The 56,886-nt window shown below is 66.8% G+C and carries 47 protein-coding genes, 1 tRNA gene and 2 riboswitches; of the genes, 27 read left to right on the top strand and 21 right to left on the bottom strand.

Annotation, left to right across the window (positions count from 1 at the left end):
- The first annotated feature begins 990 nt into the window (after window positions 1–990).
- From BMI01S_RS24270 to BMI01S_RS24290, 5 genes are all read left to right on the top strand, one after another.
- Window positions 991–1,689, top strand: coding sequence for a response regulator transcription factor (locus BMI01S_RS24270; RefSeq protein ID WP_028210805.1), 699 nt, complete (start codon window positions 991–993; stop codon window positions 1,687–1,689).
- Between the two features lie 125 nt (window positions 1,690–1,814).
- Window positions 1,815–3,134, top strand: a complete 1,320-nt coding sequence (locus tag BMI01S_RS24275) for a FecR family protein (RefSeq protein WP_081715921.1) — start codon at window positions 1,815–1,817, stop codon at window positions 3,132–3,134.
- Between the two features lie 32 nt (window positions 3,135–3,166).
- Complete coding sequence (locus tag BMI01S_RS24280) at window positions 3,167–5,572, top strand: CHASE2 domain-containing protein (RefSeq protein ID WP_244145364.1); 2,406 nt, start codon at window positions 3,167–3,169, stop codon at window positions 5,570–5,572.
- A gap of 118 nt (window positions 5,573–5,690) precedes the next feature.
- Window positions 5,691–6,317: a DUF4136 domain-containing protein gene (locus BMI01S_RS24285; RefSeq protein ID WP_051381469.1), complete on the top strand. Its 627-nt coding sequence runs from the start codon at window positions 5,691–5,693 to the stop codon at window positions 6,315–6,317.
- A 111-nt stretch (window positions 6,318–6,428) separates the two neighbouring features.
- Window positions 6,429–6,809, top strand: a complete 381-nt coding sequence (locus BMI01S_RS24290) for a VOC family protein (protein WP_028210809.1) — start codon at window positions 6,429–6,431, stop codon at window positions 6,807–6,809.
- 7 nt (window positions 6,810–6,816) lie between these two features.
- Here BMI01S_RS24290 and bluB read toward each other — a convergent pair whose 3' ends face one another.
- Genes bluB through BMI01S_RS24310 form a run of 4 tightly spaced genes read right to left on the bottom strand, consistent with a single transcriptional unit; the run spans window position 6,817 to window position 9,832 of the window.
- A complete protein-coding gene (bluB, locus tag BMI01S_RS24295) occupies window positions 6,817–7,509 on the bottom strand; it encodes a 5,6-dimethylbenzimidazole synthase (protein ID WP_028231772.1) in 693 nt (230 codons plus the stop codon).
- A complete protein-coding gene (locus BMI01S_RS24300; protein WP_028231771.1) occupies window positions 7,493–8,803 on the bottom strand; it encodes a cobyrinate a,c-diamide synthase in 1,311 nt (436 codons plus the stop codon). The genes bluB and BMI01S_RS24300 overlap by 17 nt, the downstream gene beginning before the upstream one ends.
- A 4-nt stretch (window positions 8,804–8,807) precedes the next feature.
- Window positions 8,808–9,410 carry a cob(I)yrinic acid a,c-diamide adenosyltransferase gene (cobO, locus tag BMI01S_RS24305; RefSeq protein WP_028231770.1) on the bottom strand — a complete coding sequence of 201 codons (603 nt, stop codon included), beginning with the start codon at window positions 9,408–9,410 and terminating at the stop codon, window positions 8,808–8,810.
- Entirely contained in the window at window positions 9,407–9,832 is a 426-nt protein-coding gene (locus BMI01S_RS24310) for a cobalamin biosynthesis protein (protein ID WP_028210812.1), read from the bottom strand. The genes cobO and BMI01S_RS24310 overlap by 4 nt, the downstream gene beginning before the upstream one ends.
- Window positions 9,833–10,025: 193 nt before the next feature.
- A riboswitch (cobalamin riboswitch) is annotated at window positions 10,026–10,295 on the top strand.
- A gap of 213 nt (window positions 10,296–10,508) precedes the next feature.
- Between BMI01S_RS24310 and cobW the strand changes: the two genes are divergently transcribed.
- From cobW to BMI01S_RS24330, 4 genes are all read left to right on the top strand, one after another.
- A complete protein-coding gene (cobW, locus tag BMI01S_RS24315) occupies window positions 10,509–11,600 on the top strand; it encodes a cobalamin biosynthesis protein CobW (RefSeq protein WP_036045729.1) in 1,092 nt (363 codons plus the stop codon).
- A gap of 68 nt (window positions 11,601–11,668) precedes the next feature.
- Entirely contained in the window at window positions 11,669–15,463 is a 3,795-nt protein-coding gene (gene cobN / locus BMI01S_RS24320) for a cobaltochelatase subunit CobN (protein WP_028231768.1), read from the top strand.
- The gene (locus BMI01S_RS24325; RefSeq protein WP_028231767.1) at window positions 15,460–16,488 is read left to right on the top strand and encodes an ATP-binding protein; all 1,029 of its coding nucleotides are present in this window, start codon (window positions 15,460–15,462) and stop codon (window positions 16,486–16,488) included. The genes cobN and BMI01S_RS24325 overlap by 4 nt, the downstream gene beginning before the upstream one ends.
- A 77-nt stretch (window positions 16,489–16,565) precedes the next feature.
- Window positions 16,566–17,153, top strand: coding sequence for a vWA domain-containing protein (locus BMI01S_RS24330; RefSeq protein ID WP_028231766.1), 588 nt, complete (start codon window positions 16,566–16,568; stop codon window positions 17,151–17,153).
- Between the two features lie 32 nt (window positions 17,154–17,185).
- Here the strand turns inward: BMI01S_RS24330 and BMI01S_RS24335 are convergent, their stop codons facing one another.
- From BMI01S_RS24335 to cobG, 5 genes are all read right to left on the bottom strand, one after another.
- Window positions 17,186–18,139, bottom strand: coding sequence for a flagellar brake protein (locus BMI01S_RS24335; protein WP_028231765.1), 954 nt, complete (start codon window positions 18,137–18,139; stop codon window positions 17,186–17,188).
- A gap of 171 nt (window positions 18,140–18,310) precedes the next feature.
- Window positions 18,311–20,047 (bottom strand): precorrin-3B C(17)-methyltransferase, encoded by a 1,737-nt coding sequence (cobJ, locus tag BMI01S_RS24340; protein ID WP_042290862.1) that lies wholly within the window; start codon window positions 20,045–20,047, stop codon window positions 18,311–18,313.
- Window positions 20,035–20,766, bottom strand: coding sequence for a precorrin-2 C(20)-methyltransferase (locus BMI01S_RS24345; protein WP_028231764.1), 732 nt, complete (start codon window positions 20,764–20,766; stop codon window positions 20,035–20,037). Before BMI01S_RS24345 ends, cobJ begins: the two co-directional genes overlap by 13 nt.
- On the bottom strand, window positions 20,767–21,393 hold the full coding sequence (locus BMI01S_RS24350) for a precorrin-8X methylmutase (protein WP_028210819.1): 627 nt from the start codon (window positions 21,391–21,393) through the stop codon (window positions 20,767–20,769). It abuts the gene before it with no gap.
- Window positions 21,386–22,708, bottom strand: a complete 1,323-nt coding sequence (cobG, locus tag BMI01S_RS24355; protein WP_042290870.1) for a precorrin-3B synthase — start codon at window positions 22,706–22,708, stop codon at window positions 21,386–21,388. Before cobG ends, BMI01S_RS24350 begins: the two co-directional genes overlap by 8 nt.
- A gap of 171 nt (window positions 22,709–22,879) precedes the next feature.
- Window positions 22,880–23,071, bottom strand: a riboswitch (cobalamin riboswitch).
- 103 nt (window positions 23,072–23,174) lie between these two features.
- On the opposite strand from cobG, the gene BMI01S_RS24360 reads away from it, so the two are divergent.
- From BMI01S_RS24360 to cobM, 3 genes are read left to right on the top strand one after another with little or no spacing between them, the layout of a single operon-like run.
- Entirely contained in the window at window positions 23,175–24,392 is a 1,218-nt protein-coding gene (locus BMI01S_RS24360) for a bifunctional cobalt-precorrin-7 (C(5))-methyltransferase/cobalt-precorrin-6B (C(15))-methyltransferase (RefSeq protein WP_028231762.1), read from the top strand.
- Window positions 24,389–25,132 carry a cobalt-precorrin-6A reductase gene (locus BMI01S_RS24365; RefSeq protein ID WP_028231761.1) on the top strand — a complete coding sequence of 248 codons (744 nt, stop codon included), beginning with the start codon at window positions 24,389–24,391 and terminating at the stop codon, window positions 25,130–25,132. The genes BMI01S_RS24360 and BMI01S_RS24365 overlap by 4 nt, the downstream gene beginning before the upstream one ends.
- A complete protein-coding gene (gene cobM, locus BMI01S_RS24370; RefSeq protein ID WP_028210823.1) occupies window positions 25,129–25,860 on the top strand; it encodes a precorrin-4 C(11)-methyltransferase in 732 nt (243 codons plus the stop codon). Before BMI01S_RS24365 ends, cobM begins: the two co-directional genes overlap by 4 nt.
- A 3-nt stretch (window positions 25,861–25,863) precedes the next feature.
- Here the strand turns inward: cobM and BMI01S_RS24375 are convergent, their stop codons facing one another.
- Window positions 25,864–26,310, bottom strand: coding sequence for a MarR family winged helix-turn-helix transcriptional regulator (locus BMI01S_RS24375; protein WP_028210824.1), 447 nt, complete (start codon window positions 26,308–26,310; stop codon window positions 25,864–25,866).
- A 92-nt stretch (window positions 26,311–26,402) separates the two neighbouring features.
- Here BMI01S_RS24375 and BMI01S_RS24380 point away from each other — a divergent pair, with 92 nt between their 5' ends.
- Both BMI01S_RS24380 and BMI01S_RS24385 read left to right on the top strand, forming a co-directional pair.
- Window positions 26,403–26,768 carry a YciI family protein gene (locus BMI01S_RS24380; protein WP_028231760.1) on the top strand — a complete coding sequence of 122 codons (366 nt, stop codon included), beginning with the start codon at window positions 26,403–26,405 and terminating at the stop codon, window positions 26,766–26,768.
- Window positions 26,769–26,785: 17 nt separating this feature from the next.
- The gene (locus tag BMI01S_RS24385; protein WP_028231759.1) at window positions 26,786–27,403 is read left to right on the top strand and encodes a glutathione S-transferase family protein; all 618 of its coding nucleotides are present in this window, start codon (window positions 26,786–26,788) and stop codon (window positions 27,401–27,403) included.
- 60 nt (window positions 27,404–27,463) lie between these two features.
- Here BMI01S_RS24385 and BMI01S_RS24390 read toward each other — a convergent pair whose 3' ends face one another.
- Window positions 27,464–28,933 (bottom strand): sodium:solute symporter family protein, encoded by a 1,470-nt coding sequence (locus tag BMI01S_RS24390; RefSeq protein WP_028231758.1) that lies wholly within the window; start codon window positions 28,931–28,933, stop codon window positions 27,464–27,466.
- A complete protein-coding gene (locus BMI01S_RS24395) occupies window positions 28,930–29,145 on the bottom strand; it encodes a DUF3311 domain-containing protein (RefSeq protein ID WP_028231757.1) in 216 nt (71 codons plus the stop codon). The genes BMI01S_RS24390 and BMI01S_RS24395 overlap by 4 nt, the downstream gene beginning before the upstream one ends.
- Before the next feature lie 256 nt (window positions 29,146–29,401).
- On the opposite strand from BMI01S_RS24395, the gene BMI01S_RS24400 reads away from it, so the two are divergent.
- Both BMI01S_RS24400 and BMI01S_RS24405 read left to right on the top strand, forming a co-directional pair.
- Entirely contained in the window at window positions 29,402–30,079 is a 678-nt protein-coding gene (locus BMI01S_RS24400) for a MarC family protein (protein ID WP_028210829.1), read from the top strand.
- 87 nt (window positions 30,080–30,166) lie between these two features.
- Window positions 30,167–31,000, top strand: a complete 834-nt coding sequence (locus BMI01S_RS24405) for a class II glutamine amidotransferase (protein WP_028210830.1) — start codon at window positions 30,167–30,169, stop codon at window positions 30,998–31,000.
- Window positions 31,001–31,046: 46 nt separating this feature from the next.
- Here BMI01S_RS24405 and BMI01S_RS24410 read toward each other — a convergent pair whose 3' ends face one another.
- The 4 genes from BMI01S_RS24410 to treF form a co-directional block, all read right to left on the bottom strand.
- On the bottom strand, window positions 31,047–33,035 hold the full coding sequence (locus tag BMI01S_RS24410; protein WP_081723489.1) for a PAS domain-containing hybrid sensor histidine kinase/response regulator: 1,989 nt from the start codon (window positions 33,033–33,035) through the stop codon (window positions 31,047–31,049).
- A gap of 67 nt (window positions 33,036–33,102) precedes the next feature.
- Window positions 33,103–34,062: a glycosyltransferase family 2 protein gene (locus BMI01S_RS24415; RefSeq protein WP_036018397.1), complete on the bottom strand. Its 960-nt coding sequence runs from the start codon at window positions 34,060–34,062 to the stop codon at window positions 33,103–33,105.
- A 228-nt stretch (window positions 34,063–34,290) separates the two neighbouring features.
- Window positions 34,291–34,965: an HAD family hydrolase gene (locus BMI01S_RS24420; protein ID WP_028210832.1), complete on the bottom strand. Its 675-nt coding sequence runs from the start codon at window positions 34,963–34,965 to the stop codon at window positions 34,291–34,293.
- A gap of 107 nt (window positions 34,966–35,072) precedes the next feature.
- Window positions 35,073–36,983, bottom strand: a complete 1,911-nt coding sequence (treF, locus tag BMI01S_RS24425) for an alpha,alpha-trehalase TreF (protein ID WP_051381468.1) — start codon at window positions 36,981–36,983, stop codon at window positions 35,073–35,075.
- A 136-nt stretch (window positions 36,984–37,119) separates the two neighbouring features.
- Here treF and pobA point away from each other — a divergent pair, with 136 nt between their 5' ends.
- Window positions 37,120–38,292 carry a 4-hydroxybenzoate 3-monooxygenase gene (gene pobA, locus BMI01S_RS24430; RefSeq protein WP_028231755.1) on the top strand — a complete coding sequence of 391 codons (1,173 nt, stop codon included), beginning with the start codon at window positions 37,120–37,122 and terminating at the stop codon, window positions 38,290–38,292.
- A 524-nt stretch (window positions 38,293–38,816) separates the two neighbouring features.
- Here the strand turns inward: pobA and BMI01S_RS24435 are convergent.
- From BMI01S_RS24435 to BMI01S_RS24445, 3 genes are all read right to left on the bottom strand, one after another.
- Entirely contained in the window at window positions 38,817–39,149 is a 333-nt protein-coding gene (locus tag BMI01S_RS24435) for a hypothetical protein (protein WP_028210834.1), read from the bottom strand.
- Window positions 39,150–39,325: 176 nt separating this feature from the next.
- Window positions 39,326–40,003, bottom strand: a complete 678-nt coding sequence (locus BMI01S_RS24440; RefSeq protein WP_028210835.1) for a DJ-1/PfpI family protein — start codon at window positions 40,001–40,003, stop codon at window positions 39,326–39,328.
- Window positions 40,004–40,199: 196 nt separating this feature from the next.
- On the bottom strand, window positions 40,200–40,637 hold the full coding sequence (locus BMI01S_RS24445; RefSeq protein WP_028210836.1) for a carboxymuconolactone decarboxylase family protein: 438 nt from the start codon (window positions 40,635–40,637) through the stop codon (window positions 40,200–40,202).
- Window positions 40,638–40,811: 174 nt separating this feature from the next.
- Between BMI01S_RS24445 and pdxR the strand changes: the two genes are divergently transcribed.
- The 3 genes from pdxR (at window position 40,812) to BMI01S_RS24460 (ending at window position 44,228) form a co-directional block, all read left to right on the top strand.
- A complete protein-coding gene (gene pdxR / locus BMI01S_RS24450; protein ID WP_028231754.1) occupies window positions 40,812–42,314 on the top strand; it encodes a MocR-like pyridoxine biosynthesis transcription factor PdxR in 1,503 nt (500 codons plus the stop codon).
- 323 nt (window positions 42,315–42,637) lie between these two features.
- The gene (locus tag BMI01S_RS24455) at window positions 42,638–43,087 is read left to right on the top strand and encodes an HU family DNA-binding protein (protein WP_028205533.1); all 450 of its coding nucleotides are present in this window, start codon (window positions 42,638–42,640) and stop codon (window positions 43,085–43,087) included.
- A gap of 241 nt (window positions 43,088–43,328) precedes the next feature.
- Window positions 43,329–44,228, top strand: a complete 900-nt coding sequence (locus BMI01S_RS24460; protein WP_028210838.1) for a LysR substrate-binding domain-containing protein — start codon at window positions 43,329–43,331, stop codon at window positions 44,226–44,228.
- Between the two features lie 230 nt (window positions 44,229–44,458).
- On the opposite strand, the gene BMI01S_RS24465 is transcribed toward BMI01S_RS24460, so the two are convergent.
- On the bottom strand, window positions 44,459–45,667 hold the full coding sequence (locus BMI01S_RS24465; protein ID WP_028231753.1) for a porin: 1,209 nt from the start codon (window positions 45,665–45,667) through the stop codon (window positions 44,459–44,461).
- Between the two features lie 220 nt (window positions 45,668–45,887).
- On the bottom strand, window positions 45,888–47,297 hold the full coding sequence (locus tag BMI01S_RS24470; RefSeq protein WP_028210840.1) for a YihY/virulence factor BrkB family protein: 1,410 nt from the start codon (window positions 47,295–47,297) through the stop codon (window positions 45,888–45,890).
- A gap of 196 nt (window positions 47,298–47,493) precedes the next feature.
- Between BMI01S_RS24470 and fdnG the strand changes: the two genes are divergently transcribed.
- The 7 genes from fdnG to BMI01S_RS24510 all read left to right on the top strand — a co-directional run bounded on the left by fdnG (window position 47,494) and on the right by BMI01S_RS24510 (window position 56,737).
- Window positions 47,494–50,565: a formate dehydrogenase-N subunit alpha gene (gene fdnG / locus BMI01S_RS24480; RefSeq protein ID WP_081723488.1), complete on the top strand. Its 3,072-nt coding sequence runs from the start codon at window positions 47,494–47,496 to the stop codon at window positions 50,563–50,565.
- A 13-nt stretch (window positions 50,566–50,578) separates the two neighbouring features.
- Window positions 50,579–51,517, top strand: a complete 939-nt coding sequence (gene fdxH, locus BMI01S_RS24485) for a formate dehydrogenase subunit beta (protein ID WP_028210843.1) — start codon at window positions 50,579–50,581, stop codon at window positions 51,515–51,517.
- Entirely contained in the window at window positions 51,504–52,130 is a 627-nt protein-coding gene (locus BMI01S_RS24490; RefSeq protein ID WP_028210844.1) for a formate dehydrogenase subunit gamma, read from the top strand. The genes fdxH and BMI01S_RS24490 overlap by 14 nt, the downstream gene beginning before the upstream one ends.
- 126 nt (window positions 52,131–52,256) lie before the next feature.
- Entirely contained in the window at window positions 52,257–53,189 is a 933-nt protein-coding gene (gene fdhE, locus BMI01S_RS24495; protein WP_028210845.1) for a formate dehydrogenase accessory protein FdhE, read from the top strand.
- 15 nt (window positions 53,190–53,204) lie between these two features.
- Entirely contained in the window at window positions 53,205–54,671 is a 1,467-nt protein-coding gene (gene selA / locus BMI01S_RS24500) for an L-seryl-tRNA(Sec) selenium transferase (RefSeq protein WP_036045724.1), read from the top strand.
- On the top strand, window positions 54,668–56,587 hold the full coding sequence (gene selB, locus BMI01S_RS24505; protein WP_028231750.1) for a selenocysteine-specific translation elongation factor: 1,920 nt from the start codon (window positions 54,668–54,670) through the stop codon (window positions 56,585–56,587). Before selA ends, selB begins: the two co-directional genes overlap by 4 nt.
- Window positions 56,588–56,641: 54 nt before the next feature.
- Window positions 56,642–56,737 (top strand) — tRNA-Sec (locus BMI01S_RS24510).
- Window positions 56,738–56,886 lie beyond the last annotated feature (149 nt).

A 56,886-nucleotide genomic window follows, 5' to 3' on the forward strand; every position in this document is an offset into this window, starting at 1 on the left:
GGCATCCCGCCGTTCTGATGTGTCGAGTCGAGAGGCGTTCCAGCGATCGATCAGGATTGCCAGGTAACCGGACAGCGCGAAAGCCATCGAACGCCTGATCCTGGACGGCGCTCGCCGCTGTCCTGACGGATTTAACAATCCCTGACAGTAAATCTACAGCGTTCAGGCGAGAATGAGTCGTCGTGGCAAATCGCATATCGGCCGCATGGCGCTTTGGGTGCGCGAGCAAGGCGCCCGCGCAGAGGCGGCGGATCACTGCGAAGGGGGGGCTGGCTCGCGCGGGACCTGGGGAGCAGCCAGAAAGGAAGTTAGAGCGAACCTGAGTTCGCCGGATAACGCTGGTAAAAGCCAGTGCTTTGAGGTGGATGTGGCGATGGCGGCACGTGCCGGGTCGTGCAGGGCGGAGGCGGCGGGGCTCGCGCCGCGCACGGCGATGGCTGCGCAGGCGGTCCGCTTGCGGGGGCGGTTTCCGGAGACCACGCAGCGCGTAGCACGCGGCCGTCGCCACTTTTTTCCGCAACTGAGCCGAGCGAATGTTCCTTTCCGCTGCGTACCACGAGCGGCCCGATGGTGTTGCGTCCGCGAAAAAAGATCTGGCGTCGATTGCGGATTTTTGCACTGTCCCGTCGCATCCTGTTCGGGCTCGACAATTGGCGCGGTGCCAGGAGGCGGACAACGCCGCCCCGGCAGCTTCGGCTCGAACGAAGGTAAATTCGACTACTATGAGCGGTTAATGTGAAAGCGATCCGATTACCGCAGCCGGCCATGGCGTCGCGCACCCATTTTTTCCGGGATGCGGCGAAAGTAGCGGTCCTCGGCGCGCGGCAGGGCCGGCGCGCCGCAAGCTCGAGAGTCGCGAGCCGGCGACCCGGCGCCGGTTGGCGCGCCGCGCCTCGCAAGAGGGCGATGATGGCGCTGGTCACGGCCGCGGCGCGGTGCGGCAGGCAGTCCATCCTGAGACGGTAAAAACAAACCTGGTGGCGGGGTGTTATGAGAATTGCAGTACTGGATGACGATCCGGCGCAGACAGATTTCGTCTGCCAGACCTTGAGCGCGTCGGGCCACGCCTGCCACGCGTTCGTGAAGGGCAGCGAACTCGTCAGGCAGCTTCGGCGGCAGACGTTCGACCTGCTCGTCCTCGACTGGAACGTGCCCGACATGGCAGGCGACGAAGTGCTGCACTGGGTGCGGCAGAGTCTTTCCACGCGCTTGCCAGTGCTCTTCATGACGAGCCGCAGCCGCGAGACCGACATCGCGCAAATGCTCAACGCGGGCGCCGACGACTACGTCGTCAAACCCGTCTCCGCGCCGGTGCTGATCGCGCGCGTCAACTCGCTGCTGCGCCGCGCGTATCAACTTCATTCGCCCGCGCTGAGAGAAACTTTCGGCGAGTACGAGTTCGATCTGAAATCGCGCCAGGCTTCCGTTGGCGGCCGCAACGTCGCGCTCACGCAGAAGGAGTTCGATCTCGCGCTGCTGCTCTTTCAGCATCTGAGCCGTCCGCTATCGCGCGCGCACATTCTCGACGTGATCTGGAAGCAGTCCGACGACATCCCCTCGCGCACCATGGACACGCACGTTTCCATGCTGCGCTCGAAACTCGGTCTGCGTCCGGAAAACGGCTATCGCCTCACGCCGATCTACGGCTACGGTTACCGCCTCGAGCGCATCGAGGGGGACGACGCGTGAGGGGCGCGCGTGCGGTGCGCGCGTCTGCAGTTCCGTTCATTGCCTGCGCGCTCGCGCTCTTTCCCGTTGCCCGCAGTGCCGGTGCGCGCGAGAGCGCGCCGCGCGCACCGGCGCCGGCGCCCGAAATGACAACCTACGTCACACGGCCCGGCGACTCCCTGGACAACATCGCTACGCGCTATCTGCGCAGCCAGGACGACTGGAAGACACTCGCCCGCCTGAATCACGTGAGCGCGCCGCGCCGCCTGCAGCCGGGAACGACGCTGCGCGTGCCCGTCGCGCTGCTGCGCCAGGACGGCCTGGGCGCGAAGGTGATCGCCGCGAACGGCACCGTGCAGCATGCGTTCCACGGCGGTCCGCTCCTGCCTGTCGTGGCCGGCATGAGCCTCGTGGAAGGTGACCGCGTGCAAACAGGCCACGACGGTTTCGCCACGTTCGAACTGGCCGACGGCTCGCACATCGTGCTGCCGCCCGACACTACGCTCGACCTCGCCACGCTGCGCCAGACCGCGCTCACGGGCGCGACCGACCGCATCGTCGACCTGCGGCGCGGAGAGGTGCGCAGCGAGGTCACGCATGCCACGAAGAGGGACGATCGTTTCCAGATCCGTTCGCCCTCCGTTGTAGCCGGCGTGCGCGGCACGCAGTTTCGCGTGAGCTACGACGGCAGCAAAGGCGCGACTGCGGTCGAGGTGCTGGACGGCGCGGTGGGCGTGGACGCCGATTCAACCGCCCAGACCGGTCATCAAGGCCGTAGCGGCAAGGCCCCATCCGCAAAGTCCGTTGCACCGGCGCCGGGCACGCCGCTCGCCGCTTCGGAGCAGCTCGTGGAGGCTCGCCACGGCAGTTTGACGCTGGCAGGCCAGCCGGCGGGCGCGCCTGTCGCGCTGCTCGACGCCCCCGAGCTTCTGCATCCGTCGAAGGTGCAGGAAGACGATGAAGTCGCCTTCGATATCGCGCCGCTCGCGCTCGCGCACGGCTATCGCGTGCAGATCGGCCGCGACGCGGGCCTGCTCGACATGATTCGCGACACGCGTAGCGCCGACCCCCATGTATCGACTGGCGCCCTCGAAGACGGCACGTACTTCGTGCGCATCGCCGCCATCGACGAGCGCGGCCTCGAAGGCATGCCGGCCGCCTATGCGTTCGAGCGCCGGCGCGTCGCGCTCGGCGCGAGCGCGGGTGCGATCGAGGGCTCGCGCGACTTCGCCTTCCGCTGGTTCATCGACCGCAACGCGCAGCACACGCGCTTTCGCTTCGTGCTCGGCACGACGGCCGATTTGCGCGCGCCGCTCGTCGACCGCACCGACATCATGGCGGGCGAGCTCGTCGTGCGCGATTTGCCGAAGGGCGTCTACTACTGGACGGTGATCGCCGAGCAGTTCGACAACGGTCGCTACTATCAGAAGGCGAGTCCGGTCCAGTCGTTCAGGCTCGACTGGTGAAGCGGCCGGACGAGGTGGAGCCCCGCTCGAGCGTGAGTCCGCCCGCGGGCCTTGGCCGGTCCGTCGGGCGTCGCTTTCTGTTCGAGTGGGCCGGGGTGGGCTGCGCGGGCGTGCTGGTGGTCGTGCTCTGCGTGATCTGGCAGCTGACGAGCGGCGCGGACCACCTGGTTTACGACCAATTTCTCGCCACGCGCTCGCTGCCGGTGTCGCCCGACATCGTGCTGGTGGAAATCGACAACGCGAGCGTCGCTGCGCTAGGGCGCTGGCCCTGGCCGCGCGCGCTGCACGCGCGGCTCGTCGACCAGCTCGCGAAGGCGGGCGCGGCTGCCGTCGTCTACGATGTGCTCTTCACCGAATCGTCGCCTGACGACGCGCGTTTCGCTCAGGCACTGCGCGCGCGGCCCGCGTTCCTGCCCATCCTTCTCACGCCGGCCGACGATGCCGGCCAGCGCGACGCCGTGCGCCCGGTCGCGCCGCTTGCCAAGGCGGCGGCGGGCATGGGCCACATCAACCTCGAAGTGGACAGCGACGGCATCGTGCGCAGCGTCGCCCTCTTCGAAGGCGATGCGCGGCAGCGCTGGCCGCAACTGATGGTGCCGGTCTGGCGCGCGGTGCGCAGCGGCGCCGTCGAGCTTGCACACGGCACGCCCGCGGCCGCGCACGGCGACGAGGTCCTGCGCGCGGGTGCGCCCGGCAGCGAGTCGCGCTTCCTGATTCCGTTCGGCGCGAATTCGCAAACGTACCGCAAGGTGTCGTTCGCCGACGTGCTCGAGGGCCGCGTACCGCCCGAGCAGTTGCGCGGGCGTGTGGCAGTCGTCGGCGTCACGGCCTCGGGGCTTTACGATCGCTTCGCCACCCCGCTTTCGGGCACGCTGGGGCCGCTGCCCGGCGTCTACATTCACGCGGTCGTGCTCGACACGCTGCTCAACGGCACAGCCATTCAGCCCGTTGCGCCGCTCGCCGTCGTGCTCGCCTCGTTCGTGCCGCTCGCGATCCTGCTGGCGGGTTTCCTCGTCCTCTCGCCGCTGCGCACGCTGCTGCTGCTCGCGCTCCTGATCGCCGTCTCGCTCGGCACGAGCGCTGGCATGCTGCATGGGGCGCGGCTCTGGCTTCCGCCCGTGCCCGCGATCGTCGCACTCCTCATCGTCTATCCGGCGTGGAGCTGGCGGCGCCTCGAAATGACCATGGCGTATCTGCGCAAGGAACTGCGCCAGCTCGCCGACGAACCGTACTTGCTGCCCGAGGCGAGCGCGCCGCGGCGCGAATTCGCGGGCGACGCGCTCGCCCAGCAAATGGCGCTGATGGCGCAGGCCGCGCAGCGGCTGCAGGACATGCGCCGCTTCGTATGGGACAGCCTCGATTCCGTGCCCGAGCCGATTCTCGTCGCCGATCTGCGCGGCGTCGTGCTGATTGCGAATCACGCATCGCGCGAGTATTTCGCGCGTCTGAACGTGGGCGCCGCGGAAGGGCGCGCGATGCAGGATGTGTTCGGCGACCTTGCGATCGTCAAGCCGATCGACCCGGGCCCCGAAGCCATGACGTTAGCGCACGCGAACTGGCCCGCGCCGCTCGACCCGGCGCGCAGCGAGTTCGCGGAGCTGATGGAACGGGGTGTCGAAGTGCGCGCGCGCGACGGCAGCGACTACCTGCTGCGCTACGCACGCTGCACGAACGCACAAGGGCAGGCGGTGGGCTGGATCGCGGGTCTCGTCGACGTGACGGCGCTGCACGACGCCGAGCGCCAGCGCGAGGATGCGCTGCGCCTGCTCTCGCATGACATGCGCTCGCCGCAGGCCTCGATCGTCGCGCTCGTGGAAACCGAGCGGGAGCGCGGCGCGCTGGCCTCGGAGCCCGTGCGCGGCGTGATGGAGCGCATCGAGCGCTATGCGCGCCGCTCGCTCGAGCTCGCCGACGACTTCGTTCAGCTCGCGCGCGCCGAGTCGCAGGTCTACGCGCTCGAACCCACGAGCCTCGCGGAACTCGTGATCGACGCGAGCGACGAAGTCTGGCCGCAGGCGCGCGCGAAGCGCATTCATATCGACACGGCGTTCGAAAGTGAGCAGATGGGCTGGATCAACGCGGACCGGTCGCTGATGACGCGCGCGCTCGTGAACGTGCTGAACAACGCCGTGAAATACAGCCCCCCCGATACGCGCATAGTCTGTACCATCGCGCTTGACGAGCGCCAGCCGCTGCACGTGATCTGCTCGATCCGCGATCACGGCTATGGCATTGCGCAGGAAGACCAGGCGCGGCTGTTCGAGCCGTTCCGGCGCTTTCACGCAGGGCCGCGCCCGGAGCTGAGCGGCGCCGGGCTCGGCATGGCGTTCGTGAAGACAGTCGTGACGCGACATGGCGGCGACGTGCACGTGGAGAGCGAGCCGGACAAAGGCACCACGGTGACGATGTCGCTCCCGGCGTTCGACGCGCCGGTTTGAGCCACGCGGGTCGAGTCACGGCGGCTCGAACCGCACCCGAGCCGCACCCGATCCGCGCTCGAATTGCCCAACCGCACGCTGCAGGCCGCCCGCCGGCGGCAACCCGATGGAGTGTTCCGTGAAGACCCTGTTGTCGATATGCCTCTTACCGCTGCTCGGCGCCCTGGCCGGATGCGCGGGCGTGACGACCGATATCGCGGCGAGCGGCGGACTGCCCGGCCAGGGCGTCGCTGCCGCGAACGCCCCTGCGACCTACCATCTCGCGCCGACGCCGGCGCAGGCCGAAGCGGGCGAGATACTGCCGTATCAGACGCTGCTGCGCGACGGCCTCGCTCAACGCGGATTCCAGGCTGGAGCGCCCGAGGCGGCACGCTATCTGGTCTCGGTGGCCTGGGCCACGCGTCCCGCCGACGTGAAAGTCATCGCCAACGATTGCAATGGTGGCTGCGAGTCTGCGGAAGGGCCTGCGTTCCCCTGGTTCGGACGGCCCTACGTTCACACGCTCACGCTGCGCTTTTTCGCACTGCCCGATGGCGCCGAGGTCTACAAGGTGAGCGCGATCAAGCGCGACCGCAATGCCGACGCGCAGCAGGCGCTGCCGTATCTCGTGGCGGGCGCGCTGGCACGTTTGCCGTACGCGGGCGCGCAGCAATGGCGCGTCAAGCTGAAGAGCCCGGCTGATGCGGGCGCAGCAGCGCCGCAGATGCCCGAAGTGCTCTCGGTCTCGCCGGTCGTTCCGCAATAGCCGAGGAGTGGCGCAGGGTCAATTTTCCCCAAGTCGCGACGTTGCCGCGCGCGCTATGCTGACGCCCGTATCTGCCGCAACGGCTGCGCGCAGACATCACCGGAGTCGCTCATGTTCGATCACATTGGATTGCGCGTGCAGGATCTCGCACGCAGCGTGCAATTTTACGAGGCGCTGCTCGCGCCGCTTGGTATCGTGGTGTGCATGCGCGACGACACCTATGCGGGACTCGGTCACCCCGACGAGCCGAAGCTCTGGCTGCATGCCGTACCCGCCGACTCGGGGCTCGCGCCGCGCGGTGCGCACGTGGCGTTCGCGGCGCCGAGCCGAGCGGCAGTCGTTGGCTTCTACGAAGCTGGCCTGCGCGCAGGGGCGAAGGACAACGGCAAGCCCGGCCTGCGTCCCGACTATAGTCCGGACTACTATGCGGCATTCCTGATCGACCCCGACGGCAACAACGTCGAAGCCGTGTGCTACGCACGCGAAGCGTGAGCTAGCGTCATGTGCCGGGCGTTGCGTTCGCCGCCCGGGCGGTTTCGGAGGCCGTGTCGTCTTGCGGCCAGCGATTCTCGAACACACATTCGCCGAGCGCCCGGCGCTGTGCCCACTTCTCCATTTCGAGCATCGGCTGCGGATAGAACGCGTCGACCTGGCCCACGCACAGTATCGCCACGGGCTTGGCGCCGGGCGGCATGGCGAGCAGGGCGCGCACCTCGTCGACGTCGAAGATCGAGACCCAGCCCATGCCGAGCCCTTCGGCGCGCGCCGCGAGCCACATGTTCTGGATCGCGCATGCCACGGATGCAAGGTCCATCTCCGGCAGCGTGCGCCGCCCGAAGACGTGGGCTTCGCGCCGGTCCATGAGCGCGACCACGAGCACCTCGGCGCACTCGCGCATGCCCTCTACCTTGAGCTTCATGAACTCGTCGCGGCGTTTGCCCAATGCATCCGCAGTGGCGATGCGCTCGCGGTCGACCGTATCGTGAAGCTGCTCGCGCAACGACTTGTCGGTGATGCGCAGGATGCGCCACGGCTGCATGAAGCCCACGCTGGGCGCATGGTGCGCGGCGTCCAGCAGGCGCGCGAGCGTTGCGGGATCGACCGGTCCGGGCACGAAGTGCCGCATGTCACGCCGCTCGTAGATGGCGCGGTAGACCGCCGCGCGGTCGGCTTCGTCAAAGGGCTGTGCCATGAAAGAGTGCGGCCGCGAAAGCCGGGTTGGAGGGCCAGTAAGCGTGCATATAGGTCGCCGCGATGGAGCCGTGGCGATAGAGCGCCTCGCCATGCGCGCCTGTTTGCGCGTGACGCGCAACGAGCGCGGGTGCGACCGGCGTGGTGACGCGCGAGTAGTGAAACGTGTGCCCGCGCAGCGCGCCGTGTGCCCCATCGAGCTGCTGCATGCCGAGCGCCGCGAATCGCCTTTGCATGACCGCCTCGCCGGGCACCAGGCCGAGCATGGGCGTGCGCGTGCCTGCCACGTCGGTCAGTGCGTCGAGCAGATACAGCATGCCGCCGCATTCGGCGACGAGCGGCTTGCCCGCCGATACATGCGCACGCAACGAAGCCGCGCTCTGCGCATTGCGCGCCAGCATCGAAGCATGAAGCTCCGGGTAACCGCCTGGCAGAAAAATCGCATCGGCGTTGGCGGGAGCGGGCTCGTCAGCGAGCGGCGAGAAGTAGCTCACGCTCGCGCCCATCGTTTCGAGCAACGCGATGTTTGCGGGATAGAGAAACGAAAACGCGGCGTCGCGTGCAATCGCGATATGACGGCCGTCGAGCAGGCGCGGAATCGTTACGTTATCCGAAGGATAGGTGAATGCGATCGGGGGCGGCAAATCGGCGAGCGTGGTTTGCGCGAGCGCGTCGGCGGCGCGCTCGATACGCGCGTCGAGGTCGTCGATTTCATGGGCCTGATGCAGGCCGAGATGACGATCTGGCAGTTCCATCATCTCAGCGCTTGCCACGTGTCCGAGCCAGGGCGCATCGGCGGGCAGCGCTTCCTGCAGCATTTGCGCATGGCGCGCCGAGCCCACGCGGTTTGCCAGCACGCCGTGAAACGGCAGCCCGGGCCGAAAACGCGCAAGGCCGAACGCGATCGCGCCGAACGTCTGTGCCATCGACTTCGCGCTGACGACAGCCGCTACTGGCACGCCGAACGTGGTGGCAAGATCCGCGCTGCTCGGCGTGCCGTCGAACAGGCCCATCACGCCTTCGATGAGAATGAGGTCGGCTTCGCGCGCGGCCTGTGCGAGCAACTTGCGGCACGCGTCTTCGCCCACCATCCACAGGTCGAGCGAGAGCACGGGCGCGCCGCTCGCACGCGCAAGGATCATCGGATCGAGAAAGTCGGGGCCGGTCTTGAACACGCGCACGCGTCGCCCCGCGCGCAGGTGCAGGCGCGCGAGGCCCGCCGTGAGCGTGGTCTTGCCCTGGCCCGAGGCGGGCGCGCTGATGAAGAGGGCGGGGCAGGCAAGCTTTGCGCCCATGCGCCTAGAACTCCACGCCCTTTTGCGCCTTCACGCCTTGCTCGCGATACGGATGCTTGACGAGCCGCATTTCCGTGACGAGATCCGCGGCCTCGATGAGCGCCTCCGGGGCATGGCGACCCGTGATGACCACGTGCACGTGCGGCGCGCGCGACGCGATCACGCCGAGCACTTCGTCGAGCGGCAGGTACTCGTACTTGAGCACCGTATTGAGTTCGTCGAGGATCACCATCGCGTACTCGCCGCTCTCGATCATGCGCCTCGCCTCGTCCCAGCCCTTGCGCGCGGTGGCGATGTCGCCGTCGCGATTCTGCGTGTTCCAGGTGTAGCCGTCGCCCATCGTCACGAAATCGCAGTGCGCGACGCTGCCGAGAAAATCGCGTTCGGCCGTGTGCAGCGCGCCCTTGATGAACTGCACGACGCCGAGCTTCATGGCGTGGCCGAGCATGCGCACGGCCATGCCGAACGCGGCCGTGCTCTTGCCCTTGCCGTTGCCCGTGTTGACGATCAGAAGGCCTTTTTCGAGCGTCGCGGCGGCCTGCTTCTTCTCGTGGCCCTCGCGGCGGCGTTGCGTCATGCGTTGGTGCGATTCGGGGTCGGTTTTCATCGTCGGGTGTCGGCTTTTTGTGATGTGAATGAGGCGGTGTTCGATGGCACATTCGCGATGCGGTGCTGCGCGATCGCGACCGTTACGCCATCGAGCGCGATCTTGCTGCGCACGAGGGGACCGCCGTTGGCCGCGAGCCTGGCGCACGGTTCGCACACACCGTCGACACCGTACCGTGCTTGCGCGGCTGCGCAAGGCGGCGCTTGCGTGCATGTCGCGGCGATTTGCTCACGCGTGTAGGCGCACAGCGGTAGTGCATGCGCCGCACAAAATGCCTGCAATGCCGACTCGCCGGCTTTGGCGTCGAGCGTCGCAACGGCCGTTACCCGCTCGAGCGGCCACTCGCCGAGCGCGGCGCGCACCGCGGCCTCGACTTGCGCTAGCGTCACGCCGCGCCGGCAGCCGATGCCGACCACGAGCAGCGGCGCGCCATCTGCGGTTTCGACTGGAGCGGACGGCGAGGCGAGATTCACAGGCGAGAGCGTCGATCGAAGGCGTGAGTCGAACAGAGAAGACAGGCGGCAAGGTGAGCGTGCCCGGCCGCTGCCGGATGCGCGCTACGATAGCACAGGCCCTGCGGCCCACGCCTTCCTTGACGCGCAGACGCCCCGCGCCTACACTCGCACGCACTCTGGTGCTCGCGTGCGCGATTCAATACTGCGCGCGCAGTTAAACGGGAATCAGGGAGCCATCCCGCCTCGGGCACGGCCAACCTGAACTGCACCCGCAACGGTACAACGAGCGCGGCGTTCGAACGAATGCCGCAAGCCGCTTCCATGCTTCAAGCAGTCCACGCCACTGCGCGATGCAGCCGCAAGGCCGCTCGCGCGGGAAGGCGAAGCGGCGTTTCGTCAGTCCGGATACCGGCCAGATACGTGGGATTCGCGCTGCGGGGATGCGGTGCCGGGTCCGTGATTTTCATACGTCAGCCGGGCGTGGCCTGGTGCGTCTCTGGCCGTTCGTCCCTGCAGGGTTGTCTGAATCGTTACGCGTGACCGCACATGCAGGCAGACGTGCGTTCCGGTGACGACGCCCGCACGAACCGCAACCACGACGCGCCATAGCCCCGCTTGTCGCCTGGCGGCACAGGAGCACTTCATGCAAATGCGCAAGACTCCGGTCACGATCGTGACGGGCTTTCTCGGCAGCGGCAAAACCACGCTGCTGCGTCACATTCTCCAGCACGCGGATGGCTTGCGCGTGGCGGTCATCGTCAACGAATTCGGCGAACTCGGCATCGACGGCGAAATTCTGCGTGGCTGCGGCATTGGCTGCGACGAGAACGGCAACGAAACGCAAGGCCAGCTCTACGAACTCGCGAACGGGTGCCTGTGCTGCACTGTGCAGGAAGAGTTCTTTCCGGTGATGGAGCAACTGCTCGAGCGCCGCGGCGAGATCGATCACGTGCTGATCGAAACCTCGGGTCTGGCGCTGCCCAAGCCGCTCGTGCAAGCGTTCAACTGGCCGTCGATCCGCAACGCGTTCACCGTCGATGCGGTCGTCACCGTCGTGGACGGTCCCGCGGCGGCGAGCGGCCAGTTCGCCGAAGATCCGCAGGCCGTGGACGCGCAGCGCCGCGCCGACCCGAATCTCGATCACGAGTCGCCGCTGCACGAGCTGTTCGAAGACCAGCTTTCGTCTGCCGATCTCGTCATCCTCAACAAGACCGATCTGCTCGACGAAGCGGGCCAGGACGCGCTCGTCGCCGCGCTGCGCGAAGAACTGCCGGCGCAGGTGAAGATCGTGCGCGCGCAGCACGGCAAGCTCGACCTGCATACGCTGCTCGGGCTCGAATCGGCTGCGGAGGAGAGCATTCATCTGCGCCACGATCATCATGGTTCCGCCGACGATGCCGATCACCACCACGACGAGTTCGATTCGGTCGTGGTGTCCGGGACGGCGGCTTCGCGCGAGACCGTGATCGAGGCGCTGCAACAACTCGTCGACGCGCACACGATCTATCGCGTGAAGGGATTCGCCGCGCTGTCCGGTGCGCCCATGCGTCTCGTCGTGCAAGGCGTGGGCCGCCGTTTCGACAGCTATTTCGACCGCCGCTGGAACGCGCAGGAAGGCGCGGCGCAGCCGCTCGCGAGCCGCTTCGTGCTGATCGGCGAAGAACTCGATGGCGCGACGCTGCAGCAGGCGTTCGACGCGGCCCTCGCGAACGTGCAGACCGCGGGCGCGAAGTGAGCGCAGATTCGCGCGCACATCGCGCAATGCTTCGTACTTCGAAGCGCTGAGCGACACGAGGCCGCAACATGCATTTGCTGCGCACCACGCCGGGCGGTTTTGTCGACGACACGCAGGGCGTCATCCGCATCGATCAGCAGCCCGCCGAGATCGTCGTGCTCAGTTCGGCGGACACGACGCTCGCGCTGCTCGCGAGCGTCGTACCGCGCCTGCCCGCAGGTTTCCCGGGCGTGCGGCTCGCGAACGTCACGTATCTGCGCCAGCCCGCCTCGGTGGACTTCTACGTCGAGGACGTCTTGCAGCACGCGCGCGTCGTCGTGGTCGACCATCTGGGCGGCGAGACGTACTGGCCGTACGGCATCGAGCAGGTCGTGTCGCTGGCAGAGCGCCGCGGGCAGCTGCTCGCGATGTTTTCCGGCGACCTTCAGGAAGACCCCAATCTCATCGCGAAGAGCCGCGCCGAGCCCGAATTTTGCCGCCTGCTGTGGCGTTATCTGCGCGAAGGCGGCGCGGCCAACGCCGAATCGTTCCTGCGCGCGCTCGCGTGGCGCGCATTCGAATGGGGCAGCGAGCCCGCACCGCCCGTCGTGCTGCCGGCCGCCGCGCTCTACTGCCCGCAGCGCGACGTCGCGACCATCGACGAATGGCGCGCGCGTTGGCAACCCGGCGCGCCCGTCGTCGCGCTGCTGTTCTACAAGGCGCACTTGCAGGCCGCCAACACGGCTGCATTCGATGCGCTGATCACAGCGCTGATCGAACGCGGCATGAATCCGCTGCCGCTCGCGATCACTTCGCTCAAGGACACGCTGAGCCGCGACGTGCTCGATCAACTCGCGGCCGAGCACGATGTTGCGCTGGTTTTGAACACGACGGCCTTCGCGGCCTCGTCGCTAGACGACCCCGAGCCGCTCGCCCTGGCCGGCGACGCCCCCGTGCTTCAGGTGATCCTGAGCGGCGGCAATCGCGAAGACTGGGTGAAGGACAACCACGGTCTGAACTCGCGCGACATCGCCATGCATATCGCGCTGCCCGAAGTGGACGGCCGCGTGATCACACGCGCGATCAGCTTCAAGGGGCTTGCGTACCACTGCAAAGAGACGCAAGTCGATGTCGTGCGCTATCAGCCCGATATCGAACGCGTCGCGTTCGTCGCGGAACTCGCGCGCCGCTGGTGCCGCTTGCGCAGCCTGCGCAACGAAGAGAAAAAACTCGCGCTCGTGCTCGCGAACTACCCGATGAGCGAAGGACGCATCGGCAATGGCGTGGGGCTCGACACGCCGGCCTCGGTGGTCGGCATCTTGCGGATGTTGCGCGACGAAGGCTATCGCGTGGCCGACGTGCCCGAAGACGGCGACGCGCTCATGCGCATCCTCACGCAGGGCGTGACCAACGATCCCGATACGCGTGCGCTGCGTCCCGCGTGGCAAAGCCTGTTGCTCGACGACTATCGCGCGCGCTTCTCGCGGTTGCCCGTCGAGGCGCAGAACGCGCTGATCGCGCGCTGGGGCGCGCCCGAAGACGATCCCACGGTGCGGCGCGGCCGCTTCATGATTGCGGGCTGGCGCTGCGGCCAGGTGTTCGTGGGCATCCAGCCTTCACGCTCGCGCGGCGACGACACCTATGCGAACTATCATGACGCCGAACTCGTGCCGCCGCACGCGTACCTCGCGTTCTACTTCTGGTTGCGCGAGACGTTCGGCATCGACGCGATTGCGCACGTGGGCAAGCACGGCAATCTCGAGTGGCTGCCGGGCAAGAGCGTGGCGCTCTCCGACGCCTGCTGGCCCGACATGGCGCTCGGCCCGCTGCCGCATCTCTATCCGTTCATCGTCAACGATCCGGGCGAGGGCAGCCAGGCCAAGCGCCGCGCGCAGGCCGTGATCGTCGATCACCTGATGCCGCCGCTCACGCGCGCGGAGAACTACGGACCGCTGCAAGACCTCGAACGGCAAGTCGATGAGTATTACGAAGCATTGATGGTGGACCCGCGCCGCGCAAAACTTTTGCGCCGGACCATACTCGCGACGATCATCGAGCATCGCCTGCATGAAGAACTGAGCGTGGCGGCACCGCAGGATCAGGCGGGCGAGGACGAGCTGCTCACGCGCGCCGACGCCTACCTCTGCGAGCTGAAGGAAGCGCAGATACGCGACGGTCTGCATACGTTCGGTGCATCGCCGCAAGGGCAGCAGCGCCGCGACACGCTGCTCGCGCTCGGCCGCTATGCGTGCGGCGACGGGCAGGGCGCGAACGCGGGCCTCATCGACGCACTGGCGCGCGACATGCGCATCGATCATCTGCTCGATGCGGCCACCGTGGATTGGGCCGCACCCTGGAGCGGGCCGCGACCGCCGCTGCTCGCCGGTGTGAGCGACGCGCCGTGGCGTCACGCGGGCGACACGCGCGAGCGTCTGGAAATGGTCGCGGCCACGCTGATCGAAGGTATCTGTTCGGTCGATCGAGACGATGCGGCAACGCTGGCGCTGCCGCACGCGGCCAAGGTGCTCGCGCGTTTGCGCGACGACGTGCTGCCTCGCCTCGACGCTTGTGGCCGCGAGGAGATGCGCCAGCTGCGCCGAGGCTTCGAAGGCCGCTTCGTGCCGCCGGGGCCGAGCGGCTCGCCTTCGCGCGGCCGTCCCGACGTGCTGCCCACGGGCCGCAACTTCTATTCCGTCGATACGCGCGCCATACCGACACAAGCCGCGTGGGCGCTCGGCATGAAATCGGCGCAGCAACTCGTGGAGCGGCATCTGCAGGAGCACGGCGATTATCCGCGCGCGGTGGGGCTCTCCGTGTGGGGCACGGCGACGATGCGCACGGGCGGCGACGACATCGCCCAGGCGTTCGCGCTGATCGGCGTGCGGCCGAAGTGGGCCGCCGGCAGCCAGCGCGTGTCCGACTTCGAGATCATGCCGGTCGAGGCGCTAGACCGGCCGCGCATCGACGTGACGCTGCGCGTATCGGGCTTCTTCCGCGACGCGTTTCCGAACGTCATGCATCTGTTCGACGCGGCGGTGCAGGCCGTAGCAGAACTCGACGAGCCGGCGCACCAGAACCCGCTGCGCGCCCGCGTGCAGCAGGAACGCGACGCGCTCCTCGCGAGCGGCATGGCGGCGGACGAGGCGCGCCGCCGCGCGGGCTGGCGTGTTTTCAGCGCGCGTCCCGGGGCGTACGGCGTGGGCCTGCAGTCGATGATCGACCATCGCCAGTGGCAAACCGACGCCGATCTCGCGAACGCGTACCAGGCTTGGGGCGGCTACGCGTACGCGCAAAAGAGCGCGGGCGACGAAGCGGGCGACGCGTTTCGCGCACGTCTTTCGACGCTCGACGTAGTCCTGCAGAACCAGGACAACCGCGAGCACGATCTGCTCGATTCGAACGACTACTACCAGTTTCAGGGCGGCATGGCCGCGGCGGCGCGCCACTTTTCACAGGCGCAGCCCACGCTCTATCACGCGGACCACAGCAATCCCGCCGCGCCGCGCATCCGCCCGCTGCACGAAGAGATCGCGCGTGTGATCCGCTCGCGTGTGGTGAACCCGAAGTGGATCGACGGCGTGAAGCGCCATGGCTACAAGGGTGCCGCGGAAATGGCGGCGACCGTCGATTATCTGTTTGGTTATGACGCGACTGCGCGCGTGGTGGGCGACCATCAATACGCACTGGTCGCGAACGCCTACGTCCACGACGACGACACCCGCGCGTTCATGCAGCGCCACAACCCGCACGCGCTGCACGCGGTGTGCGAGCGCCTGCTCGAAGCGATCCAGCGCGGCCTCTGGCAGGAGCCCGGCGAGCATCGCGCGCAACTCGAACAACGTCTGCTCGAAGCCGGGCAACAACTGGAAGGATCAGGATCATGAGCGCAGCGGCCCAGCGTCCCGCGTTTCCCTTTACCGCACTCGTTGGCCAAGTGCTGCTCCAGCGAGCGCTGCTGCTTGCGGCGATCGACCCCGCGATCGGCGGCGTGCTCGTGAGCGGGCCGCGCGGCACCGCGAAATCGACGGCGGCGCGTGCACTCGCGGCGCTCTTGCCCGAGGGCGCGTTCGTCACGCTGCCGCTCGGCGCGAGCGAGGACAAGCTGATCGGCACGCTCGACCTCGAAGCCGCGCTGCGCGAGAGCGCGGTGCGCTTTGCTCCCGGGCTGCTCGCGCGCGCGCATGGCGGTGTTCTGTACGTGGACGAAGTGAACCTGCTGCCCGATGCGCTCGTCGATGTGCTGCTCGACGCGGCGGCGAGCGGCGTGAACACGGTGGAGCGCGATGGCGTTTCGCATACGCACGACGCGCGTTTCGTGCTGGTCGGCACGATGAATCCCGAAGAAGGAGAGTTGCGCCCGCAACTACTCGATCGCTTCGGCCTGATGGTCGAACTCGGCACACCGCACGCGGCAGCGGAGCGGCAGCGCATCGTCAAGGCGCGTCTTTCGTTCGACGCCGATCCGCAGGCCTTTTGCGCCGCGCATGCGCCTGAACAGCACGCGCTCGCGCAACGCATCGCGGCGGCGCGTGGGGCGCTCGGCGCGCTCGCGTGGAGCGATGCGGTGCACGAGCGTGTAGCGCAGCGTTGCATCGAGGCGGCGGTGGACGGCTTGCGCGCGGACCTCGTGATGCTGCGGGCGGCGCGCGCGCTGGCCGCGTTCGAAGGCGCGGATGCGGTAAATCCGGAACATGTCGATCAGGTCGCGGATTGCGTGCTCGCGCATCGGCGGCGTGCGACTGCTGAGCCGCAGCGCTCGCCGTCTGCTGGCGAGCCGCCGCCCGCGCGCGGCGAAAAACAGGCGCAAGCCATGGCCGCACCGGATTCCGATTGGGGCGAGCTAGCGCCCGAGCCCGTCGCCGCGAGGCCGGTGAAGGGCGTGATCCCACTGCCCGCAAAAAAACGCTGAGCCGTCGGGCAAAGGCCGCCGCCTTCTCACAGGGCGGCGCTCGACGGCGAGAAGGCCCGGGAAGCGGCGCCGCACGAATGGCGCGGCACGGCACCCGTACCGCCTGGCCGCCCACCCTGGCGGCCAAGCGATCAGACCCGTTGCAAGCGCAACATTTTCGCTTCGCGAAGCGCGACACCGGTACCGGCGCGCTCCATTGCTTCGTGCTCGATTGCTCGGCCTCCATGCTGGCGCGCGGCCAGCTTGCGCTCGCCAAGGGCTTGCTGATCGCCTTGTTCGATCGCGCCCGCGCGGAGCGGGTGGAAGTGGCGTTGATCGCATTCGGCGGCGCGGGCGCCGAACTGCGTTTCGGGCCCGCGGTGCCGCGCTGGTGGAACGAGCGCTGGATCGAGCCCATCGGCGGGGGCGGCGGCACGCCACTCGAAGCGGGCATGGCCCGCGCGGCGCAATTGCTGGAGGCGGCCGCGCGCCGCGATCCCGCGCGTGCGCGCCATCTCTGGCTCTTCAGCGATGGCCGAACGACGCAGTGGCCTGCACGGCCGCGTCGAGCGGACCATGTCACCGTGATCGACTGCGAATGTGGCGCAGTACGTGTGGGGCGCTGCGAGGCACTCGCGCAGGCATGGGCCGGGGAGTGCCTCGATGCGCAGGCGCTGCTCGCCTGAAGCGCAAAACAGCGAGCGCCTGAAAACGCGCGTCAGCGCATGCTGCCGGTCCAGTAGAGCACGTCGTCCTGACGATCGAACACGTAGACCTTCATCGCCATCTGCTCGGCGGGCGTGAGACGGTCCAGTTCGAGTCCGAGCGTCGCGGGCGCGCGATCGCCGGTCTCCGTCTGCAGATTGCGGATGATCGCCGTGGTTTCGATCCGCGTATCGCCTTCGCCCGTCTGCAACTGGAATGCGATCCGCAGCCGTTCGCCGACCTTGCCGAGCGCCCACGGCGCGCTGATCGAAAGGCCGAGCGCGCTGATGCCGCGCGCGAGCGCCACACCGTCATAGCTCGCGCCGGCCTCGCCGATGCCATAACGCACGGGAAACCGCGCTCGTACGCGAATCGAGCGGCGTTCGCGCAGGCGGCGAATGTTGGCGGGCTTCGAAAGCACGAGATAGTGGAGCGGCGACGGGCAGATGGCGTGCACGGTGCATACGAAGCGATACACGGCCTGGCTCGCGATCGCGACGATCTCGACGTTTTCGCCAGGCGTGATGGCGAGCGGGCGCCCGTCCGCATACGGCGTCGTGACGAAGAGCGCTTCGTTCGGCGCGAAGCCGATCAGACGGCACTGCTGCATGGGCGCGCTGCTCGAACCGATTTGCGGACGCAGGCCCATTAACGCGCCGATCGTCAGATGCAGGTCGCGCGTACCGGTAGGCGCATCGGCTGCGTTGGCGGCTGCCGCGTCGTCCGGCCCCGCGTCGGCTCGCTGCACGTCGCCGCGATGCGGCGCGAAGTGCAGGAACAGGAAGTCGCGCTCGGCCTCTCCCACGAGCACCGATCCGGCATCGAGCAGCAAGGTGCCGTCGCCGTCGACAACGGGCCAGACGAGCGGCGCGCCCACCGGGACGGCGTCGGGCGTGAGCGGGGCGATATCGGTTGCGGCAGGGGTGGCTTCGGTTTCGGCTTCAGCTTCGGGGGTGACGTTGGTCATCGGCGCTTGGTATGGCAATCAGGTTGACTTTGCGGGGTCACATGCTTTTACGGCGCGCCAGCGCCGAAATTGAGGGTGTGCCGCACGAGACGAAGGCATGCGTATTGAGCGAGGGCCGACGGCCCCGTTGTTCGTGCCTGACTTGAACGTTGAACGCGTGCGCGCGAGCTTTTATTCGCCCCCGGCTTCGCGCTTGAATTGCACATCGTCCCGATACCAGCGCGGCGTATAGATCCACTCGCCGCCGTCGCCGCGAGCGAACCCGCGCGTAGTCGACGAGCCGACGATCACCATCGTGCGCATGTCGACGTCCGCGGAACGCAGTTCGCCGAGCGTCATGGCGCGCAGCGTCCCGCCGGGGCGGCCCACGTCGCGGCCCAGCACCACGCGCGTCTGCGGCGCTCGCTCGCTGCGCACGATCTCCAGCGCGCGGTCGAGCTGCCAGGGCCGCGCGCGCGAAATCGGGTTGTAGAACGCCATCACGAGATCGGCCTGCGCCGCATGCAGCAGGCGCTGTTCGATCACGCTCCACGGTTTCAGGTTGTCGGAAAGCGAGAGCATGCAGAAGTCGTGGCCGAGCGGCGCGCCCGCCTGCGCCGCTGTAGCGAGCGCCGCGGAAACGCCCGGCACGATCGTCAGCGCGACGGCGTGCCAGCGGGCGTCGTCCGAGCCTTCGAGCGCTTCGAGCACGGCGGCCGCCATGGCGAACACGCCGGGGTCGCCCGACGAGACCACGGCCACGCGCCGTCCCTCGCTCGCCATCTCGAAGGCGTGACGGGCGCGCTGCAGCTCTTCGCGGTTGTCGGTGGCGTGGCGCTGCTGGTCCGCGCGAAACGGGCCCGCCATGTCCACATAGGTTGCGTAGCCAACGATATCGGTGGCGTCGTCCAGCGCCGCGCGCGCGGCGGGCGCGAGCAGATCGGCGCGGCCGGGGCCGAGACCCAGCACCGTGAGCTTGCCGCGTGCTCGACCCAGCGTGTGCGGGTCGAGCGGCGCGGCGGCGCAGGCTAGTGCAATGCCGTCTTCGTTCGACGTGTAGCGCTCGATGTCCGCGCCGAGGTCGAGCGCACAAAGCACGGCTTGCGGCGTAGGGTCCGCGCCGTCGACGAAGCGCAGCGGCACGCCGAGTTCCGTGGCCGCCTGCGCAAGCGACGCATCGCGCATGTGCGACGAAGGCGCGACGAGCGCCGCGAGCGCAAGCGGCGCGAGGCCGTGTGCGGCCAGCGCACGGCGCACGCGTTCGGCGATCGCTTCGCGCGGCGCGCCGACGGCCGCCACGATGCTGCGCGGATGGATCACGAGGACGGCGGGATTGCCGTCCCAGGCCTGCGCGCTCACGCGGATGGCATGGCGCGCGTCCCCGTCGCGCGGCAGATCGACGTTTTCGAGCCACGGCGCATTGCCGGCGACGCGCGTGGACGCGCCCGCGAGCAGGTCGGACACGAAGCGCTTGCCTTGCGCGAGGCTCGCGAGCGCATAGCCCGCGGGCGGATTGAGCAGGCAGGTGCCGAAGCGCAGTTCGCCGCTCGTCGTGATGGCGGGCGCGACGGCGAGCGCCGCGCCGATCTCGCGCGCCATGACGTTCACGCCGGTCAGGCCGCCAAGCAGCGGCACGACGGCGCTGCCGTCCTCGGCGAGCGCGAGCACAGGCGGCTCCGCGCCCTTGTTGGCGAGCAGCGGCGCGAGGCAGCGGATCACGATGCCCGCCGCGCACAGTGCGACGATGGGCGCACCGCGCGCGTAGCATTCGCGCAAGTGCGCGCCGAGTTCGCTGAACGCAACATCGCCCTGTACGCGGCCTTGCAGCGCATGGACCCGCGCGCCCGCATAAAGCGCCTGCACGCGCCGCGCCGTGGCGAGCGCGCCGGGGCCGAGAATTACGATGGCGGGCGGCGTCACGACTGCCATTTCACCCCCGGTACGACGAGCAGCGAGAAGTAGGGCGAAGCCATCGGATCGACTTCGTCGAGCGGCACGATGCGCTGGTTCGACATCGTTGCGCGCTCAACATAGTGCGCGCGGTGCGCGAGACCGAGCTCGCCCAGCACGCGGCGGACTTTTTCGAAGTTGCGGCCCAGCTTCATGATGACGGCGGCGTCCGCGTCGGCGAGGCGGCGGCGCAATTCGTCCTCGGGCAGCACGCCCGAGAGCACGGCGAGGCTCTGGTTGCGGTAGACGAGCGGCACGCCCAGCACGGCCGTGCCGCCCAGCATCGAGCACACGCCGGGCACGACTTGCGCCTCGTAGCGCGCCGCGAGCCGGTCGTGCAGATACATGTACGAGCCATAGAAGAACGGATCGCCTTCGCAGATCACGGCCACGTCGCGTCCCGCGTCGAGATGGCGCGACACCATTTCCGCCGCGCCGTCGTAGAAGTCCGCGATGATCGCTTCGTAAGAGAGCGGCGGCTCCAGGGCTTCGGTCGTCACGGGGTACACGAGCGGCATGCGTTCCTGCTGCGCTTCGAGATGCGCCTCGACGATGCCGAACGCGTTGCCCTTCTTGCCCCTGGCCACGAAAAAGGCGACCACGGGCGCGGCTTTGAGCAGCCGCACTGCCTTGAGCGTGAGCAACTCGGGGTCGCCGGGGCCGACGCCGATGCCGTGCAGAACGCCTTTGCGGTTCATTTATTCGGTCTCCGAAGCGAGTGCGTTGACGGCGGCGGCGGCCATCGCGCTGCCGCCGCGGCGGCCGTGCACGACGACGAAGGGCAGGCCATGGCTTTCGGCGGCGAGCTGCGCCTTGGACTCGGCCGCGCCGACAAAGCCCACGGGAAAGCCCAGGATGAGCGCGGGACGCGGCGCGCCCGCGGCGATCATGTCGAGCAGATGAAAGAGCGCGGTGGGCGCATTGCCGATCGCGACCACGCTGCCCGCGAGGTGCGGCCGCCACAATTCGAGCGCGGCCGCCGAGCGCGTGTTGCCCATCTCGCGCGCGAGGGTGGGCACGGTGGGGTCGTCGAGCGTGCAGATCACGGCGTTATGCGCGGGAAGGCGGGCGCGCGTGATGCCGTAGGCGACCATCTTCGCGTCGCAGAGAATCGGTGCGCCGTTCGCGAGGGCCGCGCGGCCCGCGAGGCCGGCGCCCGTGGAAAACGCGAGGTCGGCGACCACGTCCACCATGCCGCACGCATGAATCACGCGCACGGCGAGTTTTTCGAGGTCGGCGGGAATGCGCGAGAGGTCGGCTTCTGCGCGGATCGTCGCGAACGACTCGCGATAGATCGCGTGGCCGTCGCGGATGTAATCAGACATCGTGGGTGCTCCGGGGCTGCTGGGCGAGTGCAAGCGCAGCAGCTTCGATCGTCAGGTTGGGCGCGAGGAGTTGACCAAAGCGCGGGCCAAGGCCGGCTTTGCTGTCTTCACGCCGGTAGAGGTCGTAGCGCTCCGGCGCGCTTGCGAGCAGCGTGAACGGCGCGCGATGCGCAGCCGCGCAGGAGCGCTCGCAGCCGCTCAGGTGGACTTCCGTATCGTCCGGCAAGAGCGTGGCGAGACGCAGTGCGTCGGCTTTCGTGTCGGCGCGGCTTTTCGCGCAGCCCGTCGAGCCGGTGCAGGCGACGAGGCGTGCGAGCGGGTCCGCGTTCGCGCAGACGAGGCCGAGCGCGCGCAGGCGTTCGAGCGTGGCGGGCATGGCGTGTCCGGCCACGTTGGGCAGCAACAGGCCCTGCCAGGGCGTCACGCACAGCGTCGCGTCGCCGTGTTCAACTGCGAGGTCGGCGAGCGCATGCAGTGTGTTCGAGTCGATGCGGCCGAGTACGGGCTGAGCGCCCACGTAGCCGCTGCCGTCGGCGTGGAGCGCGTGAGCGCCGAGGCGCAAGCGGGCATCGCTCGTGGCGCGTCGCCATGCGTGCGACGGGGTGTCGTCGCGCATCAACGCGAATTCGCCGTGCTCTCGCGCGCGTTGCAGCAGCGCTTCGAGCGAGTGTGCGGCCAGTACGTCGCGCATGCGTGTGGCGTTCGCGTTCGCGAGATCGAGGAACGCATGGAGCAGCGCGCGGATCGATGTGCAGACGTCTTCAACAGCGAGCGCGCCAACCGGCGGCTCGCTTGGGCAGCCTGCAAGGCCCAGAACGAAGCGCACGGTCGCGCCATGCTTGCGCGCGGCGAGCCAGATGTCGTGCGGATGCTCGAGCATCGCAAGACGCTCGCCGCCGTCCAGTTGCAGCGCGAACTTCGGCGAGAGCGCGGCGAAGCGCGGCTCGCGCTGCATCATGTCGATGAGCGCCTGGGCGAGCGCTGTGGTGTCGCTCGCGGCGTTCGGATCGAGCCCCGCGAGCGGGCTCAGCATCACGTTGCGCAGTTCGTCGGCGGCGCAGGCGCGCTCGACCGGGCTCGCGGCGTCGATGCCGGCGGGGCCAAGGCCCGCGCCGATCAGCATGGCGCTCAATGCCGCTTCCTCGCCCGCGCGCACGCCGCGAATCTGCACGTTCGCGCGATTGGTCAGTTCGAGCACGCCGCTTGCGTGCGCCCGCGCGGCATCGGCGAGGGCGCGCGAGTGCGCGGCGCTCAGCACGCCGCCGGGGAGACGGATGCGGCACAGGCCGCCGTCGCGCGCGGCGACCACGCGCATGAGCCCGGGACACGCCGAAGGGCGGACCGCGGCGAGCGCAGCGAGGGGCAAGACGGGCTTCGTTTCGTGTTTCAAGGGAATACCGGGTAATCGACGCGCGAGAGCGGCGCGCTGCCCGCGGGGCATGCGGGCAACGGCTGCGGTATCGGTACACCCCGCCCGATATGGCTTCGCACGAATAGTCGGCCGGCAGGTCTCCTGGCTCGCAGGTCGTGGACCGCATCGGCCTTCCCGGTGAAACCAGTGGCTCGGGTGGATGCGGTCTCGCTGCTCACAGTCGCGGGGGCGGCCACAGCTTGCTGTGTTCCCTTTTATGCCTCAAGGCTTTTGGGCCTTAAAGGCGCCGGCGGACACGGTATTATGCCCGTTTTCAGGCGCGCTCCGCCCCGCAATCGGGTCGCGGGGCCGTGGCGGCGTAGAGAATCGGGCAACAGCGCGAGCAAAGGCGGGAGAACGAATGCAGGGCATGCAGGCATGGCTGACTGTGGTGGGCATAGGCGACGACGGCTATGCGGGGCTCGGGCGCGACGCGCGGCGCGCACTCTTCGACGCGGCCATCGTGACCGGCGGCGCGCGCCATCTCGCGATGCTGCCGGCGCGCGTGCGCGCGCGGCGTGAGCCGTGGCCGCAGCCCTTCAACGTCGAGGCGCTGCTCGCGCATCGCGCGTCGAACATGCCCGTATGCGTGCTCGCGAGCGGCGACCCCATGCTGTTCGGCGTGGGCGCGACGCTCGCGCGGCGCCTGGCACCCGGCGACATGCGCGTGTTGCCCGCGCCGTCGTCGCTCTCGCTCGCGGCGGCGCGCATGGGATGGGCGTTGCAGGACACGGCGATGGTTTCGCTCGTCGGCCGCCCGCTCGATGCGCTGCGCCGTCATCTCCATGCGCGCTCGCGCGTGCTCGCATTGAGCGCGGACGGGCGCACGCCGGCGGCGCTCGCCGCGCTGCTCACCGAGGCGGGCTTCGGCGCGACGCGTCTTGCCGTGTTCGAGCACGTGGGCGGTCCGCTCGAGCGCCGCGTCGAAGGCCGCGCCGATGCCTGGCACGTCGACGAAACCGCGGCGCTCAATCTCGTCGCGTTCGAATGCGCAAGCGACGCTGCCCACACCGGGGCGCGCGGCTGGACGCTCACGCCCGGCCTGCCCGACGACGCGTACCGCCACGACGGCCAGCTCACGAAGCGCGACGTGCGTGCGCTCACCCTGGCGCGTCTCGCGCCCGCGCCCGGCGCGCTGCTTTGGGACGTGGGTGCGGGCAGCGGCTCGATCGGCATCGAGTGGATGCGTTCGCATCCGGCTTGCCGAGCGATCGCGATCGAAGCGCACGCCGGGCGCCAGCGCTTCATCGAGCACAATCGCGCGGCGCTGGGCGTGCCCGGTCTGCAACTCGTGGCGGGCCGCGCGCCCGAGGCGCTCGCGGGGCTCGCCACGCCCGACGCGGTGTTCATCGGCGGCGGCGTGACTGCCCCTGGCGTGCTCGAGGCATGCTGGGCGGCGCTCGCGAGCGGCGGCCGGCTCGTCGCGAACGCGGTGACGCTGCAGAGCGAAGCGACGCTGGTCGCGTGGCGCGCGCAGCATGGCGGCACGCTCACGCGCATCGGCATTGGCGAGGCTCAGCCGTTGGGTGGCTTCGACACATGGCGTCAGGCCTTGCCCGTCACGCTCTACGAAGTCGTCAAGCCATGACGGCGCGCATCCTGCTGCTGGGGGGCACCGGCGACGCGCTGGCGATCGCCCGTACGCTCGGCGCGCCGCACATCTACTCGCTCGCGGGCCTGGGACGCGTGCCCGCTGATCTCGCCTGCGCGGTGCGCGTGGGCGGTTTCGGCGGGGCGCTGGGGCTCGCACGTTTTCTCGCAGAAGAAGATATCGCGCTCGTTCTCGATGCCACGCATCCCTACGCCGCGCAGATCAGCGCCAACGCGGCGCGCGCCTGCGAAGCCGCGCACGTGCCGTACTGGGCGCTGCGCCGCGCGCCCTGGCAGCCGCAGCCAGGCGACGACTGGCGCATGGTGAACGGCTGGGCCGGCGTAATCGAAGCGCTCGCGCCGTTCGCGCGCCCGCTCTTCACGCTCGGGCGCGAGCCGCTCGCGCATCTCGACGAAGTCCCCGAGCGGCAGCACTGGACGATTCGTTGCCTCGACGCTCACCCGGGCCATGCGCGCGCCCGCGTGATCGACGCGCGCGGGCCGTTCACGCCGGAAGGCGAGCGCAAGCTCTTCACCGAGGCGTGCATCGATGTGGTGGTCAGCAAGAACAGCGGCGGCGCAGCGACCGAGGCGAAGCTCGCGGTCGCGCGCGAAATGGGTCTGCCCGTGGTGATGATGCGGCGGCCGCCGCTGCCCGATGCGCAGCGCGAATTCGCGTCGGCGCAACAGGCGATCGACGCGCTTGCGAACGACATTCAGCGGAGTCTCAACGCATGACAGTATTCTTCATAGGCGCGGGTCCGGGCGATCCCGAACTGATCACCGTGAAGGGCCAGCGTCTCGTGCGCCATTGCCCGGTCATCCTTTACGCCGGGTCGCTCGTGCCGCCCGCCGTGCTCGAAGGCCACCGCGCACACAAGGTGGTGGACACCGCGCCGCTCACGCTGGACGAGATCGTCGGCTTGCTCGAAGATGCCCACGCCCAGGGGCTCGACGTGGCGCGCGTGCATTCGGGCGACCCGTCGCTCTATGGCGCGATCGGCGAGCAGATCCGGCGCTTGCGCATGCTCGGCATTCCTTACGAAGTCGTGCCCGGCGTGACCGCGACCGCCGCATGCGCGGCGGCGCTCGGCAGCGAGCTCACGCTGCCCGGCATCTCGCAAACGCTCATTCTCACGCGCTACGCCACGAAAACGTCGATGCCCGAAGGCGAGCAGCTAGGCGACCTCGCGCGGCACAAGGCGACGCTCGCGATCCACCTGGGCGTGCGCCATATCGCGCGTATCGTCGAGGAGTTGCGGCCGCATTATGGCGAGGATTGCCCCGTGGCGGTGATCTATCGCGCGAGCTGGCCCGACGAGGAACGCGTGACCGGCACACTCGCGGACATCGCCCACAAGGTGCTGGCCACCGATATCGAGCGCACGGCGCTCATTCTCGTGGGCCGGGTGCTCGCGGCGGACGGGTTCGCGGATTCGACGCTGTATGGGGCGTCGAAGCGGTAGGCGCTACGAAAGCGCACGCAAGTGATCGCGCAGCTTGTCCACTTCGCCTTCGGCAAAGTCCTTCTCGATTTCAGCATGCGTTTGCTGCCATAGCGGGAACGCCTCGTTGAGCAACTGATGCCCCTCGGGCGTCAGGCTCAGCAGGCGACTGCGCTTGTCCTGCGGATCCGGCTCGATGACCACGAGCCCGCGCCGCTCCAGCGGCTTGAGCGCGGCCGTTAGCGTGGTGCGGTCCATGGCCAGCAGCGACGCCACATCTTTCATGCCGGGCGGATACGGCCGGTTCAGCGACATCAGCAGCGAAAATTGGCCGTTCGTGAGATCGAGCGGACGCAGCACGTCGTCGAAGATGCGCGCAAGGTTGCGCGCCGCCCGCTGCATATGCAGACACAGGCAGCAATCGCGCACCAGTAGCGTGGTTTCGAAGGGAAGTTTCTTTGCGCGTGCCATGTTGAAATTATGTTGATATCAACCTATGCTGTCAAGGCCGGACGGGCGACATGGCGTTGCTCCCGGTTTTCAGACGAGTAGACGGAGGACACATGAGCGATCAGAAGCTGTTTCTCGCTGTTTTTCTCGGCAGCAAGGATAACGCGCGCATGAAGGCGTGGTCGGCGCTTCCCGAAGCAGAGCGGCATGCACGAGAGAAGGAGGGCATTGCGGCGTGGCATGCATGGGTCGAAAAACACAAGGAGTCGATCACCGACTTTGGCGGACCGCTCGGCAAGACGAAGGCGATCGGCGAAAACGGCATCGTGGATGCGTCCAATGCGCTGACGGGCTTTACGGTCGTGCGTGCCGCATCGCATGAAGCGGCGGCGAAGATGTTCGAAGGCCATCCCCATTTCTCGATTTTTCCGGGCGAGTCCGTCGAAGTGATGCCGGTTCTCCCGATACCGGGCGCATAAGCCTTCGGAGACTCGCGATGAAGCTCTACGGATTTGCCGGCACCCGTTCGCAACGCGCGTTATGGGGCCTCAAGGAAGTCGACGCCGATTTCGAATTCGTCTCGGTCAATCTGCTCGAAGGCGAGCACAGGCGGCCCGAATACCTGCGCCTCAATCCAGCTGGCAAGGTGCCGGTGCTGGTCGACGGCGACCGCGTGATTCCCGAATCGGCCGCAATCGTGCTGTATCTCGCGGACAAATATCCCGGGAAGCGGTTGATGCCCACGGATCTCGACGAGCGCGCGCAGGTGTATCGCTGGACGCTGTTCGCGGTTACCGAACTCGAACAGCCGCTCTGGCGAATCACGCGGCACTCGTTTCTCTATCCGCCGGAAAAGCGTCTTGCAGCCGATATCGAACTGGCGCGTGAGGATTTCAGGAATATGGCCACGGTGCTCGAAAAGCATCTGGAAGGGCGCGAGTTCATCGTCGGCAACAGGCTTTCGGCTGCCGATTGCGTGACCGTCTACCTGATGGACTGGGCCAACGAGGTGCAGCTTCTCGATGGGTTCCCGCGTTTGCAGGCCTATCTCGAACGCTTGTATGCAAGGCCCGAAGCGCCGCAACGCATTGCCGAAGCACGCAAAGCTGCATAACAGGAAAAACAGCCCAATCAGCACATGCCGATTGGGCTGCTTCGTGATGCGAAGCGTTATTCAATGCGCCCGCGCGTGCTCCACATGCGCGCGTGGCTGCGTCACCACGCTCACCAAGGCCAGCACGATCACATTCACGAACAGCGCGAGGAACCCGATGTTGATGTCCTTGAGCGCATCGGGTGCGAACGGAATCAACTGGGCCACGCTCAAGTGGGTCAGTGTCGTGACGATCACGACGAGCACCCCCGCCACGATGCCGCAGAACGCGCCTTGCTTCGTCACGCGGTTGCGCGCGGAGAGGCTGCATATCATCGCCGGGAACAACTGCGTGACGAAGTTGTAACCCATCAGCAGCAGCGCGACGATGGTCTCGCCGCCCCTCAGCGTGAAGCCTACCGCGACGAGCGCGATCACCGGCACGAAGCAACGCGCGAGTTTCGCGACTTGCGCATCGTCAGCGCTTTTCGCGAGGCCGCCGCGATAGACGTCGTTGGCGAGCAGCGTGGAAGCCGTGGTGAGGATCATGGAGCCCGGCACGAGCGCGGTGAGGACGCCCGCCGCGCCGATCACGCCCACGAACCACGGATCGAACGTTTGCAGCGCGAGGCGAAAGAGCGAGAGGTCGATGTCGGAGCCCTTGAGGCCCGGCACCTTGAGCACGGCCGCGAAGCCGCAGAAGAACACGAACAGCAGGATGAGCTGGTAGAGGGGCAGGATCATCGCGTTGCGGCGGAAGATGCGCGCATCCTTCGCGGTGTACACCGACATGAACGTGTGCGGCCACATGAAGAAGCCAAGCGCCGTGAGCAGCACGGTGGACTGGAACCAGGTCACGCTCTGGCCGCGTGCCGGGAAGGTGAGGAAGCCGGGCTTGGCCGCGTCGATGGCGCGGAACATCTCGCTCAGGCTGCCATAGTGGTGAATCGGCAGATAGATGCCGAGGAACACCGCAATGGCGAGAATCAGCGTGTCCTTGACGACCGAGTTCCACGCGCAGCCGCGCACGCCGGAGACGATCACGTAAGACGTGACCACGGCCGCGCCGATCCAGATGGCCGCCGTGGAGGAAATCGCGCCATAGGAGGCCGTCGTCACGATGATGCCGAGGCCCTTCAGTTGCAGCACGAGATACGGCACGAGGGCGAGCACGCCCACGCACGCCACCAGCACGCCCAGCGCGGGGCTTTGATACTTGCGCGCGAAGAAGTGCGGCTGCGAGACGAGCCGGTGCTGCTTGGCGAAGCGCCATACGGGCGGCAGCATCCAGTACGAGAGGATGTACGCGAGCGTGCCGTAGGCAAGAATGTAGTAGACGGGCGCGCCCTTGCCATACGCAAAGCCGCTGCCGCCGAGGAACGTGAACGTCGTGTAGATCTCGCCCGCCATCAGCAGGAAGACGAACGCGGTGCCGAAACTGCGTCCGCCTACCGCCCACTGCTCGAGACTCATGTCGTGCCCGCTGCGAGCGCGCATGCCGAGGAAGAGCGCGACGACCGTGATTGCCGCGATGATGAAGAGGGCACTCATGAGCGCACCTCCGCGTCCGCCTCGCCCGAAAGCCGGTTGGTCGGATCGAGCCGGTAGACGATCGCCATGATCGCCGCGGCCAGCACGACCCACATGACGATCCACGCCAGCACGAGCGGCATGCCGAGCACGAGCGGCTCGGTGCGGTTGACGAACGGCACCCCTAGCAGGATGCCGATAAAAGGCAAGGCAGCGAGCAACCTCAGTGACATGGCAACTCCTCTTGTAATTGAGAAGAAAAGAAACGTCGCGCCTGGGTGCGAGGCAGTCCACACTACGCTTGCGAACGCGCCCCGTAAAGTTGCCAAAATTACTGAAGACAGGAGCGGAAGGTCGCCGAAAGCATTGGTGCATTGCGCCATTTTTTCGATCCCGCGCAACATCGTCGAGCCACGCCTGGCGCCGATCCGGCTACACTTCTCGCCAACCCGGCGCGCCGGTTGCGCATGCCTTCAACGGATCGACTTCATGATCGAAAGCCTGATTTCAGACATCCTGTTCGGTTTCATCGGACTCATCAGCATCATCAATCCCTTCAGCGGTGCTTTTGTTTTTCTCGATCGCACCGCCACGCTCGACGACGAAGGGCGCCGCCTGGTTGCGAGGCGCGTGGCGATCAACGCGTTCTTCGTGCTGCTCGCGGCGTTTTTCGTCGGCACGCCCATCCTGCATTTCTTCGGCATCTCCATGGAAGCGCTGCGGATCGGCGGCGGCCTCGCCGTGGCCGTGGCCGGCTGGCAGATGCTCAACGCGCCCGAGCCCGAGCCGGCGCCGGTCGATCATCCCGTCAAGCCCATCAGCCCGGGCGCGGCCGCCGGCAAGGCGTTCTTTCCGCTCACGATTCCGCTCACCACGGGGCCAGGCTCGATCGCCACGGCCATCGCGCTCAACGCCAACCGTACGCACAAGCTTTCGGCGTGGCTGCTGTCGAGCGTCGCGTCGATCGTGATCTCCACGCTCGTCATGTTCGTCATCTATTACGTGTACAGCCGCGCCGCGAGACTTTCGCAGTACCTCGGTGTGGATGGCACGCGCGTGGCGATGCGCGTTTCCTCGTTTCTGCTCCTGTGCATCGGGGTGCAGATCATACTCACAGGCCTCGACGGCTTTCTCACGCCCATCGCCGACCTGCACGCCGCGAAATAGCGGTCATCAAGCAGGGCACGAAGCAGGGCATGAAGCCGGGCATGAAGCCGGCCGACTCATAGAGGCGTCTTGCCGAAGGAGACCACGATGTGCCGCTGGCTCGCCTATACCGGGAACCCCGTGCAGCTCGAAACCGTGCTGTTTCACGCGCGCCATTCGTTGATCGATCAGAGCCTGCATTCGACCAAAGGCGCGACCACCACGAATGGCGACGGCTTCGGGATGGGCTGGTTCCAGGACCCGCACGACATTCCGTTTCGCTACCGCAGCGTGCATCCGGCATGGAACGACCGCAACCTGCGGGAACTCGCGCGCGCGGTTCACGCGCCCATGTTCATCGCGCATATCCGGTCGGCCACCGACACGCCTGTGCAGGAGACGAACTGCCATCCGTTCCGCCACCGGCGCTGGATTTTCGCGCACAACGGGCTCATTCGCAGCTATCCGCTCCTGCGGCGCGACCTGCTCGTCGCGATCGATCCGGAGCGTTTCAACGCGCTCGAAGGTTCGACGGATTCGGAAGCGATGTTCTATCTGGCGATGACGTTCGGCCTCGAATTCGACCCCGTCGCCGCACTCGAACGCATGGCGGGCTTTGTCGAGGCCACGGCGAAAAGGCACGGCGTCGAACCGGCGCTCAATATGACCGTCTGCGCGTGCGATGGCGAGCAGATCGTCGCCGCGCGCTATTCGAGCGAGCGCAATTCGCGCTCGCTCTTTCACACGACGGCGTTCAGTCATCTGCGGGAGCTTTATCCCGACGATCCGCGCATCGCGGCGGCGGGCGACGACGCTTATCTGCTGGTTTCCGAGCCGCTGGGCGACCGGCCCGAGGTATGGGCCGAGGTGCCCGAATCGACGGCCATCGTCGTGCGCGGGCCCAGGGTCGAATACCGGCCATTCGTGCCGATCGCGCCGTAGCCCGACGTGAGGCGACGTGACGCGACGCAAGGCAATGTAAGGCGCTTCAGGCGCTCCGGCGCCGGAGCCTCGCCGCCGCGAGAGCGAGCACCTCGTCGAACAGCGTGACATCCACGGGCTTCACGAGATGCATCTCGAAGCCGGCCTCGCGCGTGAGTTCGATGTCGGCGGTCTGGCCGAATCCCGTCATCGCGGCGAACAAGGTTTGCGAGAGCGGGGGCAGCGCGCGCAGGGCGCGGAGGGTTGCATAGCCGTCGATTTCGGGCATGGCGATGTCGATGAGCGCCACATCGGGTGTGAAACCGTCGACTTCGTTGCAGGCCTGTGCGGCGCCATAGGCCACTCTTACGTCGTGCCCCTTGAGTTCGAGCAGCATGGCGAGGCTGTCCGCCGAGTCGCGGTTGTCGTCCACCACGAGCACGCGCAGCGGCGGGATGCCGGCCTCGGCCAGCGCGGCAAGCTCGGCCGTATCCGGCGCGAGCGGCGGCTGATGTGCGGCATGCGTGGTCTCGCGCGCGAACGGCAGGCGGATCGTGAACGTGCTGCCCTTGCCGGGACCGTCGCTCCGGGCGGAAATCGTCCCGCCATGCAACTCGACGATCGAGCGGCACAGCATGAGGCCGATGCCGAGCCCGTTGTCCGTGGGGCCCGGCACTGCGCGGTCCTGGCTGAAGAGGCCGAAGATCGACTCGTAGGTTCCGGGCCGCAGCCCGCGGCCTTCGTCGCGCACCTCGATCTGCACGGCGCGCGCGACGGGGCGCACGTCCACGACGATGCGGCTGTCGTCGGGCGAAAATTTCGAAGCGTTGTGCAGGAGGTTCTGCAGCACCTGCACGAGGCGCGTGTGGTCGCCCATCATGACGAGCGTCCCGGCGGGCATCTGCACGTCAACTCGCTGGCCGCGCGACGCGGTGAACGGCCGCGCGGCGTCGATCGCGTGCGCGACCACTTCGCGCAGGTCGAGCGGCGCCTCGCGCAGTTCGATCTTGCCCGACGTGATGCGCCCGACATCGAGCAGGTCGTCCACCAGCCGCGTGAGATGCGCGATCTGGCGGTCGATCATCTCCTGTGCCTGTTCGATTTCGGGGCTCGGCGCTTTCGCGAGGCGCATCGTGGCCACCGCGTTGCGCACGGGGGCGAGCGGGTTGCGCAACTCGTGCGCGAGCATCGCGAGGAACTGCTTCATCTGCTCACTCGAATGCTCCAGTTCGGCGGTGCGCCGGCTTTCGGTCATGTCCCGCGTGACCTTCGCGAAACCGGTGTGCCGGCCGCTGCTGTCGTGCACCGCGGTGATCGTGACATTGGCCCAGAACATCGACCCGTCCTTGCGCACGCGCCAGCCTTCCGTCTCGACGCGGCCCAGTTCCTTCGCGCGGCGCAGTTCGCGTTGAGGCCGGCCGGCGGCAATTTCCTCGGGTGCGTAGAACACGGAAAAATGCTGGCCGACGATCTCGGCTGGCCGATAGCCCTTGAGGTTGGTCGCGCCGCTATTCCAGCTCACCACGACCCCTTGCGGATCGAGCATGAAGATCGCGTAGTCGCTCACGCTTTCCACGAGCAGGCGAAAGCGCTCTTCGGAAAGGCGCAGCGCCTCGACCTGGCGGCGCTCGGCGGTGAGGTCGCGCGTGACCTTGGCGAAGCCCGAAAGCGAGCCGTCGCGTTCGTGCAGCGCGGTGATGACGACGTTGGCCCAAAATGTCGTGCCGTCCTTGCGCACGCGCCAGCCTTCGTCGTTGAAGCGGCCATGCAGCGCGGCCTGCTCCAGCTCGTGCTCGGGCCAGCGGCGTGTCCTGGCTTCCTCGGTATAGAAGCGGGAGAAATGCTGGCCGATGATTTCGTGCGCCTCGTAGCCCTTGATGCGGGCCGCGCCGCGATTCCAGCTCGAGACGTAGCCGCGCGTATCGAGCAGGAAGATCGCGTAGTCCTCGATCGGCTCGACGAGCGCTTCGAAGCGGCGTTCGCGATGGGCTTCCGGTGTGGTGCGATGCGGGGTGGCGCGGGCGTCTAACGTCGTCATGGTCCTCGGTTCTGTCATGGGGCCTGGTCCTCGGTAACAGGCGCTGGCCGCCTGAACGGACGCCGGCGCGCGGCGGAACCTGCGCTTACCATGCGCGCTGCCCGGAGCGGTCATACTTTTCGGCCATTGCCGGGATGCCTGCGCGCACGTGGCGTTCCGCGCGGCGCACCTGGCGCGTGAGCAGCACGACGTGCTGCGGCACCACGCGGCGGGCGCGCAAGGTCCAGAACGCGCCGCGCAGCAGCGCCACGCCTGCTGGCCCGAGCGAGCGCTGGCGCGCGAAGACGGCGAGCGCGCGGCCGGTGGCGGCAATCGCGTCGCGCACGGGCAGGCGCATCCATGCGACCCACGCGGCGTTGCGCGCAAGCGCGCATTGCTGCTTGCGCGTGAACCAGCGATATAACGGCTCACGATGCGCGAGCGCCTGCTCGCAATATACGATCTGATGCCCGGCCGAGAGCATGTCGAGCGCGGCGAGTTCTTCCGCGCCGCCGTGCGAGAGCCGCTCTTCGTAGCCGCCGAGCGCGCGGAAAACGCCTGCGCGGAAAATGCACGCGCCGCCCATGAAGTTCGCAAGCGCCGGGCCGGCGAGACCTTCCGCGCCCGGCGAGGTCGCGGCGAGCATCAGGCAGGCCGGGTGGATCTCGCGCTCGTCTCCGCTCACCACGCGCGCGTTGAGCACCGCGACTTGCGCGTGCGCGTCGAGCAGTTGCGCCGCGCGTGTGAGCGCGCCCGGCGCGAACCAGGTACTGTCCTCGCAGCAGGCTACATATTCGGTGCGCGCGAGCAGGACGGCGCGATTGAAGCCGGCCATGCCGTGATCGCCCAGCGACTGGACGATGCGCACCTGCGGAAACAGCGAGCCGAGCAGGGACACGGTCAAATCAGTCGAGCCGTTGTCCGCCACGATGACGTCCGGGTGCTCCGGGAGCGCGGTGAGGCGCGCAACGGTATCGACGATTTGACGCACGTGGTTGCGCGTGAGGACGACCACCGTCACGCGGGGCGCGCTGGAGGGTCCGGGGGCAGGGGCGGAGTCGTTCATCGCAACAGGCGGCGCGAGCCGGTCGGTGGAGTTGTCGAGCTGACCTGTGTCAGCATACGCCGATGGCGTGCCATATGCAGCACAGGCTGTAACGCCCGCGGTGGCTGGGCGCAGCAGCGCTGCTGCAGGGCACTGCGCAGGATTGCGCAATTTTCGCGCCCGCTGGACAGTGTGGGCGGCATTCAAGGGGGCGCGTTCAGCGCCCTGTCCAACCGCTGATGCCGCTGCTCAATCGCGAGCGCAGACCTCGTCGAGGTGGCCGAGCAGGTCGGCGGGATCTTCGTACACGCGCAGCGCGCCCGCGCGTTCCAGCTCCTCGGTGCCGTAACCGCCCGACAGCAAGCCGATGCCCAGCGCGCGGCAGCGCTGGGCCGCAAGCATGTCCCAGACGCTGTCGCCCACCACGAGGCAGCGCTCGACCGGCACGTTCAGCCGCAGCGCCGCCGCCACGAACAGGTCGGGGTCGGGCTTGGCATGGCGCACTTCATCGCGGGTGACGACGGTCGTCACGGCGGGATCCACGCCGAGCGCCTGCAGATTCACGGACGCCGTGGCGATGCGCCCGCTCGTCGCGATGGCCCACGGCACCTGCGCGGCGCTGAGCGTATCGAGGAGCTCGCGCGCACCGGGCAGCGGGCGCACCTGACCGGCGTAGCGGCGGTAAGCTTCGGCGTGTAGTTTCTGCAAATGCGCAATGCGCTCCGGCGAGATGGCCGCATGCGTCTCGCGTAGCAACTGGTTCATGAAGAGCCCGCCGCTCATGCCGATGCGGCGGTGGATGCGCCAGACCGAAAGCTCGATGCCGTCCGCGTCGAGCGCCTCCTTCCATGCGAGCACGTGCTGATAGACGCTGTCGACGAGCGTGCCGTCGAGATCGAACAAAAAGGCCGATTCGTTGCGCATGGGAAGCTCCTGAGCCAGCACGAGGATGAGGCTGCGGTGACGCAAAAAGTGTACGCCGGAGTCCGTCTACCCGCGCCGAGGCGGGCGCTCTCACAAAGCGTCGAGAGTCAAGGGGCGCTCGCGGGCGCGCCCGACGACGCTTGCGCGCCTTGCGCGGCCGCGGCTCGCGGATACATCTGCAGCAGCACGCGCAACACGCCATTGGTCCAGCCAAAGCCATCCTGCAGCGGATATTCGCCGCCACCCGCCGAAGAGGCCTGAGTCGCCGAGGCGCTCACGTCATACTTTTCGACGAGCTTGTGCGTGCGCTGATAGTAGGCGAGATTCGTCGCGATCCAGCGCGTGGCGATTTCCTGCGCGAGATCCTGCTCGCCGTAGCGGCGCAGCCCCATGATCGCGAGATATTGCAGCGGCGCCCAGCCGTTCGGCTCGTCCCATTGCTGGCCCGTCGCGATCTGCGTCGTGGCGAGCCCGCCTGGACGCAGCAGCCCGTCGCGCGCCGCGGCGGCCACCTCGCGCGCCTCTTGCTTCGTCGCGACGCCGGCGTAAAGCGGGTAGACGGTCGCCGCCGTGAGCCGGTGCGTGAGCGTGTGGTGCGCGACGTCGTAATCGCTGTAGGCATGCAATTGCGGATCCCACAGCACGCGGTGGATGGCGTCGGCGCGTTGCTGCGCGCGCTTCGTCATCGATGCGGCCTCGCGCGCGTCGCCCTTCAGGCCGTAGGCCTTCGCGAGCGTGCGTTCGAGTATCGCCATCAGCGAATTGAGGTCCACCGGCGCGAGCGAGGTCACCTCGATGGTCGCGAGCGTGCGGCCGTCGGCGAGCCAGCGCGAGCTATAGTCCCAGCCGGTTTCCGCGCCCGCGCGCAGGTTGCGCCAGAGATCCGGGGCGTCGCGCTGCGGCGTGGCCCGCGCCGTGAGGAGGTCCTCGCGATACGACTCGTCGCGCGGCCGGTTGCGCGCGTCCCAGTAGCGGTTGAGCAGCGTGCCGTCGGGCAGGCGCACGACGTGGCGCGTGGCCCGGCCGGGCGCGAGCGTTTGGGCGCCGGCCATCCAGTAGTCGTATTCCTTGCGCAACTGCGGCAGGTAACGCAGGTAGACGGCGTCGCCGTCCTTGTCGGCGATGAGGCTCACCATCTGCGCAAAAAACGGCGGTTGCGAGCGGCTCAGGTAATACGTGCGATTGCCGTTGGGGATGTGTCCGTAGCGGTCGATCAGCGCGGCGAAATTGTTCATTTCGTCGAGCGCGAGTGCGTGGCGGCCGCTTGCCTCGAGTCCCTGCATGATGAAGTACGAGTCCCAGTAGTAGACCTCGTTGAAGCGGCCGCCAGGCACGACGTACGCATGGGGCAGCGGCAGCAGCGACGAAGCGTGGTTCGTCTGCGCATCGGGGCGGCGGCTCAGCACGTTCCAGAGCGTGTCGATATGGCCGACCGCGTCCTGCTTCGGATCGGAAACGTAGTGATCGTCGATGTGCACCGGGGCTGCGAAGTATTGGTTCACGAACCGCGTGAGCGCCGCCTTGCGCTCATCGGCGTCTCGCTCGCCCGCGTGCTGCTGTCGCCAGCGGTCGTAGGCCGCCGTGATCTGGGCGGGGTCCGTGTTGGGCACCATGTCGGCAAACGTCTTGCTGTCCGGAAAGACCCGCGCGAGCTGGACATCGTGATAGAGGCGGCCGTAGAGGTCGGCGGGCGTCGCGGGTTGGCTGTCGTTCGTGGCGGCGTGCTGCGCCGGTGAGCGGACCGGTTTCGCCGATGTCGATGAGCTTTGTAATTCCGGCCCGCTGTGCACGGGTGCGGACGCAGCCGGTGCATCGACGGCATGAGCGATTGGCGCGAGAGGCGCCGCGAGGCAGAACACTGCCGCGAAGGTGACGGCGAAGGAGGCGGGTTTCGTTGCGAATGCAGGTGGCTTGCAGCGGAACGGAAAAGGCATGGGCTGGAGGGTCGTGGTGGGCGAGGCGCGCGCTTGCGGCGGATGATCGAGCGAGGCAAAGCGTGCCGATGGAGCAATTGCCATTCCGCGCGGTCTGGCGGTTTTTGATGGGCTATTCGAAATCGGGATAGTTCTTATTCGTCATATTGCGTTGCGCGATAACGGTGTCAGCGGTGAAACTTGCGAAAAATCAATTCAACGCCGCATCAGGAGACATGACATGCGCACCCAGGTTGGCATCATCGGCGCGGGGCCCGCGGGCCTGCTGCTTTCCCATCTTTTGCATCTGCGCGGGATCGACTCAGTCGTGCTCGAACTGCGTGGCCGCGAGCAGATCGAATCGACCATTCGCGCCGGCGTGCTGGAGCAAGGCACGATGGACCTGCTGACCGAAGCCGGTGTTGGCGAGCGCATGAAGGCCGAAGGCGCACTGCATCACGGCTTCGAGCTCGCGTTCGAAGGCAAGCGCCGCCGCATCGATCTCACTGGTCTCACGGGCAAATCCATCACCGTCTACGCGCAGCACGAAGTGCTCAAGGATCTGGTGGCCGCGCGCGCGGCGGCGGACGGCAAGCTCTTCTTCAACGTCTCGAACACGTCGATTCACGGCATCGAAAGCGATACCCCCTCGATCCGCTTCACGCACGAAGGCGAAGCGCACGAACTGCACTGCGATTACGTGATTGGCTGCGATGGCTTTCACGGCGTCTCGCGCGCGGCCATTCCGGCGTCGCTGCGCCAGGACTACGAACGCGTGTTCCCGTTCGGCTGGTTCGGCATTCTCGTGGAGGCGCCGCCCACCTCGGACGAACTGATCTACGCGCGCCACGAACGCGGCTTCGCGCTGATCAGCACGCGCTCGCCGAACGTGCAGCGCATGTACTTCCAGTGCGATCCGAAGGACAACGTCGAGAACTGGTCCGACGATCGCATCTGGGCCGAATTGCATGCGCGTGTCGATTCGCTGGAGGGGCACCAGGTGGTGGAAGGCAAGATCTTCCAGAAGAACATCGTCGGCATGCGCAGCTTCGTTTGCACGACGATGCAGCATGGCCGTCTCTTTCTCGCGGGCGATGCTGCGCACATCGTGCCGCCCACCGGCGCGAAGGGCCTGAATCTGGCGGTGTCGGACGTGCGCGTGCTGACCGCCGCGCTCGTCGCTTTCTACAAGGAGAGCCGCACCGATCTGCTCGACGCCTATAGCGAAACGGCGCTGCGCCGCATCTGGCGCGCCGAGCATTTCTCGTACTGGATGACGCGCATGATGCACCGTCTCGACGATGCCTCGCCGTTCGAACAGCGTCTGCAGGTCGCCGAACTCGAGCACGTCACGACGTCGCGCGCCGCCGCGACGGCGATGGCCGAGAACTACGTGGGCGCGGTGGCGGTGTGATGTCCGCGGTCTGAGCCGGGATTGCAGTCAACGCAATGGCCGCGCGAGTGTTGCACTCGCGCGGCCGCTGCGCGTTGAGGTTGCCTGCGAGGACGCCCGGCCCTCCCTTCGAATCGCCGTGAGCGGTGCAACGCGCAGTTCGTTCGCGAGCCGATGGAGACGCCCGGCAGGCGTCTTTGCCGATCCGTCACGGGGCCGAGTTCGCGCAGCGCGGCCGCGCCGCCTTGCTTGCCGCCCGCGATCACGTCGGCCGCGGGCGGCTACATCTTCGGCACGATGAAACGCAGCGTCACCGACACCACGATTGCCCACGGTGAGCAGATGTGCGCGGCGGCGGTCCGTATGCCGACGTGTCGCGGGAGACGCTCAGCGCTGCAACGCGCGGACAGCGGTTGCACGAAGGCGGGGAAGCGGCGGAGGTCGAATGCGTTTCAACCGGCGCTGCGGCCGGTCAAAACGCGACGCGGGAGACCGCGATGGTACGAAAACCCGAAAACCCGTGAAAAACCGGGGATGACGCTCGATTATTGGCTGGCGCCAGCGGCGGCGTTGGCTTTCTTCTGGGCGTCCTGCAGATTCTGCGGATAGTTCGGGTCGTTCTGCGACGGCTTGTAGCCCGCATCTTCCAGCTTCTTCAACTCGGCGTTGTTCTTCGCGCGAGCGGCCTTGCGTTCGGCCTTGTGCTGCGCTTTGGCTTGCGCCTTGGCCTGTTGCTTCTGTTCCTTGGTGAGCGGTTGCGAAGCCGCTGCGGCGGCCGGTGCGCTGGCCTCCGTCTGTGCGAATGCTGGCGCGGCGACGCCGATCAGGTATGCGGCAGTGGCCGCGGCGAGAGTCAGCTTGCTGGTGATGGAGCGCATCGATTTCCCTAATGATTGGTTTGAACGGCTTGCCCAGGGCTGGGCGGATGGGCGCCGGTGCGACTGCGAGCTTGCATCGGTACGCCCGTCGACCAATGTAAACGATCCGCGCCGGGGACGGTAGCAAGCGCTGACCCTGGCTAGACGGCGATCGTGGCAACGCCGGGCGCCCGGGCTCAGAGCCTCGCGGCGGCCGCCGCGACGATGCGTGCACGTTCGGCCAGCGACGCAGCTGATTGCGCGCGCAACCGTTCCACGACTGCGGGCGGCGCGCTAGCCGGATCGCCCGCATCGAACGGCGGGGCGGGCGCGTATTCGAGCTGGAGCTGAAGCGCCTGGGCGGCTTCGTCGCCGATCAGTTCGGCCGCGAGCGTCAATGCGAAATCGATGCCCGCCGTAATGCCGCCGCCGGTGAGCACGTTGCCGTCGCGCACCACACGCGCTTTCACGGCGATCGCGCCGAGCGGCTCGAGCAACTCGTGGAAGGCCCAGTGCGTGGTCGCCCGCTTGCCGCGCAGCAGGCCCGCCGCGCCGAGCACGAGCGAGCCCGTGCAGACCGAGGTGACATAGCGCGCCGTGCTCGCCTGGCGGCGCAGGAACGCGAGCGTGTCGTCATCGGGGATGAGCTGGGAGACGCCGCTGCCTCCCGGCACGCAGATCACGTCGAGCGGCGGGCAGTCGCCGAAGGTCGTGTCGGGCTTGAGCACGAGGCCGGTGCTCGAGCGGACCGGATCGAGCGTCTTCCAGACGAGCCGGGCCTGGGTGTCCGGCATCGAGGCAAGCACGTCATACGGACCGGTGAGGTCGAGCTGTTGCACGTTGGGAAAGACGAGAAAGCCGATTTGCAGCGCCATGAGGATCCCCGGGTCAAGGTGTGAGCATCGAGAAAACCGGCGGCGTGCCGGTTTGTCGATCACCAATGTAGCCTTGCGCGCATGCGCGACCCTGCCAAAAGCCGCGCAAAAACTGTCGCCCGAAAGATGTGCAAGCGGCCAGGAAGCCACACTCGGAAAGTGTCCAGCGAGATGCGCGGCGCCGCGGGTTTGAAACTCAGGCGGGCAACTTGCGGAACGTCACCGCAATGCGGTTCCAGCCATTGATCGCGATGATCAGCAGCGTGAGGTCGGCGATCTCCTGATCGGTGAAATGCGGCTTCACGCGTTCCCATACCTCGTCGGGCACGTGGGTTTGCGCGAGCAGCGTGACCGATTCGGTCCATTCGAGCGCGGCGCGCTCGCGCTCGGTGAAGAACGGGGTTTCCCGCCACACCGAAACGGTGGCGAGCCGGCGATCGGTCTCGCCTCCCTTGCGGGCATCCGCGGCATGCATGTCCACGCAGTATGCACAGCCGTTGATCTGCGACGCGCGCAGCCGCACCAGCTCCGCCAGCGGCTTTTCGATCGAGCCTTTGCTCGCGCGCTCTTCGAGCGCGATCATCGCCTTCGTGCCTTCCGGGCTGGCCTTGAAGAAATCCAGACGTGCCTGCATGACCGTTCACCTCTCCAGTTGAATTGAGTTGCGCCGACGCAATGGATCGAAACCTGCGCATTGCATCGACCACGGCTGCACTTTAGGCGTGACGCTGGCGCGTTCATATAGCCATTCTGGCAATATTTCGGGTGACCACTTTCCTTCCCGCAGTCCGCTACCTGCCGCGTCATCATGGAACTCCACGTCACCGTGTCAGGCCGTCGCGATCTAGCCGGCCAGATCTACCGCCAACTGCGCGACAGTATCGTCGATGGCCGGCTTGCGGGCGGCACGCGCCTGCCGTCCACGCGGGATCTCGCGTTGCAACTCGGCGTTTCGCGCAAGACGACGCTCGACGTTTTCGAACGGTTGCTCGCAGAAGGCTATCTCAACTCGCGGCGCGGCTCCGGCACTTTCGTGGCCGATACGCTCGAACGCCTGCCCGCGCGCGAGCGCGGTCATCCCAATGGGCAGATCCGCGCGGCCACCGCGGCTTCCATTGCCGCCCGCACAGCGGCGCCCGGCAAGCGGGCGCCGCGCGCCGTGCAGGCCACCCCCTGGTGGCATGCACAGGCGCGCATCGACGCGCTGCCGCGCCGCGATGCGCGGCTCGCTTGCGACTTCGCGGGAGGCATCACCGACAAATCGCGCTTTCCCTTCGACATCTGGCGGCGCTGTATCAACGACGCGTTGCGCGTGCAGGCGCGCGGCCTCGGGATGTATCGCGAGCCGGCGGGCGAGGAGAAACTGCGCCTCGCGGTGTCGCGCTATCTTGCGTTCAATCGCGCGGTGCAGAGCAACTGGCAGGACGTGATCGTCACGCAGGGCGCGCAGCAGGCGCTCGACCTGCTCGCGCGCGTGATGCTCGCACCGGGCGACGTGGTCGCCGTCGAAGACCCGGGCTATCCTCCCGCGCGCGACATCTTCGCCGCGCTCGGCGCGAAGGTCGTGCCGGTGCCCGTGGATGGCGAGGGTCTCGTCGTCGAGCGGTTGCCGAGGGCCGCGCGGCTCGTCTACGTGACGCCTTCGCATCAGTTTCCGCTCGGCATGCCGATGAGTCTCGAGCGGCGCGTCGCGCTGCTCGAATGGGCGCAGGCGCGCGGCGCGCTCGTGATCGAAGACGACTACGACTGCGAATACCGCTTCGAGGGGCGCTCGCTGGAGCCGCTCAAGAGCCTCGACAACGCCGGTCTCGTGGCCTACGTCGGCACGTTTTCGAAGACGATGTTCCCCGAGCTGCGCGTGGGCTACATGGTGCCGCCCGCAGCGCTTGCCGGCCCGCTCGCACGCGCGCGGCAGATCGGCGACGCCTACGGCTGCGTGCTCACGCAGACGGCGCTCGCCGACTTCATGCTCGACGGCCATTTCGCGCGCCATTTGCGGCGCATGCATCAGACGTATGCCCAGCGCCGCGACGTTTTGCTCGCGCACCTGCGTGGCCCGCTAGCGCCGTGGCTCGAAGCGGTCACGCCGAACACGGCCGGGCTGCACCTGGCGGCGCGTCTCGTCGCGCCGCTCGACGCCGCGACGGTCGTGCAGGCCGCGCGCGGCGCATCGGTCGGACTGCATCCGCTCGCTCCGTTTCATCTAGAAGCGCCTGTACAAAGTGGTTTTCTGTTCGGTTACGGCGGCGTCGACGCCGAGCGTATCGATGCTGCGCTGACATCGCTCGCCGCGCTGCTGCGTTCGCTTTGACTGCATCGTGTCGGCGCGCTGCCGCCGGCATGGCAGTCGGAATCGTGCAAAAACACCCTGCGCAAAGCACTTTTCTGACGACGAGCTTGCGCGCGGCGCGGGCGAAAGGGAGGCATTCGAGGCGCTTGCGCGTGTCGCACGTGCACGTTTACCCCTGTAAACAGGCGTCGAAATGTGATCGGGAGTCTGCGCCGCGCAACAAAATCGTAACGACAACGCAAAAGCTTCACGCAAAACGCTTGCGCGTATGTAGAATCCGCCGTTGAAGCACGTGCATTCCGCAGTGCTTCTTCGATTCACTGACCAACACTGGTAGGAGAAACATGCCGACTTCCGCAAAGAAAGTGGCCGCAAAAAAGGCAGCAGCCCCGGCCAAGAAGGTTGCCGCAAAGAAAGCGCCCGCCACCAAGACGGCCGCAGCTAAGAAGGTCGCCGTGAAGGCGTCCGGCGCACCGACGCCGATCAAGGACACCTTCACGAAGGCCTCGCTGGCTACCCACGTCGCTGAGCGTGCAGGCGTCGAGCCGAAGGCAGCCAAGGCTGTGCTCGCCGCGCTGGAAGACACGATCCTCGGTTCGGTCCACAAGAAGGGCGCCGGCGAGTTCACGCTGTCGGGCCTTCTGAAGATCGTCGTGCAGGCCGTGCCGGCGAAGAAGAAGCGCTTCGGCAAGGATCCGTTCACGGGTGAAGAGCGCTGGTTCCCGGCCAAGCCCGCATCGGTCCGCATCAAGGCGCGCGCCCTGAAGAAGCTGAAGGACGCAGCAGCAGCCTGATCGCGCTGAGTGCGCTGGAGCCGCGACCTTCGGTAGCGGCTACCGTCAGTACCCAAAAATCCCCGTCGGCGACGAGCCCGCGGGGATTTTTCGTTTGGTGCGTGCAACGGGTGCCGAAGTGTGCTGCTATGCTCTTATCTTATATAGCGATATCGATAAGATGACGCTGATATGCAGCACGTAAGTCGCCGGAAATCGCTTATTGGCGGTGTCACCTTCCATAGACCCATAACATAACGATATGTCCGCAGCCGACCTCAGTTTGCGCCAGGTTGAAGCCTTTCGCGCGTTGATGCAGTGGCGCACGGTCACGCGCGCGGCGCAGTCGCTGGGCATTTCGCAGCCCGCGGTGAGCCGCTTGCTCGCCGATTTCGAAGCGAAGATGGAACTCGCGCTCTTCGAGCGGCGCCAGGGCCGTTTGCTGCCGACGGTCGAAGCGCATGCGCTGCACGACGAAGTCGAGCGCGCGTTCTTTGGCTTCGCGCGCGTGGCCCAGGCCGCGGCGCAGATTCGCGCGCAACGGCGCGGCGTCGTGCGCGTTGCCGCTTCAGCGGATCTATGCGCGGACTTCCTTCCGGGCGTTGCTTCTGCGTTCGCTAACGAGCACGAAGGTGTCGAGCTGGAACTGCTGACGGGAGATGCGGCGCAAATCGCCGAGCGGGTGGCCGCGCAACGCTGCGATCTCGGCTTCGTCGCGCAGGCTGTCGCGCATCCCGGCGTGCGCCTGGAGTGTCTCGGGGAATGGCCGCTGCGCTGCATCATGCCGCGTGGACACCGGCTCGCTCGCAAGCGCGTGATTCATGCCGAAGACTGCGCGGGCGAACGTTTCATTTCGTTTGCCGCTGCGAGCGAGTTGCGAATGGGCATCGACCGGCTGTTCGCCGAAAGCGGAGTGACACGCGAGCTTGGCGTCGAAGCGGCGCTGGCGCAATCGATCGTGGCGATGGTGGAAGCGGGAACGGGCGTGGCGCTGGTGGACGCGCTGACGGCCCAGCACGCGAGTGCACGCGTGAGCGTGAAGCGCTTCGCACCCGCGCTGCCGGCCGCACTCCATGTCGTGCGCGGTGCGCAGCGGACGGCGACGGCGCTGGGCGATGCGTTCGTGCGGCATGCGGTTGCTGCGCTGGCGCGCGTGCGTTGAATCGTCCGCTCGATTGTGCGCCTGTACGAGGCGCGGGCGAAGCGAGAGGCATTGCGGGCCCCTACGCGTAAGTCTTCTAAATTCCAGCGCCCATAAAAAAACCAGCCAGGGCTTGCGCCCGAGGCTGGTTGTGCAGCGTATGGTTTTTAGCTGCGTGGTCTCGCTCGCTTCGCCGGAACGGCTTGTCAGCCAGTTCCGGCGCCGGGCCGAAGCCCGGAGTAAAGCGTTGCTTAGAACTTGTGGCGGATGCCGAGGCTGACCATCGTCTGCGAGCTCGTAGCCGAGTTGTAGCCGTACGAGCCGATCGAAGCGCCTGCGATCGACGTCGTGGTCGCGCTGTCGCGCTGCGTGCCATTGGCGTGCTGCCAGGCCGCCACAGCGTACAGGTCGGTGCGCTTCGACAGGTTGTAGTCCGCGCCGAGCGAAATCTGGTTGTACGTGTTCGACACGTCGCCAGCGCCGTGCGTCCAGGTGTAGCCGAGGCCGAGCAGCGTGGCCGGGTTCAGCTGGTAGCCGACGAAGCCGGCTGCGACGTTGAATCGTTCGTTCGACGGGAACGCGGAAGCGCTGTCACGACGCATTTGAACGTTGCTGTAGCGGCCGCTGAACGTGAACGGACCAGCGACGTACTGCGCAGCGATCTGGCCGGTGCCGACCGACTTGGCCGAAGCGTAGGCCGCGTTGATCTGGCTGCCGTTCCAGAAGACGTTATCCGACGTTGCGCTCTGCGACCAGCCGCCGAAACCCTTGGCTGCGCTGGCTGCGCGGGCTGCCGGCGACGACGAGTTGTCCATCATGAAGTAGCCGCCGGCTACGTTGAACGAGCCGATGCCGTACGTGGCGGCTGCGCCCCAGCTCTGACCCGAGCCCGTTGAGCCAGCAACGCCGCCCAGCGCGTACATGCCTTCGAACTGGAAGCCCTGGATGTTCGGCGAGACATACTTGATGGCGCTGCTCGTACGCGAGGTGTTGTCGTTGTTGTCGACGTCACCGGGGGTTGCGAACGTGCTGCCGAAGTAGTTGTCGGCGGTCAGCGGCTGGACCAGATCGACCAGCGGGTCGTACTGGCGGCCCAACGTGACCGTACCGTACTGATCGTGCGTGACGCCAACGAATGCTTGACGGCCGAAGATCGCCTGGTTGCCGTTATAGCTGCCCATAGCGCCGCTGTTGATGTTGAAGCCGCTTTCCAATTGGAAAATTGCCTTCAGGCCGCCACCCAGATCTTCCGTACCCTTCAGGCCCCAACGGTTGCCAGACAGGTTACCGCCAACGAGGGCGACCAGGTTCTTGTTTTGACCTTGGCTGTTCATCGTGTGGTTGACGTACTGGATCGATTCATCGATCACACCATAGAGCGTCACGCTGTTCTGGGCGTGCGCGGTGCCGGCTGCGGCCAGCAGGGCCACCGAGAGGGTCGAGAGAGCGACTCGTTTCATTCTGTTTTCTCCACGCTGAAGATTGTGTAGTTGTTGCGCGATGGAGAATAACGCAGCAGGCCAATGCACCAGAACTGAAAAAAAAAGTTTGTAGCAAAAAGCTGACACCACCCACGATCCCTTGCCAGGCGGGCGCTGCGTCGATTATGGCAATTTAGGAAATATTGGATTGTTGATCGCCCATTATTGCTGGTTTTGATAAAAGTTCCGCAAATGGGCGTTATTTTTTAGGCTGGGCGCGGCCAGCGGCCGCCTGCGCGGCCGGGCCGGCGATCGTCCGAGGGTGGCGTCCGCCGGCAACGGTCATGGCGAAGGCGGCGCTCGCGGCCAGCAGCACCGAGCCCCACGGATGGCGCTTGACATAGCGGTCGGCGGCCGCCACGCTGCGGCCCGCCTGCACCAGCGTGAGCGCGGCGGCGTAAGTGGCCGTGTCCTCGATCCTGATGACTGAGCGGCGGATTCGCAAGCCCGATCCGGGCCGCTCGACGCCTCCTCCATGCGCGCTTGCGCGCCCGACTGAGGAAAGCCGCGTTTCCGATAGTGTCGATTTGTCTGCTGAAACGACGGCGGCAGGGCGACGCGTCCCGGCCATTCTGGACGCGGCATGGCTTCCGATCGGCACGGCCGGTGCCGGCGACGTTGCCGGATCACTGCTCACCCGCGCCCCATCTTGCCGCTGGCCAATGGTCGAGGCAGCGAGGACCGAAGCGAGCTTGGCGCGGCTGCCGGGCGGCGTTTCCGTCAGGAAACCCCACGCGCCGCGCGGGTCGTGAATCCGTGCGCGCGCCGCCGAGAACTCCGCGCCCAGCAGCAGCACCGCCGCCGAAAAATACAGCCACATGAGCAGCACCGCCAGCGAGCCGGCGGCGCCGAATGCCGTCGCCATGCCTGCGTGCGCGAGATAGAGCGCGAAGAGTTTCTTGCCCGCCGTGAACAGCACGGCCGCGACGGCGCCGCCCACCATCGCGTCGCGCCACTGCACGCTGGCGTCGGGCAGGAAGCGCAGCAGCGCGGCGAACGCCACGGCCAGCACGGCGAGCCCCACGGTGAGTTGCAGCAGGTTGCCGATGATCACGAACGGCGAGTTGCCCCAGAGCCATTGGCCCGCAAAAATGATCGCCGTGTCGAGCACGAGCGAAACGATCAGCAGGAACGCCACACCCAGCACGAGGCCGAATGAAACGAGCCGCACGCGCACCAGCGCCATCACGCTGGAGGTGCGCGCCGCGTCGGGTGGCCAGACGATGTTCAGGGCGGAATGGAGCGATGAAAACGTTGCGGACGCGCCAATCACGAGCAGTGCCAGCGAGACGATCGCGGCGACGCCGCCCGTGCTGCCGGCGCGGTGCGCGTGCTGCACGATGGTGGTGACGGCCGCTGCTGCGTCGTCGCCCAGCACCTTCTGGACCTGGCCGAACAACTCGCCGCGCGCGGTGGCGTCGCCAAAGAACCAGCCCGCCACCGCGATCACCATTACCAGGGTAGGCGCCAGTGAAAATGCCGAGTAGAACGCAATGCTCGCCGCAAGGGACGGGCAGCGGTTGGCGATGAACTGGCGCAGCGCGCCGACCACCCACGACGCTTCCTTGCGCGCGGCGGACTGCAGTCTTTCGGTGGAAAGCGTTGACATGATGGCGCGCCCCGCGGTGGCTTCGTTGCGTTAAGGGATGGCTGGTTTGTCCGTCTAATATTAGCAAGCACGGTTCCCGGGCCAGGTCGCCGGTACATCGGGTTGCGCACCCTCAAGCTTGCCGGCATCCTGCGCGATCCGTCTCCCAAAACGTCATATACTTAAAAAACCCACAACCAGAAGCCGAGGACGAATCATGCTGCAAATGTCCCGGCGTCAGTTCCTCAAGGTCACGGCAACGTCGCTGGCGGGTTCCAGCCTCGCGTTGATGGGTTTCGCACCCGACAACGCGCTTGCCGAAGTCCGACAATACAGACTGGCGCGCACCACTGAAACCCGCAATACCTGTCCGTACTGCTCGGTCGGTTGCGGGATTCTCATGTACGGTCTCGGCGATGGCGCGAAGAACGCGACGGCGAGCATCATCCATATCGAGGGCGATCCCGATCACCCCGTCAATCGCGGCACGCTGTGCCCGAAGGGCGCGAGCCTGATCGATTTTATTCATAGCGAGAGCCGCCTGAAGTATCCTGAGTACCGGGCGGCCGGCTCGAACGAATGGAAGCGCATTTCGTGGGACGAGGCGCTCGACCGTATCGCGAAGCTGATGAAGCAAGATCGCGACGCAAACTTCGTCGAGAAGACCGCCGACGGCAAGACCGTGAACCGCTGGTTGACCACGGGTATGCTGGCCGCATCGGCGAGCAGCAACGAAGTCGGCTATCTCACGCATAAAGTGGCCCGCAGCATGGGCCTGCTCGCATTCGACAACCAGGCGCGTGTCTGACACGGCCCGACGGTGGCAGGTCTTGCCCCGACGTTTGGCCGTGGTGCGATGACGAACCATTGGGTCGACATTCGCAATGCGGACGTGATTCTGGTGATGGGCGGCAATGCGGCCGAGGCGCACCCGTGCGGCTTCAAGTGGGTCACGGAGGCGAAGGCGCACCGCAAGGCGCGGCTCATCGTGGTGGATCCGCGCTTCACGCGCACGGCATCGGTCGCGGACTTCTACGCGCCGATCCGCACTGGCACTGACATCGCGTTCCTTGGCGCCGTGATCAACTATTTGCTCACGAACGACAAGATCCAGCACGAGTACGTGAAGAACTACACCGACTTCACGTTCATCGTGCGCGAAGACTACGCGTTCAACGACGGCATCTTTTCCGGCTACGACCCGCAGAAACACGCGTACCCGGACAAGTCGTCGTGGAACTACGAGATCGGCGACGACGGCTTCGTGAAGACCGACGACACGCTGCAGGACCCGCGCTGCGTGTACCAGTTGCTCAAGCAGCATTACTCGCGCTATACGCCCGAAATGGTCGAGAAGGTGTGCGGCACGCCGAAGGACAAATTCCTCAAGGTGTGCGAAATGCTTGCAAGCACGGCCGAGCCGGGCCGCGCGGGCACGATCTTGTACGCGCTCGGCTGGACCCATCACTCGACCGGCTCGCAGAACATCCGCACCGGCGCGATGGTGCAACTGCTGCTGGGCAACATCGGCATTGCGGGCGGCGGCATGAACGCGCTGCGCGGCCACTCGAACATCCAGGGCCTCACCGATCTCGGGCTGATGTCGAATCTGCTCACGGGCTACATGACGCTGCCGTTCGAGGCCGAGCAGGACTACGACGACTACATCAAGAAGCGCGCAGCGCAGCCGATGCGGGCCAACCAGCTCAGCTACTGGCAGCGCTACGGCGCGTTCTTCGTGAGCTTCATGAAGTCGTGGTGGGGCGACGCGGCCACGAAGGACAACAACTGGGGCTATGACTGGCTGCCCAAGCTCGATAAGCCGTACGACCTGCTGCAAACGATCGAGCTGATGAATCAAGGCAAGATCAACGGCTACATCTGCCAGGGCTTCAACGTCCTCGCGTCCTCGCCGAACAAGGCCAAGACCGTCTCGGCGCTCAGCAAGCTCAAGTGGCTCGTGATCATGGACCCGCTCGCCATCGAAACTTCCGAGTTCTGGAAGAAGTATGGCGACTTCAACGATGTCGATACGGCTTCGATCCAGACCGAGGTGTTCCGCCTGCCCACCACTTGCTTTGCCGAGGAAAACGGCTCGCTCGTGAGTTCGAGCCGCGTGCTGCAGTGGCACTGGAAGGGCGCGGAGCCGCCGGGCGAAGCGAGGAGCGACCTCGAAATCATGTCGGGCTTGTTCCTGCGCATACGCGAGGCGTACCGGAAGGACGGCGGCAAGCTGCCCGACCCGATCGTCAAGCTCGACTGGCCCTATTCGGATCCGGCGAGCCCCGCCCCGGAAGAAATCGCGCGCGAGTACAACGGCAAGGCGCTCGCCGACCAGACCGACCCGAAGGACGCCACGAAGGTGCTCGTGAAGAAGGGCGAGCAGCTTTCGGGCTTCGCGCAGCTCAAGGACGACGGGACGACCGCGAGCGGCTGCTGGATCTTCTGCGGCGCGTGGACCCAGGCGGGCAACCTCATGGGCCGGCGCGACAACTCGGACCCCACGGGCATTGGCCAGACGCTCAACTGGGCCTGGGCCTGGCCGTCCAATCGCCGGGTGCTTTACAACCGTGCGTCGTGCGATGCGGCGGGCAAGCCCTTCGATCCTTCCCGCAAGCTGATTGCGTGGAACGGCAGCGCGTGGACCGGCCCGGACGTGCCCGACTTCAAGATCGACGAAGCACCGGACCAAGGCATGGGCCCGTTCATCATGAATCCGGAGGGCGTGGCACGCTTCTTCGCGCGCGACGGCATGAACGAAGGACCGTTCCCCGAGCATTACGAACCGTTCGAGAACCCGCTCGGGTATAACCCGTTCCACCCGAACAACCCGCTCGCCACCAACAATCCGGCCGCGCGCGTGTTCCCCGACGACCGCAAGACGTTCGGGACTGCGCAGCAGTTCCCGCATGTCGCGACCACGTACCGCCTCACCGAGCATTTCCACTTCTGGACGAAGCACGCCCGCCTGAACGCGATCATCCAGCCGCAGCAGTTCGTCGAGATCGGCGAAGTGCTGGCGAAGGAGGTGGGCGTGGTGGCGGGCGACCGCGTGAGGGTGACGAGCAATCGCGGCTACCTGATCGCGGTGGCGGTAGTGACCAAGCGCATCCGGCCGCTCAACATCGACGGCAAGACCGTGCACACGGTCGGCGTGCCGCTTCACTGGGGCTTCAAGGGGCTCACGCATCCGGGCTATCTGACGAATACGCTCACGCCTCCCGTTGGCGACGGGAACTCGCAGACGCCCGAGTTCAAATCGTTCCTCGTGAAGGTCGAAAAGGCATAGGGGGACGCGAACCATGGCATTGCAATCACTCGACATCAAGCGCGTGTCCGCCACGACCACGCCGTCGCCTGGCGTGCGCGAGCCGGCTACCGGCACGGTCGCGAAGCTCATCGACGTGACCAAGTGCATCGGCTGCAAGGCGTGTCAAACCGCGTGCATGGAGTGGAACGAGCTGCGCGACGAAATCGGCTTCAATACGGGCGTCTACGACAACCCGCACGATCTCACCGAGCACTCGTGGACCGTGATGCGGTTCGCCGAACGGGAGAATCCGGACGGCAACCTCGAATGGCTGATCCGCAAGGACGGCTGCATGCATTGCGAAGATCCGGGCTGCCTGAAGGCGTGTCCCTCGCCGGGCGCGATCGTGCAGTACACGAACGGCATCGTGGATTTCCATCAGGAAAACTGCATTGGCTGCGGTTTTTGCATTGCGGGGTGCCCGTTCGATATTCCGCGTCTTTCGCGGAAGGACCGCCGCGTCTACAAATGCACGCTCTGTTCGGACCGCGTGGCCGTGGGGCAGGAACCCGCTTGCGTGAAGACCTGCCCGACTGGCGCGATCGTGTTCGGCACGAAGGAAGACATGAAGCAGCATGCGGCCGAGCGCATCGTCGATCTCAAGGAGCGCGGCTTCCAGAACGCCGGGCTCTACGATCCGCCTGGCGTGAGCGGCACGCACGTGATGTACGTACTGCATCACGCGGACCAGCCCTCGCTCTATCACGGCCTGCCCGAAAACCCGCGCATTAGTCCGATGGTGCGGCTGTGGAAGGGCGCGGCCAAGCCGATTGCGCTAGGCATCATGGCGCTCACGGCGCTGGCCGGCTTCTTCCATTACACGCGGGTCGGCCCGAACGAAGTGACGGACGAGGATGAAGCCGCGGCGCGTGACGAGGCGCGGCGCATGCGTGGCGAATCACCCGAGGAGCGCAGCGATGAAAGACGATGAACCGCAATTGATCGAGCGCTATACGCCCAACGAGCGCAGCAATCACTGGATCACGGCGCTCAGCTTCATCCTGCTCGCGCTCTCGGGCCTCGCGATGTTCCATCCGTCCATGTCCTTCCTTTATGCGGTGCTCGGCGGCGGGCAGTGGACGCGCATTTTGCATCCGTTCATCGGCGTAGTGATGTTCGTGTCGTTCCTGATCCTCGCGCTGCGTTTCTGGCATCACAACTATCTGGATCGCGACGACATCCAGTGGATGAAGCAGATGGGCGACGTGCTCAACAACCGTGAAGACAGACTGCCCGAAATCGGCCGCTACAATGCGGGACAGAAGCTGTTATTCTTTGTGATGGTGGTTTGCCTCGTGCTGTTGCTCTTGAGCGGCATTGTGATCTGGCGGCGATATTTCTCGTTGTATTTCCCGATCGAGATCATCCGGCTCTCCTCGCTGGTGCATGCGATAACGGCTTTCGTGCTGATCTGCGGCATCATCATCCACATTTATGCTGCCTTGTGGGTGAAGGGATCGATCGGCGCGATGACACGCGGTTACGTGACCTGGGGCTGGGCCCGAAAGCATCATCCGCGCTGGTTCCGCGAGAGCATCAAGTAACGCACAGGCTGCGCGCCGTCTGCCGGGCCGTGCGGCAAAGGCAGCGGCGGCGCGAGCGGCAAACCGCCGGCGCCCGCGAGGGCACGGCGGTTTTCTATTTGTGAAGCCGTTCTGGAGCAGGCCGTCGTGACACAACGCATTCTCGACCCGCAGCAGATAGAGACGCTCGATCCCTCGGCCATACCGCGCATCCGCCTGCCCGAGCGTTCCGCCTTTTTCAGCACGCGCGCCGCGCGGCTTCGGCACCTCGCTGACCACAATCCGATCGGTGGCTATGTGCGGCTGATGGCAGTGCTCGTCGACGCGCAGCAGCAAGCGCTCGAACACGCGAACACTGCGTTGCCCGTCCGCGAATCGATCGAAAGCGCGCAACGCCATTCGATGCCGATCCTACCGGCGCTTGGTGGCGAGCGTGATCCGCAATGGCGCGAGGTGCTGTACCGCCTCGCCGATCGCATCGAAGCTGCCGGCGCCGTCACGCCCGCGCTCGCAAACGTGCTCGACGCATTGCGCGCCATGGACCAGGCGCAGCTCGACGCCCAGGCCGATGCGATCCTCGCACAGCGCTACACCGAAATCGCGCCCGCCACCGCGCCGTTCATCATGGCCGCGCTGCAGGTGGTGTGGACCGACCTGGCAAGCCGCATCGACGCGCGGGACGTGCCCTACGTCGATGCGCCCGGCGTGTGCCCCGTGTGCGGCTCGCCGCCCGTGGCCAGCATCGTGCGCATCGGCGGCGCGTATCAGGGCTATCGCTACGCGCAATGCGGCCTGTGCGGCACCGAGGCCCACGTCGTGCGCGTGAAGTGCACGAACTGCGATTCGACCAAGGGCATTGCGTATCACGGCATCGAAGGCGGCAATCCCGCACTCAAGGCCGAATCGTGTGACGAGTGCCATACATACCGCAAGATCGGCTATCAGGAGAAGGATCTCGACTTCGAGCCGCTTGCCGACGACCTGGCGAGCCTCACGCTCGATCTGCTGATGAGCGAAGCGGGTTACCGCCGCGCGAGCCCGAATCCGTTGTTGTGGCCCGAAGTGCCACGTGACCAGTAAGGAGCCGCGCGCGCCATGAGTGAAACCGTGGGACGAGCAACGGAGCACGATGCGCGGGCGCTCAACACGCTGCTCGCAAAGATGCCGGCGGTCGAGCGCGTGATTGCCTCGGCCCACGCGCAACCGCTGATCGCGCAGTACGGGCGCACCCAGGTGCTCGATGCGATACGCGCCGCTCAGGACGCCTGGCGCCGCGATGTGCAGGCCGGGACCTTCGAGCATGAAAACAAGGACATCGAACCATTTGCGCTGGAGCGCGTGATCGCGGCCGCCGCCCAGCGCCTGGCCGATCGCGCGCAAAGCCGTCTGCGCCCCGTATTCAATCTGACGGGCACGGTGCTGCACACGAATCTCGGCCGCGCGCTGCTTCCCGACGAGGCAGTCAAGGCCGTGGTGCAGGCGCTCACACAACCCGCGAATCTCGAATTCGATCTGGCGAGCGGCAAGCGCGGCGACCGCGACGACCTGATCGATGCGCTGATCTGCGAGCTGACCGGTGCGGAAGCCGCAACCGTCGTGAACAACAACGCGGCGGCGGTGCTGTTGCTGCTGAGTGCGCTCGCCACGCGTAAGGAAGTCGTCGTGTCGCGCGGCGAACTGGTCGAGATCGGCGGGGCGTTTCGCATACCCGACATCATGAGCCGCGCGGGTGCGCGGCTGCGCGAAATCGGCACGACCAACCGGACGCATCTCAAGGACTACGAAGCGGCGATCAATCCACGCACGGCGCTGCTGATGAAGGTGCATTGCAGTAACTACGCGATCAGCGGCTTCACGAAAAGCGTCGGACTCGATGAACTCGCGCCGCTCGCGCGCCGTCATGGCCTGCCCGTTGCGGTCGATCTCGGCAGCGGAACACTCGTCGATCTCGCGCAGTGGGGGTTGCCCGCGGAGCCCACGGTGCGCGCGACCATCGAAGCGGGCGCGGACCTCGTGACATTCAGCGGCGACAAGCTGCTGGGCGGCCCGCAAGCCGGGCTGATCGTCGGGCGCAAGGACATGATCGCGAAGATCAAGAAGCATCCGCTCAAGCGTGCGCTTCGTGTGGGCAAGCTCACGCTCGCGGCGCTCGAACCCGTGCTGCGCCTCTATCGGGCGCCTGAATTTCTGCAGGAGCGGCTTACGACATTGCGCCTTCTCACGCGTCCCGCGATGGAAATACAGGAGGCCGCGCAGCGCGTGCTGTCGCCGTTGCAGCGCGCATTGGGCGAAACGTATGCCGCGAACATCGAGCCGATGTTCAGCCAGATCGGCAGTGGCGCGTTGCCCGTTGACGTGCTGCCGAGCAGCGGGCTCGTCGTGCGCCATGCCGGCAAGGGCGGCAGCGGCCGCGCGCTGCTCAAACTCGAGCGCGCTTTATACAGCCTGCCGCGACCGGTGATCGGCCGCATTGCCGACGACGCCTTGCGTATGGACCTGCGTTGCCTCGAGAGCGCGGATGAGCCGGCGTTCGTCGCTCAACTCACGGAGCTGCGTCTGTGATCGTCGGTACGGCGGGGCATATCGATCACGGCAAGACCACGCTGGTCCGCGCGCTGACCGGCGTGGACACCGACCGCCTGAAAGAAGAGAAGGCGCGCGGCATTTCGATCGAGCTCGGCTACGCCTACTTGCCGCTCGCCAACGGCGACGTGCTCGGCTTCATCGACGTGCCGGGTCATGAAAAGCTCGTGCACACGATGGCGGCGGGTGCGTGCGGCATCGACTTCGCCTTGCTCGTGATCGCCGCCGACGACGGGGTCATGCCGCAAACACGCGAGCATCTCGCCATTTTGCAGTTGCTGGGTGTGCGGCAGGGCGCCATCGCGCTCACGAAGGTCGATCGCGTGGATGCGGCGAGGCTGGGAACAGTGCGTGCGGAAATCGCCGCGTGGCTCGCGAAAACGACGCTTGCGGACGCACCGATTTTCGAAACCCGCGCGACGCAATCCAACGACGCAGGCGTGGCGTGCCTCGACGCCTGGCTGCACGAGCGCGCCGCCGCATGGCGGGCGCGCCGTGACGATGGCCTCTTTCGCCTCGCCGTCGATCGCGTGTTCACGTTGACCGGCCAGGGAACGGTGGTGACGGGCACCGTATTCGCCGGACAGGTGCAAACGGGCGACACGCTCGTGCTCGCGCCGGCTGGCGCACCGGTGCGCGTGCGCGGACTTCATGCGCAGAATCGCGCGGTCCAAACGGGGCGCGCGGGAGAACGTTGCGCACTCAACGTTACCGGCGTCGACAAGGAGAAGATCGCGCGTGGCGACTGGATTGTCGACGCGCGCCTGGCCGAGCCTGCTGTGCGCCTCGACGTCGAACTGCAACTGCTCGGCGATGCAGGCATCACACTGCAGCACTGGTCGCCGCTTCATGTGCACCTCGGCACCACGCACCGCGTTGCGAACGTTGCGTTGCTCGAAGGCGAGACGCTTGCGCCCGGTGCGGCTGCGCGCGTGCAGCTCGTCTTCGATGCGCCGTTGCACGCGTTGCCGGGAGACCGTTTCATCGTCCGCAATGCGCAGGCGACTCGCACCGTGGGCGGAGGGCGCGTGCTCGATCCGTTCGGACCATCGCGGCGGCGCAGAACGCCTGAACGGCGCGCATGGCTCGACGCGTTGCGCGCGTGGCTCGACGAAGCGAGTCTTGCGCCGCTGATCGGAGAAGCGCCGCGCGGCATTTCGCGCGCGACGTTGATGCAATTGACGGGCTACGACGATGCCACACTCGAACTGCCCGCGAATGCGATACCCATCGCGCCGCAAGGGCGCGACGATGAAGGCGCGGTGATTGCACACGCGCACTGGACGCGGCTCAAGGAGCGCGTTGTCGAAGCGCTCGCCGAATTTCATGCTCGCTCGCCCGATGAACAGGGGCCCGATTCAGCGCGCTTGCGGCGCATGGCGGCACCGCTCGTGAGTGACGCCGTGTGGCGCGCCGCGATCGAGTCGCTCGCGGCAGAGGGGAGGGTGGCGCGCAGTGGGCCGTGGCTGCATCTGCCTTCGCATGCGGTGACGCTCGACGCCGGCGAGGAAGCGCTGGCTGCGCTTCTCACGCCGTTGATTGCGCAGGGGCGCTTCGATCCCCCCTGGGTGCGCGACCTTGCGCGCGAAACGCGGCAACCCGAAGAGAAGGTGCGTGCCTTGTTGCGTAAGCTCGCCCGGCTCGGCAGGGTGTACCAGGTCGTGCGCGATCTCTTTTACGATCGCGACGTGGTGCAAATGCTCGCGCGTGTCGTCGCGCAGGTTGCTATCGAACAGGGCGGCGCTGTGAGCGCCGCGGCATTTCGCGACGTCACGCAGTTGGGCCGCAAGCGCGCGATCCAGATTCTGGAGTTCTTCGATCGCGTTGGATATACTCGCTTCCAGCGTGACACCCATCTGCTGCGGCTCGATAGCCGAATGCGCGAATGGTTGTAGGCACATCGGCATGTGCCTGTATTTTCAGTTGCAACTGAAGCAGGGTTTGACGAAGGAAGGCATTCGTATCCGGTGGTACGGCCGGGCTTCAAATCCGGTTGGGGGCGTCAGCCGCTCCCGGGTCAGTTCGACTCTGGCTGCCTTCCGCCAATTTCGCCGAGCAGGGTGTTTGCGAAAAAAAAATCTGTCCAGAGTGCGGCGACGTCGCATGCGGTGCATATTCGGTTCTTGTGCGGCGCGAACTCGAATCCTACAGATGGGAAAGCTTCGCCTACCAGACAAGCGAATCTGACTTGATG

The sequence above is a fragment of the Paraburkholderia mimosarum LMG 23256 = NBRC 106338 genome (assembly GCF_000739815.1).
Taxonomy (GTDB): Bacteria; Pseudomonadota; Gammaproteobacteria; order Burkholderiales; family Burkholderiaceae; genus Paraburkholderia; species Paraburkholderia mimosarum.

Excerpts from the sequence above, each read along its gene's own strand:
- BMI01S_RS24435 (WP_028210834.1), bottom strand. The coding sequence starts at position 39,149 with ATGCGCTCCATCACCAGCAAGCTGACTCTCGCCGCGGCCACTGCCGCA.
- BMI01S_RS24365 (WP_028231761.1), top strand. The coding sequence starts at position 24,389 with ATGACGGCGCGCATCCTGCTGCTGGGGGGCACCGGCGACGCGCTGGCG.
- BMI01S_RS24460 (WP_028210838.1), top strand. The coding sequence starts at position 43,329 with ATGTCCGCAGCCGACCTCAGTTTGCGCCAGGTTGAAGCCTTTCGCGCG.
- cobG (WP_042290870.1), bottom strand. The coding sequence starts at position 22,708 with ATGCGCGTGGTCGCCGCGCGCGACGGCGGCCTGTGCCGCATCCGTCTC.
- cobO (WP_028231770.1), bottom strand. The coding sequence starts at position 9,410 with ATGAAAACCGACCCCGAATCGCACCAACGCATGACGCAACGCCGCCGC.
- fdxH (WP_028210843.1), top strand. The coding sequence starts at position 50,579 with ATGGCATTGCAATCACTCGACATCAAGCGCGTGTCCGCCACGACCACG.
- bluB (WP_028231772.1), bottom strand. The coding sequence starts at position 7,509 with ATGGCACAGCCCTTTGACGAAGCCGACCGCGCGGCGGTCTACCGCGCC.
- BMI01S_RS24455 (WP_028205533.1), top strand. The coding sequence starts at position 42,638 with ATGCCGACTTCCGCAAAGAAAGTGGCCGCAAAAAAGGCAGCAGCCCCG.
- BMI01S_RS24325 (WP_028231767.1), top strand. The coding sequence starts at position 15,460 with ATGAGCGCAGCGGCCCAGCGTCCCGCGTTTCCCTTTACCGCACTCGTT.
- BMI01S_RS24415 (WP_036018397.1), bottom strand. The coding sequence starts at position 34,062 with ATGAACGACTCCGCCCCTGCCCCCGGACCCTCCAGCGCGCCCCGCGTG.
- BMI01S_RS24330 (WP_028231766.1), top strand. The coding sequence starts at position 16,566 with ATGGCGCGGCACGGCACCCGTACCGCCTGGCCGCCCACCCTGGCGGCC.
- BMI01S_RS24465 (WP_028231753.1), bottom strand. The coding sequence starts at position 45,667 with ATGAAACGAGTCGCTCTCTCGACCCTCTCGGTGGCCCTGCTGGCCGCA.
- BMI01S_RS24490 (WP_028210844.1), top strand. The coding sequence starts at position 51,504 with ATGAAAGACGATGAACCGCAATTGATCGAGCGCTATACGCCCAACGAG.
- BMI01S_RS24395 (WP_028231757.1), bottom strand. The coding sequence starts at position 29,145 with ATGTCACTGAGGTTGCTCGCTGCCTTGCCTTTTATCGGCATCCTGCTA.
- BMI01S_RS24445 (WP_028210836.1), bottom strand. The coding sequence starts at position 40,637 with ATGCAGGCACGTCTGGATTTCTTCAAGGCCAGCCCGGAAGGCACGAAG.
- BMI01S_RS24275 (WP_081715921.1), top strand. The coding sequence starts at position 1,815 with ATGACAACCTACGTCACACGGCCCGGCGACTCCCTGGACAACATCGCT.
- BMI01S_RS24270 (WP_028210805.1), top strand. The coding sequence starts at position 991 with ATGAGAATTGCAGTACTGGATGACGATCCGGCGCAGACAGATTTCGTC.
- pdxR (WP_028231754.1), top strand. The coding sequence starts at position 40,812 with ATGGAACTCCACGTCACCGTGTCAGGCCGTCGCGATCTAGCCGGCCAG.
- cobJ (WP_042290862.1), bottom strand. The coding sequence starts at position 20,047 with ATGGCAGTCGTGACGCCGCCCGCCATCGTAATTCTCGGCCCCGGCGCG.
- pobA (WP_028231755.1), top strand. The coding sequence starts at position 37,120 with ATGCGCACCCAGGTTGGCATCATCGGCGCGGGGCCCGCGGGCCTGCTG.
- selA (WP_036045724.1), top strand. The coding sequence starts at position 53,205 with ATGAGTGAAACCGTGGGACGAGCAACGGAGCACGATGCGCGGGCGCTC.
- BMI01S_RS24290 (WP_028210809.1), top strand. The coding sequence starts at position 6,429 with ATGTTCGATCACATTGGATTGCGCGTGCAGGATCTCGCACGCAGCGTG.
- BMI01S_RS24300 (WP_028231771.1), bottom strand. The coding sequence starts at position 8,803 with ATGGGCGCAAAGCTTGCCTGCCCCGCCCTCTTCATCAGCGCGCCCGCC.
- cobN (WP_028231768.1), top strand. The coding sequence starts at position 11,669 with ATGCATTTGCTGCGCACCACGCCGGGCGGTTTTGTCGACGACACGCAG.
- BMI01S_RS24400 (WP_028210829.1), top strand. The coding sequence starts at position 29,402 with ATGATCGAAAGCCTGATTTCAGACATCCTGTTCGGTTTCATCGGACTC.
- BMI01S_RS24345 (WP_028231764.1), bottom strand. The coding sequence starts at position 20,766 with ATGAACCGCAAAGGCGTTCTGCACGGCATCGGCGTCGGCCCCGGCGAC.
- BMI01S_RS24390 (WP_028231758.1), bottom strand. The coding sequence starts at position 28,933 with ATGAGTGCCCTCTTCATCATCGCGGCAATCACGGTCGTCGCGCTCTTC.
- BMI01S_RS24420 (WP_028210832.1), bottom strand. The coding sequence starts at position 34,965 with ATGCGCAACGAATCGGCCTTTTTGTTCGATCTCGACGGCACGCTCGTC.
- cobW (WP_036045729.1), top strand. The coding sequence starts at position 10,509 with ATGCAAATGCGCAAGACTCCGGTCACGATCGTGACGGGCTTTCTCGGC.
- BMI01S_RS24360 (WP_028231762.1), top strand. The coding sequence starts at position 23,175 with ATGCAGGCATGGCTGACTGTGGTGGGCATAGGCGACGACGGCTATGCG.
- BMI01S_RS24440 (WP_028210835.1), bottom strand. The coding sequence starts at position 40,003 with ATGGCGCTGCAAATCGGCTTTCTCGTCTTTCCCAACGTGCAACAGCTC.
- BMI01S_RS24335 (WP_028231765.1), bottom strand. The coding sequence starts at position 18,139 with ATGACCAACGTCACCCCCGAAGCTGAAGCCGAAACCGAAGCCACCCCT.
- cobM (WP_028210823.1), top strand. The coding sequence starts at position 25,129 with ATGACAGTATTCTTCATAGGCGCGGGTCCGGGCGATCCCGAACTGATC.
- BMI01S_RS24375 (WP_028210824.1), bottom strand. The coding sequence starts at position 26,310 with ATGGCACGCGCAAAGAAACTTCCCTTCGAAACCACGCTACTGGTGCGC.
- treF (WP_051381468.1), bottom strand. The coding sequence starts at position 36,983 with ATGGCAATTGCTCCATCGGCACGCTTTGCCTCGCTCGATCATCCGCCG.
- BMI01S_RS24380 (WP_028231760.1), top strand. The coding sequence starts at position 26,403 with ATGAGCGATCAGAAGCTGTTTCTCGCTGTTTTTCTCGGCAGCAAGGAT.
- BMI01S_RS24385 (WP_028231759.1), top strand. The coding sequence starts at position 26,786 with ATGAAGCTCTACGGATTTGCCGGCACCCGTTCGCAACGCGCGTTATGG.
- BMI01S_RS24405 (WP_028210830.1), top strand. The coding sequence starts at position 30,167 with ATGTGCCGCTGGCTCGCCTATACCGGGAACCCCGTGCAGCTCGAAACC.
- BMI01S_RS24410 (WP_081723489.1), bottom strand. The coding sequence starts at position 33,035 with ATGACAGAACCGAGGACCATGACGACGTTAGACGCCCGCGCCACCCCG.
- BMI01S_RS24350 (WP_028210819.1), bottom strand. The coding sequence starts at position 21,393 with ATGTCTGATTACATCCGCGACGGCCACGCGATCTATCGCGAGTCGTTC.
- BMI01S_RS24470 (WP_028210840.1), bottom strand. The coding sequence starts at position 47,297 with ATGTCAACGCTTTCCACCGAAAGACTGCAGTCCGCCGCGCGCAAGGAA.